The sequence below is a fragment of the Spirosoma sp. KUDC1026 genome (assembly GCF_013375035.1).
In the GTDB taxonomy this organism is placed as follows: Bacteria; Bacteroidota; Bacteroidia; order Cytophagales; family Spirosomataceae; genus Spirosoma.
This window is the reverse complement of sequence record NZ_CP056032.1, coordinates 3712672-3770342: the sequence shown is the minus strand read 5'-3', so window position 1 is coordinate 3770342 and position 57671 is coordinate 3712672. Positions and strand designations below refer to the sequence as shown.

Annotated in this window: 54 protein-coding genes, 1 other RNA gene and 1 pseudogene (1 of these 56 running past the window's edge); 42 read left to right on the top strand and 14 right to left on the bottom strand. The window is 53.4% G+C overall.

Going from position 1 to position 57671, the window contains the following annotated elements; genetic code table 11:
- Window positions 1–50 precede the first annotated feature (50 nt).
- The 6 genes from HU175_RS15805 to HU175_RS15780 all read left to right on the top strand — a co-directional run bounded on the left by HU175_RS15805 (window position 51) and on the right by HU175_RS15780 (window position 6807).
- Entirely contained in the window at window positions 51–1193 is a 1143-nt protein-coding gene (locus tag HU175_RS15805) for a methionine aminotransferase (RefSeq protein ID WP_317167748.1), read from the top strand.
- 53 nt (window positions 1194–1246) lie between these two features.
- A complete protein-coding gene (locus HU175_RS15800) occupies window positions 1247–2929 on the top strand; it encodes a M28 family metallopeptidase (protein WP_176567510.1) in 1683 nt (560 codons plus the stop codon).
- Window positions 2930–3044: 115 nt separating this feature from the next.
- Window positions 3045–3347: a hypothetical protein gene (locus HU175_RS15795; RefSeq protein WP_176567509.1), complete on the top strand. Its 303-nt coding sequence runs from the start codon at window positions 3045–3047 to the stop codon at window positions 3345–3347.
- A gap of 199 nt (window positions 3348–3546) precedes the next feature.
- The gene (locus HU175_RS15790) at window positions 3547–5787 is read left to right on the top strand and encodes an ATP-binding protein (protein ID WP_176567508.1); all 2241 of its coding nucleotides are present in this window, start codon (window positions 3547–3549) and stop codon (window positions 5785–5787) included.
- Window positions 5788–5794: 7 nt separating this feature from the next.
- Entirely contained in the window at window positions 5795–6226 is a 432-nt protein-coding gene (locus HU175_RS15785; protein ID WP_176567507.1) for a response regulator, read from the top strand.
- Entirely contained in the window at window positions 6223–6807 is a 585-nt protein-coding gene (locus HU175_RS15780) for a biliverdin-producing heme oxygenase (RefSeq protein ID WP_176567506.1), read from the top strand. The genes HU175_RS15785 and HU175_RS15780 overlap by 4 nt, the downstream gene beginning before the upstream one ends.
- A 2-nt stretch (window positions 6808–6809) precedes the next feature.
- On the opposite strand, the gene HU175_RS15775 is transcribed toward HU175_RS15780, so the two are convergent.
- Window positions 6810–8477, bottom strand: coding sequence for a sensor histidine kinase (locus HU175_RS15775; protein ID WP_176567505.1), 1668 nt, complete (start codon window positions 8475–8477; stop codon window positions 6810–6812).
- Between the two features lie 200 nt (window positions 8478–8677).
- On the opposite strand from HU175_RS15775, the gene HU175_RS15770 reads away from it, so the two are divergent.
- The 6 genes from HU175_RS15770 to HU175_RS15745 all read left to right on the top strand — a co-directional run bounded on the left by HU175_RS15770 (window position 8678) and on the right by HU175_RS15745 (window position 15528).
- A complete protein-coding gene (locus tag HU175_RS15770; protein WP_176567504.1) occupies window positions 8678–8917 on the top strand; it encodes a 4a-hydroxytetrahydrobiopterin dehydratase in 240 nt (79 codons plus the stop codon).
- 55 nt (window positions 8918–8972) lie between these two features.
- Window positions 8973–9692 (top strand): 16S rRNA (cytidine(1402)-2'-O)-methyltransferase, encoded by a 720-nt coding sequence (rsmI, locus tag HU175_RS15765; RefSeq protein WP_176567503.1) that lies wholly within the window; start codon window positions 8973–8975, stop codon window positions 9690–9692.
- On the top strand, window positions 9673–10887 hold the full coding sequence (locus HU175_RS15760) for a DUF4105 domain-containing protein (protein WP_176567502.1): 1215 nt from the start codon (window positions 9673–9675) through the stop codon (window positions 10885–10887). The genes rsmI and HU175_RS15760 overlap by 20 nt, the downstream gene beginning before the upstream one ends.
- Window positions 10888–10935: 48 nt before the next feature.
- On the top strand, window positions 10936–11868 hold the full coding sequence (locus HU175_RS15755; RefSeq protein WP_176567501.1) for a D-2-hydroxyacid dehydrogenase: 933 nt from the start codon (window positions 10936–10938) through the stop codon (window positions 11866–11868).
- 154 nt (window positions 11869–12022) lie between these two features.
- Window positions 12023–14737 (top strand): DNA gyrase/topoisomerase IV subunit A, encoded by a 2715-nt coding sequence (locus HU175_RS15750; protein ID WP_176567500.1) that lies wholly within the window; start codon window positions 12023–12025, stop codon window positions 14735–14737.
- Between the two features lie 35 nt (window positions 14738–14772).
- Entirely contained in the window at window positions 14773–15528 is a 756-nt protein-coding gene (locus tag HU175_RS15745; protein WP_176567499.1) for a vancomycin high temperature exclusion protein, read from the top strand.
- Here the strand turns inward: HU175_RS15745 and HU175_RS15740 are convergent.
- Window positions 15525–16079 carry an RNA polymerase sigma factor gene (locus tag HU175_RS15740; protein WP_176567498.1) on the bottom strand — a complete coding sequence of 185 codons (555 nt, stop codon included), beginning with the start codon at window positions 16077–16079 and terminating at the stop codon, window positions 15525–15527. The two genes, HU175_RS15745 and HU175_RS15740, sit on opposite strands and share 4 nt — an antisense overlap.
- A 711-nt stretch (window positions 16080–16790) precedes the next feature.
- On the opposite strand from HU175_RS15740, the gene HU175_RS15735 reads away from it, so the two are divergent.
- The 10 genes and pseudogenes from HU175_RS15735 to HU175_RS15690 all read left to right on the top strand — a co-directional run bounded on the left by HU175_RS15735 (window position 16791) and on the right by HU175_RS15690 (window position 26424).
- Window positions 16791–17363, top strand: a complete 573-nt coding sequence (locus HU175_RS15735; RefSeq protein ID WP_176567497.1) for a DinB family protein — start codon at window positions 16791–16793, stop codon at window positions 17361–17363.
- Between the two features lie 102 nt (window positions 17364–17465).
- Complete coding sequence (locus HU175_RS15730) at window positions 17466–17888, top strand: EVE domain-containing protein (protein ID WP_176567496.1); 423 nt, start codon at window positions 17466–17468, stop codon at window positions 17886–17888.
- Window positions 17889–17950: 62 nt separating this feature from the next.
- Window positions 17951–18865 carry a class I SAM-dependent methyltransferase gene (locus HU175_RS15725; protein ID WP_176567495.1) on the top strand — a complete coding sequence of 305 codons (915 nt, stop codon included), beginning with the start codon at window positions 17951–17953 and terminating at the stop codon, window positions 18863–18865.
- A 143-nt stretch (window positions 18866–19008) separates the two neighbouring features.
- Entirely contained in the window at window positions 19009–20298 is a 1290-nt protein-coding gene (locus HU175_RS15720; RefSeq protein WP_317167746.1) for a tetratricopeptide repeat protein, read from the top strand.
- 121 nt (window positions 20299–20419) lie between these two features.
- Window positions 20420–22363: a threonine--tRNA ligase gene (gene thrS / locus HU175_RS15715; protein ID WP_176567493.1), complete on the top strand. Its 1944-nt coding sequence runs from the start codon at window positions 20420–20422 to the stop codon at window positions 22361–22363.
- A 191-nt stretch (window positions 22364–22554) separates the two neighbouring features.
- Complete coding sequence (gene infC, locus HU175_RS15710) at window positions 22555–23112, top strand: translation initiation factor IF-3 (RefSeq protein ID WP_176567492.1); 558 nt, start codon at window positions 22555–22557, stop codon at window positions 23110–23112.
- A 171-nt stretch (window positions 23113–23283) separates the two neighbouring features.
- Window positions 23284–23478, top strand: coding sequence for a 50S ribosomal protein L35 (gene rpmI / locus HU175_RS15705; protein WP_176567491.1), 195 nt, complete (start codon window positions 23284–23286; stop codon window positions 23476–23478).
- Window positions 23479–23581: 103 nt separating this feature from the next.
- Entirely contained in the window at window positions 23582–23926 is a 345-nt protein-coding gene (gene rplT, locus HU175_RS15700) for a 50S ribosomal protein L20 (RefSeq protein WP_176567490.1), read from the top strand.
- Between the two features lie 240 nt (window positions 23927–24166).
- Window positions 24167–25164, top strand: a pseudogene (gene mgrA / locus HU175_RS15695) (L-glyceraldehyde 3-phosphate reductase).
- Between the two features lie 66 nt (window positions 25165–25230).
- Complete coding sequence (locus HU175_RS15690; RefSeq protein ID WP_176567489.1) at window positions 25231–26424, top strand: PQQ-dependent sugar dehydrogenase; 1194 nt, start codon at window positions 25231–25233, stop codon at window positions 26422–26424.
- A 67-nt stretch (window positions 26425–26491) separates the two neighbouring features.
- On the opposite strand, the gene HU175_RS15685 is transcribed toward HU175_RS15690, so the two are convergent.
- The 3 genes from HU175_RS15685 to HU175_RS15675 form a co-directional block, all read right to left on the bottom strand.
- On the bottom strand, window positions 26492–27118 hold the full coding sequence (locus tag HU175_RS15685; protein ID WP_218036996.1) for a DUF4833 domain-containing protein: 627 nt from the start codon (window positions 27116–27118) through the stop codon (window positions 26492–26494).
- A 512-nt stretch (window positions 27119–27630) separates the two neighbouring features.
- Window positions 27631–28725, bottom strand: a complete 1095-nt coding sequence (locus HU175_RS15680; RefSeq protein ID WP_176567488.1) for a catalase family protein — start codon at window positions 28723–28725, stop codon at window positions 27631–27633.
- Between the two features lie 196 nt (window positions 28726–28921).
- Complete coding sequence (locus HU175_RS15675; protein ID WP_176567487.1) at window positions 28922–30799, bottom strand: vWA domain-containing protein; 1878 nt, start codon at window positions 30797–30799, stop codon at window positions 28922–28924.
- A gap of 213 nt (window positions 30800–31012) precedes the next feature.
- On the opposite strand from HU175_RS15675, the gene HU175_RS15670 reads away from it, so the two are divergent.
- From HU175_RS15670 to HU175_RS15645, 6 genes are all read left to right on the top strand, one after another.
- Window positions 31013–31276 (top strand): barstar family protein, encoded by a 264-nt coding sequence (locus tag HU175_RS15670; protein WP_176567486.1) that lies wholly within the window; start codon window positions 31013–31015, stop codon window positions 31274–31276.
- Window positions 31269–31811, top strand: a complete 543-nt coding sequence (locus HU175_RS15665; protein ID WP_176567485.1) for a hypothetical protein — start codon at window positions 31269–31271, stop codon at window positions 31809–31811. Before HU175_RS15670 ends, HU175_RS15665 begins: the two co-directional genes overlap by 8 nt.
- A 228-nt stretch (window positions 31812–32039) precedes the next feature.
- Window positions 32040–32174, top strand: a complete 135-nt coding sequence (locus HU175_RS24965) for a hypothetical protein (RefSeq protein WP_255433006.1) — start codon at window positions 32040–32042, stop codon at window positions 32172–32174.
- A gap of 279 nt (window positions 32175–32453) precedes the next feature.
- On the top strand, window positions 32454–32801 hold the full coding sequence (locus HU175_RS15655; RefSeq protein WP_176567484.1) for a hypothetical protein: 348 nt from the start codon (window positions 32454–32456) through the stop codon (window positions 32799–32801).
- Window positions 32802–32809: 8 nt separating this feature from the next.
- Window positions 32810–33334, top strand: coding sequence for a hypothetical protein (locus HU175_RS15650; RefSeq protein WP_176567483.1), 525 nt, complete (start codon window positions 32810–32812; stop codon window positions 33332–33334).
- 6 nt (window positions 33335–33340) lie between these two features.
- Entirely contained in the window at window positions 33341–33859 is a 519-nt protein-coding gene (locus HU175_RS15645; protein ID WP_176567482.1) for a hypothetical protein, read from the top strand.
- A gap of 533 nt (window positions 33860–34392) precedes the next feature.
- Here HU175_RS15645 and HU175_RS15640 read toward each other — a convergent pair.
- Together HU175_RS15640 and ssrA are read right to left on the bottom strand one after the other, a co-directional pair.
- Window positions 34393–34902: a hypothetical protein gene (locus HU175_RS15640; RefSeq protein ID WP_176567481.1), complete on the bottom strand. Its 510-nt coding sequence runs from the start codon at window positions 34900–34902 to the stop codon at window positions 34393–34395.
- Window positions 34903–35108: 206 nt separating this feature from the next.
- Window positions 35109–35482: a transfer-messenger RNA gene (gene ssrA / locus HU175_RS15635) on the bottom strand.
- A 274-nt stretch (window positions 35483–35756) separates the two neighbouring features.
- Here ssrA and HU175_RS15630 point away from each other — a divergent pair.
- Together HU175_RS15630 and HU175_RS15625 are read left to right on the top strand one after the other, a co-directional pair.
- The gene (locus tag HU175_RS15630) at window positions 35757–36398 is read left to right on the top strand and encodes a hypothetical protein (protein ID WP_176567480.1); all 642 of its coding nucleotides are present in this window, start codon (window positions 35757–35759) and stop codon (window positions 36396–36398) included.
- A gap of 397 nt (window positions 36399–36795) precedes the next feature.
- Window positions 36796–37821 (top strand): sugar phosphate isomerase/epimerase family protein, encoded by a 1026-nt coding sequence (locus HU175_RS15625; RefSeq protein WP_176567479.1) that lies wholly within the window; start codon window positions 36796–36798, stop codon window positions 37819–37821.
- A 125-nt stretch (window positions 37822–37946) separates the two neighbouring features.
- Here the strand turns inward: HU175_RS15625 and HU175_RS15620 are convergent, their stop codons facing one another.
- The 3 genes from HU175_RS15620 to HU175_RS15610 all read right to left on the bottom strand — a co-directional run bounded on the left by HU175_RS15620 (window position 37947) and on the right by HU175_RS15610 (window position 39992).
- Window positions 37947–38939 (bottom strand): alpha/beta hydrolase family protein, encoded by a 993-nt coding sequence (locus HU175_RS15620; protein ID WP_176567478.1) that lies wholly within the window; start codon window positions 38937–38939, stop codon window positions 37947–37949.
- Between the two features lie 68 nt (window positions 38940–39007).
- A complete protein-coding gene (locus HU175_RS15615; RefSeq protein WP_176567477.1) occupies window positions 39008–39658 on the bottom strand; it encodes an SdpI family protein in 651 nt (216 codons plus the stop codon).
- A gap of 37 nt (window positions 39659–39695) precedes the next feature.
- A complete protein-coding gene (locus HU175_RS15610; RefSeq protein WP_176567476.1) occupies window positions 39696–39992 on the bottom strand; it encodes an autorepressor SdpR family transcription factor in 297 nt (98 codons plus the stop codon).
- 188 nt (window positions 39993–40180) lie between these two features.
- Here HU175_RS15610 and cobT point away from each other — a divergent pair, with 188 nt between their 5' ends.
- From cobT to HU175_RS15580, 6 genes are all read left to right on the top strand, one after another.
- Window positions 40181–41191, top strand: a complete 1011-nt coding sequence (cobT, locus tag HU175_RS15605) for a nicotinate-nucleotide--dimethylbenzimidazole phosphoribosyltransferase (RefSeq protein WP_176567475.1) — start codon at window positions 40181–40183, stop codon at window positions 41189–41191.
- A gap of 29 nt (window positions 41192–41220) precedes the next feature.
- Complete coding sequence (locus tag HU175_RS15600; RefSeq protein WP_176567474.1) at window positions 41221–42006, top strand: adenosylcobinamide-GDP ribazoletransferase; 786 nt, start codon at window positions 41221–41223, stop codon at window positions 42004–42006.
- A 166-nt stretch (window positions 42007–42172) separates the two neighbouring features.
- A complete protein-coding gene (cobC, locus tag HU175_RS15595; RefSeq protein WP_176567473.1) occupies window positions 42173–42853 on the top strand; it encodes an alpha-ribazole phosphatase family protein in 681 nt (226 codons plus the stop codon).
- A 63-nt stretch (window positions 42854–42916) separates the two neighbouring features.
- The gene (locus tag HU175_RS15590) at window positions 42917–44107 is read left to right on the top strand and encodes an acyl-CoA dehydrogenase family protein (RefSeq protein ID WP_176567472.1); all 1191 of its coding nucleotides are present in this window, start codon (window positions 42917–42919) and stop codon (window positions 44105–44107) included.
- Window positions 44091–44843, top strand: coding sequence for a PIG-L deacetylase family protein (locus HU175_RS15585; RefSeq protein WP_176567471.1), 753 nt, complete (start codon window positions 44091–44093; stop codon window positions 44841–44843). Before HU175_RS15590 ends, HU175_RS15585 begins: the two co-directional genes overlap by 17 nt.
- 15 nt (window positions 44844–44858) lie before the next feature.
- Window positions 44859–45449, top strand: coding sequence for an SAM-dependent methyltransferase (locus tag HU175_RS15580; protein ID WP_176567470.1), 591 nt, complete (start codon window positions 44859–44861; stop codon window positions 45447–45449).
- On the opposite strand, the gene HU175_RS15575 is transcribed toward HU175_RS15580, so the two are convergent.
- A complete protein-coding gene (locus HU175_RS15575; protein WP_176567469.1) occupies window positions 45437–46660 on the bottom strand; it encodes a glycosyltransferase in 1224 nt (407 codons plus the stop codon). The two genes, HU175_RS15580 and HU175_RS15575, sit on opposite strands and share 13 nt — an antisense overlap.
- Before the next feature lie 195 nt (window positions 46661–46855).
- On the opposite strand from HU175_RS15575, the gene HU175_RS15570 reads away from it, so the two are divergent.
- The 5 genes from HU175_RS15570 (at window position 46856) to HU175_RS15550 (ending at window position 53197) form a co-directional block, all read left to right on the top strand.
- Window positions 46856–47239, top strand: a complete 384-nt coding sequence (locus HU175_RS15570; protein ID WP_176567468.1) for an antitoxin Xre/MbcA/ParS toxin-binding domain-containing protein — start codon at window positions 46856–46858, stop codon at window positions 47237–47239.
- Window positions 47240–47242: 3 nt separating this feature from the next.
- A complete protein-coding gene (locus HU175_RS15565; protein ID WP_176567467.1) occupies window positions 47243–47692 on the top strand; it encodes an RES family NAD+ phosphorylase in 450 nt (149 codons plus the stop codon).
- 315 nt (window positions 47693–48007) lie between these two features.
- Window positions 48008–50536, top strand: coding sequence for a DNA gyrase subunit A (gene gyrA, locus HU175_RS15560; RefSeq protein ID WP_176567466.1), 2529 nt, complete (start codon window positions 48008–48010; stop codon window positions 50534–50536).
- A gap of 182 nt (window positions 50537–50718) precedes the next feature.
- Window positions 50719–52134 carry a tetratricopeptide repeat protein gene (locus HU175_RS15555; RefSeq protein ID WP_228724178.1) on the top strand — a complete coding sequence of 472 codons (1416 nt, stop codon included), beginning with the start codon at window positions 50719–50721 and terminating at the stop codon, window positions 52132–52134.
- Window positions 52135–52309: 175 nt separating this feature from the next.
- Window positions 52310–53197, top strand: a complete 888-nt coding sequence (locus HU175_RS15550; protein ID WP_228724177.1) for a hypothetical protein — start codon at window positions 52310–52312, stop codon at window positions 53195–53197.
- A gap of 294 nt (window positions 53198–53491) precedes the next feature.
- On the opposite strand, the gene HU175_RS15545 is transcribed toward HU175_RS15550, so the two are convergent.
- Window positions 53492–53968 carry a helix-turn-helix transcriptional regulator gene (locus HU175_RS15545; protein WP_176567464.1) on the bottom strand — a complete coding sequence of 159 codons (477 nt, stop codon included), beginning with the start codon at window positions 53966–53968 and terminating at the stop codon, window positions 53492–53494.
- A 153-nt stretch (window positions 53969–54121) separates the two neighbouring features.
- On the bottom strand, window positions 54122–54937 hold the full coding sequence (locus HU175_RS15540) for a 2,3,4,5-tetrahydropyridine-2,6-dicarboxylate N-succinyltransferase (protein ID WP_176567463.1): 816 nt from the start codon (window positions 54935–54937) through the stop codon (window positions 54122–54124).
- Between the two features lie 1162 nt (window positions 54938–56099).
- Between HU175_RS15540 and gap the strand changes: the two genes are divergently transcribed.
- Window positions 56100–57095: a type I glyceraldehyde-3-phosphate dehydrogenase gene (gene gap / locus HU175_RS15535; protein WP_176567462.1), complete on the top strand. Its 996-nt coding sequence runs from the start codon at window positions 56100–56102 to the stop codon at window positions 57093–57095.
- Window positions 57096–57163: 68 nt separating this feature from the next.
- Here gap and trmB read toward each other — a convergent pair whose 3' ends face one another.
- Window positions 57164–57671, bottom strand: partial view of a tRNA (guanosine(46)-N7)-methyltransferase TrmB gene (gene trmB / locus HU175_RS15530; RefSeq protein WP_176567461.1) — the 3' portion only. It continues 155 nt past the right edge of the window; 508 of the gene's 663 nt are visible here — the last part of the coding sequence; its start codon lies beyond the right edge, outside the window — the gene reads right to left on this strand; its stop codon occupies window positions 57164–57166.

Sequence of the window (57671 nt, the reverse complement as noted above, 5' to 3'; positions counted from 1 at the left end):
GCCGGGGAATATATTTGCAGCCCGTACTGATTTTATCCGACCCGTTGCTCATGTTCCTGCCGTCCAAACTCCCGAACGTTGGTACTACCATTTTTACCGTCATGTCGGCGCTGGCGGCCGAAACGGGGGCGATTAATCTCTCGCAGGGCTTTCCCGGTTTCGACTGCTCGCCCGAACTGGTGGCGCTGGTGGACCAGTATATGCGCCAGGGATTCAATCAGTACGCACCCATGACCGGCGTACCAGCCCTGCGGGAAGCCCTGGCCCGAAAAACGGAAGCTCTGTATAACGTTCGTTTTGATCCGAATACGGAGATAACCGTTACGTCCGGCGCCACCGAAGCGATCTTCGCGGCCATTACGGCAGTGGTGCGGCCCGGCGACGAAGTAATTGTGTTTGAACCGGCGTACGACAGCTATGTACCCGCCATCGAACTGAACGGTGGGATTCCCGTGTACGTCACGCTGACCCCGCCCGATTACGCGGTCGACTGGGCGCAGGTGCGCCAACGGATTACCGATCGCACCCGGCTGATTCTGGTTAATACCCCCCATAACCCTACGGGCCGCGTCTGGACGGCTGATGATCTGACGCAACTGGCCGAACTGGTACGCGACAAGGCTATCTGGATCGTCAGCGACGAGGTGTACGAGCATATCTATTTCGATGAGCACATGCACCGCTCCCTGATGATGCATCCGGTTCTGCGCGAGCGCACGTTCGTGATCGGTTCGTTTGGGAAAACGTATCACATTACGGGCTGGAAAATTGGCTACTGCCTGGCTCCAGCCGCCCTGACATCCGAGTTTCGGAAAATACACCAGTACCTGACGTTCAGTACCGTAACACCCATGCAGTACGCGCTGGCCGATTACCTGAGCGAGCCCGAGCACTACCAGCAACTGGCGGGTTTTTACCAGCGCAAGCGGAATCTGTTTCTGGCCGGGTTGCAGGGGACACGGTTTGAGTTTCTGCCGTCGGAGGGGAGTTTCTTTCAGAACCTGTCGTATGCCGCCATCACCGACGAGCCGGACCAGGTACTGGCCGTTCGCCTGACCCGCGAAATTGGTGTAGCGTCCATTCCGGTTTCGGTATTTTATCACCAGAAAAACGACTTTAAAATTTTGCGTTTTTGTTTCGCTAAAAACGACGATCTCCTGCAGGAAGCCGCCCACCGGCTCAGTACGTTATAAAACTGAGAATTTTGGACAGGATTACAGCCGAGCAAACGCGTAACTTTACCAGTATGGCTATTCATCAGCAACGTTTGATAACTTACTTCTTTTCGCTGGCTCTGCTTGCTTTGGGAAAGACTGCTGTCCTCGGGCAGACCGCCACTATCCCCGCCGAAGCGCAGCAGGCAACCAGTACGGTACGTCCGAAGGCCATCGAAGCACACATGCGTTATCTGTCCGATGACAAGTTAGAAGGCCGGAAACCCGGTACGCACGGTTACGAACTGGCGGCTCAGTACGTTGAGGGTGAGCTGAAAAAGATGGGCTACAAACCGGCGGGGGAGAGGGGAACCTACCGGCAGAGCGTACCACTCCGCAGCGGGCAGGTCGATGCAAGGGCCAGTTCGGTGGTGCTCATTCGGGATGGGAAGGAACTGCATTTAAACTACGGCAAAAATTACATTCTTAACCCCAATTTCGACCAGCCCCGAAGTGAGGTATCAGCCCCTATTGTCTTTGTTGGCTACGGTATTTCAGCGCCGGAACTGGGGTACGATGATTACGCCCAGATCGACGTCAACGGCAAGATTGTCGCGTATTTCAACGGCGCCCCCACCGTATTCCCGTCGAACCAACGGGCGTACTACGGCTCGGCTAAAGCCGAAATTGCGGCTGCTCACGGGGCGGTCGGTGTTATCTCGTTCAGTCTGCCGACCGACGTTCGCGCCCGGGTTGAGGCCGCGGCCCCCCGCGCCCGGCAGGCTACGTACCGCTGGGTCGACCGCCTGGGAAAGGCGCAGCGTACGTTTCCGCAGATTCAGGCCACGGTGCTGCTGAGTGATTCAACCGCCCGGTCGCTGTTTGCGGGAACGGCCAAATCGTTCGACGAAGCCGTGGCTGTTGCGCACCGCAGTTACCCCCAGGCGTTTCCGCTGAACGCATCCATCCGGGTAAAGACGCAGACGAGCCTGAACGACGACTTGGTGGGGCAGAACGTGATCGGGCTGCTGCCCGGCAGCGATCCGGTATTGAAAAATGAATACGTCGTGTACGTATCGCACCTGGATCACCTGGGCATCGGTCCACCCGTAAAAGGTGATTCGATCTACAATGGTGCGCACGACAACGCGTCGGGTGTAGCCATCAATCTGGAAACGGCCCGGCTGTTTGCCTCGCTGCCCAAAGCCCCCCGGCGATCGATTCTCTTCGTAGGCGTAACGGGGGAGGAAATGGGGCTGCTCGGGTCTGATTACTTTGCCAGCAATCCTACCGTTCCCGCCGAGAAGCTTGTGGCCAACCTCTGTCTGGATATGCCATTTTTTTTCCACCCGCTGCTCGACATTGTGCCTTATGGGGTAGAGCATTCGAGCATGGCGCAGGCGGTTCGGTCGGCGGCCGGTTTTCTGGGTGTAAACGTCGCACCCGATCCGATGCCTGCCCAGGCCGTTTTCATGCGGAGTGATCACTTCAGCTTTGTGCGGCAGGGGATTCCAGCTATCTACATCAAAAGCGGGTCCGAAACCGGCGACCCGAAGATCGACGGCCTAAAAGAAAACCTGGACTGGCGCGCCAATATCTACCATTCTCCGCAGGACGACATGAACCAGCCGTTCGACTGGAACGCGGCTGCCAAACACGTACAGCTACAGTTTCTGATCGGCTACCTGACGGCGCAGGCCGACGAACGACCCATCTGGAACGAGGGTGATTTCTTCGGCAACCGGTTCGGTCGCCCGGCAACGCCCAAGCCCTGATTGACGGCGGGGAGGACAGAATCGTGCTTTCGGCGAAATGGGTTAAACCGTTCCGTTGATACGCTGGTTTAGGTAAATAGCTCACAAACCCGTGGGCTGTTTTGACTCAACGATTATGCGCTCGCTATTCTTTTCCCTTGTCCTGCTGTCGGCAACGGCTACCTGTTACGGTCAGATGGATTCCGTAACCCGCGTCAAAGGCGAATCGCCCCGTACGGCCCAGCAGCCGGTTATGATTCCCGGTATCGACTCGCCAACGTCGGCCCCCGGTACGCTCATGCAGTCGCCCCCAAATCCGAATGCGGCCGCGCCGGTAAAGGACGACAAAAAACGTCGGCGGACGAATCCGCCATCAAACCCACGTGCGTTTGGGGTAGCGGTGCCGTTGGGTAAACCCAAGCGGGATACGCTACGGTAAGAAAATACCCATCGGTTCGGCCAGCGCCTGACAGGATGTTAGCGTTCTGTCAGGCACGGAAGCAGGGCTCGTACCCGTTATAAATACGTATATTGCCAGACGGTATAATTTTCATTTTTTAATCTCCTCGGTGCCTATACCCGGGCTCACGACCAACTGTCTTAGTCTGGCCTTGTAACTGGCTGTTAATGACCAATTAATGAACACTCGTCAAGTCGATTTGATTTCCTGCGAACGGGAACCCATTCATATTCTAGGACACGTTCAGTCGCACGGATACCTGATAGCGATACAGCCGGGCAGCTACACAATTGTCCACGCCAGCGAAAATATCGCCGATCTGACCGGGGTCGAAGCCAGTCAATTGCTGGGGAAGCCCATTCAAATAGTACTGGAACAGACGAATGCGGGAACTGATTCGCTGGTTGAACTCCTGAACGTAGGCAGTCGGCATAATACCTGGGATACGATGAATCCGTATCGGCAGATTATCGGCAACCGAACCTGGAACCTGATCATTCACCAGCACAACGGCCTGATTCTGCTCGAATGGGAACCCAGTGGTGATCAAACCGACGAACTGACCAATCAGCAACTGGTGGCGCAGGCGCTGACGGAAGTACAGTCGAGCCGAACCCTGACCGATCTGCTGCAGAACACCGCTCAGCGGGTTAAAACCATTATTGGATTCGACCGCGTGATGGTGTACCGGTTCGGTGCCGACTGGCACGGTAAGGTTATCGCCGAAGCGCTTGAACCGCACCTAGAGCCATTTCTGGGCCTTCATTACCCGGCCTCGGATATTCCGAAGCAGGCGCGGGAGTTGTATAAAGTGAACCTGGTTCGGCTGATTGCCGACGCCGAAAGTCAGCCGTCACCGATTGTATCGCTGCCGGACTGGCCTGCCGATAAGCCGCTGGATTTAACCCACTCGGTACTGCGGGCGGTATCGCCGGTCCACATCGAATACCTCCACAACATGGGGGTTCAGGCGTCTATGAGTATCTCGCTTCTGTACCGGGGTGAACTCTGGGGGCTGATCTCGTGCCATCACTATAGCCCCCGTTTCGTAAGTTTTCCCGCCCGGCAGACGGCCAAGTTTGTCAGTCAGCTGCTGTCGGCAGCCTTGGAATTCAGAAAGGACGAAGAAGACCAGACCTTTCGCCTGCAGAGCCTGCAGAACGGGCAGGCCCTGCATGAGCAGCTGCTGGAAGACGGCGACGTAGTACGCGCCCTGCTGAAACACCCGACCACGGCTCTGGACGTAACAAAGGCGGGTGGCGTAGCGGTGCTGTTCAATGGACAGTTTCATCAACTGGGCCAGACGCCCGATGAATCTGCTACGCGGGCGCTGACCGAGTGGCTGCGTTCTACGAATGCTGAAACGTTTTTTCAGACGGACCGGCTCCCCTCGCTTTATTCGGCCGCTACATCCTTCCGGGACGTGGGCGCGGGCCTGCTGGCTATTGCTCTCTCGCCGGACCTGGACGAGTACGTACTCTGGTTCAAGCCCGAGCAGGTGCAGGAAGTGACCTGGGCAGGGAATCCGGAAAAAGCTGTTACGGTAACCGACGACGGACAACACCGGCTGAGTCCCCGCAAAAGCTTTGCTGCTTGGACGGAGACCGTACGTAATACGTCGACCCCCTGGAGCGAGGCCGAAGTATCAACCGTTGTCAAACTGCGCGAAGACATCCTGCAGGTAGTTACGCGGCAGGCCAACGAAATACGCCTGCTGAACCAGCGCCTGCAGGCTGCGTATGAAGAACTGGATGCGTTCAGTTATACTGTCTCGCACGATCTGCGAACCCCCCTGTCGTCGATCCGGTGTTATTCCGAGATTCTGGTTGAGGAATACGGCGCTGACTTCAACGAAGATGCGCAGTTGCTGTTCAAGAAAATCATCGACTCGACCGATCGGATGCGTTCGCTGATCCGGCATATTCTGTATTACTCACGCATGGGCCGCACGGAACTGAATCAGCAGGCCGTTGATATACAGACGATGCTGGAAGGCATACGGGAAGAGTTTCTGGTAGCCGAGAAAGGCCGGCAACTGACGATCGACATCAAAGATACGCCCGCTCTGAGTGGTGACCCCGTTATGATCGGTCAGCTGTTTACCAATCTGATTGGCAATGCCGTTAAATACACCCGATTAAACCCTACCGCTCATATTGAGGTTAAAGGATACCAGGCTAACGGCGAAATCGTTTATTCCATCGTTGATAATGGCATTGGCTTTGATATGAAGCATTCCGGTAAGATATTCGATCTGTTCAAACGGCTGGAAAACGCCCGGCAATTTGAAGGATCTGGTGTTGGGATGGCCATCGTAAAACGAATTGTGAACCGACACGAAGGGAAAATCTGGTTCCACAGTGAGCCGGGGCGGGGTACCTCCTTTTTTGTTGCTTTTGCGGACCCAACCGCGCAGTAAGTCCCTTATGACAGACGTTCTATATGTAGAAGATGATCCGAACGACGCCGATATTTTCAGTCGGCTCATGCGGAAACTGGACCGGTCGATTTCGTTCACCATTATTGATAATGGGTTTGAGGCCCTCGATTACCTGACGAGTCAGGGCAAATACCTGGATCAGACCAGACCTATGCCGAAGCTGGTGCTGATGGATCTGAATATGGAAGGCATCAGTGGCTTCGAGGTAATCCAGCAGGCCCGCCAGACCGAGTCGGCCCGGTTCCTGCCTATCGTGGCCTTCAGCACGTCAGATAGTCCAACCGATGTTCGGGCGGCCTACGAAGCTGGCATCAATGCGTACATCGTAAAACCTGGCGGCTATCAGGCAACGGCGTCCCTGCTGAGCCGGCTGTATGATTTCTGGCTGGATAACAACCTGTGCCTGGATTCCCGATGAGTACCTTACCCGAACGCCTAAAAGAGCAAACCCGGCCGCTGCACGAAGCCACCGAGCAACTACTGTACATCAACGAACTACGCAACGGTACGCTGTCGCCCGACGCGTATGTGCATCTGCTTCGTACGCACCTGGCCTTCCATCAGGCGCTGGAAGACGCCATGGCCCGGTTTCCTGACTTCGGTACCGAGTATAATCTGGAGGCCCGTCGAAAAGCGGACTGGCTCGTGGCCGATCTAACACGGTTGGAGCAGACAGTACCAACACCCATGCCGGAATTATTTGCCAATTGGTCGCCAGTGGAGCTGCTGGGGGCGGCTTACGTCAGCGAAGGGTCGATGCTGGGCGGGAAGTTCGTCTGGCAGATGCTGCAGCAGAATCCCGCCATTCTGTCTCTGCTGACCGATGCCCGTTTTTACCAGGGATACGGTAAAGATACCGGCCGGTTGTGGAAAGAGTTTCTGGTTTTTCTGCAGATGCGGGGTGAAAACCAGGCGGATACCGTCGTTGAGGCCGCCGAACGAGCCTTCCGGGCGTATCAAACCTGCTTTCAACGGACCATGCCCGTTTATACAACATAAGCTTACATCGGCAGAAATACTTTGAATGTAGCCCCTTCGCCCGGCTGACTGCTGACATCAATGGCTCCGCCGTGGCTTTCGGTTACCCGGTAACAGATGGCCAGTCCAATGCCCGTACCACCGTAGGCACTCCCGTCGTGCAGGCGCTGAAAGGGTGTGAAAATACGGTCTTTGTATTTTTCGTCGAAACCAAGCCCATTATCCGTAACCGTTATCAGCCAGAACCGACGATCTTCCTGTTCCGCCAGGCGCTCGGGCAGGTCCTGGGGGCGGGCCGGTCGGGCCTGAATGCCGATGACGGGCTGCTGTCCCGGTTTCTGGAACTTCAGCGCGTTAGCAACCAGGTTCTGAAAGAGTTGCCGCAGCCGAGAGTCATTACCCATAACCGTCGGTAAGGGCTCTACGTGGATACGAGCCTGCTTTTCGGCAATAACTATTTCCAGATCGCTTCGGACATCCGTCAGTACGTCGTTGAGCGATACCAGTTCAAACGGATCGCGATGGGTTGCCAGCCGGGAATAGACCAGCAGGTCTTTGATAAGCAGTTGCATACGCCCCGCCGACTTCTGAATTCGCCGGATCATGTCCCGTTCGCCGTCCGACAGGTTGTCTTCAAATTGATTCTGGAGAATATCGCTGAATGCCTGAATCCGGCGTAGCGGCTCCTGGAGGTCATGCGAAGCTACCTGCGCAAACTGCTGGAGGTTTTCGTTGCTTTGCCGCAGTTCAAAGTTATTGCGTTGAAGCTCTTCAGTCTGCTGCTGGATATAGTGTTCGGACTGCTTCCGGTCGGTGATGTTGAGGTACATGACCAGCAGACCATCGTCCTGCTTGACGGAGGAAACATCGTACCAGCGTATGGTATCGTCGGTACCGGTCTGAATTTCACTCCGGTGCAGTTCACCGCTCTCGACCGTATCGACATACTGCCTGAACAATAGAGTTTCCCGATATCCCGGCGATACCTCACTCAATAATCGTCCGATGAGCTGTTCTCTGGAAAACCCAAGATTGATGGCGCTTAAGTTGTTGACGAACTGAACATGAAAATCGATGATACGTCCCGATTCATCCCGAACCGATGTCAATCCTAAGGTGTTGATCGGCATTCCTTCCAGCACCTGGTTGAGCGCTTTGTTACTCTGGCGCGCCAGTGCTTCCTGCTCTTCCTTAGCGCGTAAGGCTTCCTGCAAAGCCAGCGTTCGCTCGTGAACACGCCGTTCCAGTTCTTCGCTGTGACGGTAGTTTTGGGTGATATCGATGACCGTTCCGATAAACTGATCTACCTGACCCGCATCGTTGAGAAACGCTCGACCGTTCGATCGGATCCAACGGACCTGGCCGTCGTCAAGACCGATCGTACGATACTCTACCTGAAATGGTTCGTGAATATTCTCCGGTTGCAGGGCGTTTTCAACCACCCGGTTAGTTTGGCTGCGGTCGTCGGGATGCAGCCCTTGCAAAAAGAGATCATACGTAATCGGTACAGGGGAATCAGGCCGCAGGCCGAACAGTTCTTTGCAACGGTCTGACCAGCTTAGCTCGTCCGTCAGGGGGTTGTAATCCCACGTGCCGATGCGAGCGGCCATGATGACCAGTTGAAGACGCTCGTCGGTATCCGTGCGGTAGTTGACGGCGGGAGCCTGGTATGCATTTAAAGGATCAGCCATGCAGGAAAACCGTTAAAAAATTACCGGGAAGCTATGCTCCGGGCAAACAACGGCAAGCTAATGTAACAGTTTCGTCCGCCAAATGGTCATTTTAGGGCCTTATCTTATCGACTGACCCGCCTGCTGGCACGGCCCGCCTAATCCGCCCGTTCGTATAAACACTTAGCGAGAGTCAGGGTTAATCACAGAAAAGCTCCGCTATGTGGCAGGAACAGGATAATCAGCTCACGCGCTCGTTCACGTTTTTAAACTTCAGTGAGGCATTCGCCTTTATGACGCGGGTAGCGCTGCTGGCCGAACAGCAGAATCATCATCCGTGGTGGTCGAACGTGTATAATCAGGTTACCATCCGGCTGTCGACCCACGACGCGGTTGGTGTGATTACCGATAAAGACTGGACGCTGGCGCGGGCCATTGATGCGCTTCTGCAAGCTGAGTAATACGGATTTGCGGGAAAAGGGTGGGGGAACCACGCGCTGACCGTTAACTTGCAGCATGAAATTGTTTCTCGTACCGACGCCCATCGGCAATCTCGACGACATCACCCTGCGCGCGATCAAGGTGCTGCAGCAGGCCGACGCCATCCTGGCTGAGGACACCCGCACGTCGGGCGTGCTGCTGCGTCACCTCACTATCAGCAAGCCGCTCCATAGTTACCATATTTTCAACGAGCACCAGACCGTACAGCGGCTGATCGATCAGCTCAAAAGCGGTAAAACGCTGGCGCTGGTCTCCGATGCGGGCACGCCCGGCATTTCGGATCCGGGTTTCCTGCTGGTGCGGGAGTGTATCAAACACGACATTCCGGTGGAGTGCCTGCCGGGTCCCACGGCTTTCGTGCCGGCGCTGGTCAACTCGGGACTGCCTAATGACCGCTTTACGTTCGAGGGATTCCTGCCCCACAAGAAAGGCCGTCAGACGCGTTTGGCTGAACTCGCCGGCGAAGAACGGACGATGGTCTTTTACGAATCGCCCCACCGTCTGCTAAAAACCCTGCAGCAATTTGCCGACCTTTTCGGTCCGGACCGGCCGGCCAGCGTGTCGCGCGAACTGACCAAAATGTTCGAAGAAACCCGGCGCGGCCCGTTGTCCGAACTAATTACGTACTTTGGCGAAAAAACAGTAAAGGGTGAAATCGTTGTCTGCGTTCAGGGAAAAGAAGTCAGTAAAGGAAAAAACAAACGGGCCTACGCCGATGAGGACGACGAGGAATAAACTAAAGATAGTCGGCTGGCTGCTGGCTATTCTGCTGCCTGTCGTGCCGGTATCGGCCCAGCGATTGTCGCCCTCAGCGCAGATGAGCCTCCTGACCGCGGGGCCGGGCGAGGATCTGTACTCGGTTTTCGGGCATACCGCCATCCGGGTCTATGATCCGGCGCAGAATATCGACCGTACCTACGGCTGGGGTGGCTTCCGCTTTTCCGAAAATAACTTCTACGTCAAGTTTCTGCGCGGCACCCTGCCCTATTACATCGATGCGTACGACATGTACCTGTTTGTGTACGCCTACCAGCAGGAAAACCGGACGTTGCGGGAGCAGGTGCTGAACCTGACACCCGCGCAGAAGGAGCGGCTGATGGCCGTACTGGAAACGAATATGCAGCCCGAAAACCGGACGTATCAGTACAAGTTCTTTTACGACAACTGCGCCACCCGGCCCCGCGACAAGATAGCAGAAGCCTGTGGCGACAGCCTGACGATACCGTCCCGGTCGGTGATGACCGGTAAATCATACCGCGACTGGATGAACCAGTACCTGGGTGAGAAAGCGTGGGCGCGGCTGGGCATGAACCTGGCCATCGGCCAACCCGCCGACGAGCAGACCGATGGCTGGCACGCCATGTACCTGCCCGATCAGGTACATGATCAACTGGCCAGCGCCAAACTCCGGCAGGCCAACGGCAGCATTGTTCCCCTGATGAGCAGTGACCGTACGCTGTTTGCCGGACAGCGTACGTTTCCGCAGGAACTGCCGGTTATTTTTGATCCCGAAGTTGTCTTTGCCCTGTTCGGCATAGCGGTGGCTTTCTTTACCATTCGTCGGTACCAGCGTGGTATCGTGGACCGGTGGCTCGACCGGCTGTTGTTCTGCTTTTCGGGCGTCTGCGGCTGGTTTTTGTTCCTGCTCTGGGTGGCTACCGATCACGGCGTAACGGCCTGGAACCCGACGCTGCTTTACCTGATGCCGCTGCATCTGCCGCTGGTCTACTGGGTAACGGGGAAAAGCACGACAGCCCGACGCCGGACGCTGTACTTTGGTGGAACGGCCGTGCTGATCATCCTGGGCATATTGTTATCCCACGTGCCGGGTGGTGTTGACGTCGTCTTTCCAATGACCCTGCTGGTACGTTGCATCGTTAATCTGCAACCGCTCCGAGCCGGCAGGCAATTTCCTGTACGGACCGCGTAATCGCCGGAGAGCCGCAACCAAATTGGTCGTTTTTGCGTAACTAGCGGTATGATCGTTTTTGTAAACACCAAGCTGGATGCTACGCTCAAAGCCCGGATTCAGCAGGCGATACCGCCCGATGCAACCCTACTGGTTAAACAGGATTTGCCGAACGACGAGCAGTTGGCGGCCTTTCGTACGGCGAACGTGCTGATGGGGAACCCCGACCCGGACTGGTTTCGTGAACCACTGCCCGAGCTCAACTTCTGGCAGCTGGACTCGGCGGGATTCGATAAGTACGCCCAGGTTCAGGTGGCGGCTGCCGTAGCCAACATGGGCGATTATTTTGCCTGGCCCTGCGCCGAAACAATGGTCGCCGGGGTTATGGCACTCTACCGCCGGATTCCCGAACTGGCCGTTGAACAGGATCGCAAGGTATGGGTAGGAGTGCCCGTCCGCAACCGGATGGGGCTGCTGCTGAAAAAGCGGGTGGTCATTCTCGGGACCGGGACCATTGGGCAGGCGGTGAAGCAGATGCTGACGGGGTTTTCCTGCGACACGAAAATGCTGGCCCGTACTGATCCGCGGGCTGACCTGCATTCCGTCGACGAACTAAAAGCAGTCCTGCCGGATACGGATATTGTCATTAACTGCCTGCCCGGCTCGGCCCGCGGGTTTTTCTCCGCCGAGCTGATCGCAGCCATGACACCGACGAGTATCTACGCCAACGTTGGCCGGGGAACCACCACCGACGAGCCGGCTCTGATTGCCGCTCTGCAGACGAAAAAACTGGGTGGGGCGGTGCTGGACGTAACGGCTGAAGAGCCCCTCCCGGCCGATAGCCCCCTCTGGTCGCTGCCAACCGTCCTGCTGACCCAGCACACGGGGGGCGGTCAACCCGACGAGGATGGCGGTAAAGTCGATCTGTTTCTTCGCAATCTCCAGCATTTCCAGGCGGGCGAACCGCTGGAGAACAGGGTGGATCTCACCAAAGGGTACTAGCCCGACCGGCTTTCACTAAACAAAACGGAATAGGCCTTTTTACGGTCAATAGGCCGGTTTTTAAACTTTTTTTTGTATATTTAAGGAGCCGATTGCCATCGGAATGGGTAAATAATCCCGCCAATTTTTAGTTGAAAAAGGTTAGTAGTCATTCATGATGAACGAAGAAAATCTGGACCCGACAGACGACGAACGGCAAGCCGGCGCTGACCAGCCTGCGCCGGAGGACGCAGCCGTTGAGTCGACCGGGGCCGATGAACAAATGGCTGATGCGGGAGCCGCGAGTCTGCACGACCAAACGGTCGTGTCGGGCCTGTATCAGAATTATTTTCTGGATTATGCGTCGTATGTTATCCTTGAACGGGCTGTGCCCGCCGTTGAGGATGGCCTCAAACCCGTGCAGCGCCGGATTCTCCACGCCCTGCACGAGATGGACGACGGCCGCTTCAATAAAGTAGCCAATGTGATCGGGCAGACGATGCAGTTCCACCCCCACGGGGATGCCTCCATTGGCGAAGCGCTTGTGAACATCGGTCAGAAAGAATTACTGTTCGATACGCAGGGGAGCTGGGGCGATGTCCGGACGGGCGATGGCGCGGCTGCCCCCCGTTATATTGAAGTTCGCCTGTCGAAGTTTGCGCTGGATACGGTCTACAATGATAAGACGACCGAATGGCAGCTCTCGTACGATGGTCGTAAAAAGGAGCCCGTAACTCTGCCGGTAAAATTTCCGTTGCTGCTGGCCCAGGGCGTCGAAGGGATTGCGGTCGGGCTATCGACCAAGATTCTGCCGCACAACTTCAACGAGTTGATCGAGGCTTCGATCCAGATTCTGAAAGATAAACCCGTGGTGCTGTACCCGGATTTTCAGACCGGCGGTCTCATCGACGTGAGCAACTACAACGACGGCCACCGGGGCGGTAAGGTCCGCGTTCGGGCCCGGATTGAAGAGGTTGACAAAAAGACGCTGGCCATTCGCGACGTTCCCTTTGGCGTAACAACCTCGCAGCTGATCGATTCGATCGTTAAAGCCGCCGAACTGGGTAAAATCCGGATCAAGGCGCCAAGCCGGAACGTTGCGGCCGTGGTCGACAACACAGCCAAAGATGTGGAGATCCTGGTGCATCTGCAGCCGGGCGTATCGCCGGACGTAACGATTGATGCGCTCTACGCCTTCACCGACTGCGAGGTGTCTATCTCGCCCAACGCCTGCGTGATCATCGGCGACAAGCCGCATTTCGTGAGTGTACTCGATATTCTGCGGGTAAATACCCACCAGACGGTGCACCTGCTGCAGCGCGAGCTGGAGATTCGCCGGGGTGAGTTAATGGAGCGGCTGCTGTACAGCTCGCTTGAAAAAATCTTTATTGAGAACCGGATCTACCGGAAAATCGAAGAGTGCGAAACCTTCGACGCTGTTCTGGCCACGATCGACAAAGCGCTCAAACCGTTCAAGAAGCAGTTCTACCGCGATATCGTGGAGGACGATCTGATTCGCCTGACGGAGATCAAGATCAAGCGAATTTCTAAATTTGATGGGTTCAAGGCGGATGAACTGATGCGTCGGCTGGAGCAGGAACTGGCCGAAACCGAGGACAACCTGGCGAACATCACCCGCTTTGCCATCAACTACTACAAAGACCTGCAGAAGAAATACGGCAAAGGCCGTGAGCGCAAGACCGAAATCCGGGCGTTCAATACCATTGCTGCCAACGTAGTGGCTGCTGCCAACCAGAAACTTTATGTTGACCGGGAAGGCGGGTTCATCGGCTACGGTCTTAAAAAAGACGAATACGTCAGCGATTGTTCGGACATTGATGACATCATCGTGTTCCGGCGGGACGGTAAGTGCCTGGTGACAAAAGTTCAGGAAAAGGTATTCGTGGGTAAGGATATTCTCTACGTGTCGGTCTTTAAGAAAAACGACGAACGGAAAATCTACAACCTGGTCTACCTGGATGCCAAATCGGGCATTTCGATGGTTAAACGTTTCCCCGTGACGGGCGTAACGCGTGATCGGGAGTATGACCTGACGATGGGAAATCCTAAATCGAAGATCACGTATTTCAGCGCCAACGACAACGGGGAGGCCGAAGTGATTACGGTAAACCTAACCGCGCAGAGTTCGGCCAAACTAAAGCAGTTCGACTATGATTTTGCTTCGGTTGGGATCAAAAACCGCTCGGCGCAGGGCAACATCCTGACGAAATACCCGGTCCGGAAGCTGACGCTGAAAACGGGCGGGGTGTCTACGCTGGGTGGAGTCGACATCTGGTACGATGAGCACCTGGGGCGGCTCAATCGCGACGAGCGGGGTCGGTTGCTGGGTAATTTCGACGCGAAAGACAGTATTCTGGTCGTTTATAAAGACGGGCAGTATGAGCTGACCAGCTTCGATCTGACAAATCGCTACGAACACGGTGACATTACGGTACTGGAGAAGTTTGATCCGGACTGCGTTCTGTCGGCGGTGTATTACGAAGCTAATCAGAAGGCGTGGTATGTGAAGCGGTTCAAAATCGAAACGACGTCGCTTGACAAGAAATTCAGTATTATTGGCGACGCGAAAGGCTCTAAGCTGCTGGCCGTTACGCTGGATCAGTACCCACGTATTGAACTGGTACACCAGGTAAAAGACCGGGGACCGGTTGAAACGATGATGCTGGAGCCCGAAGGTTTTATTGAGATACGGGGCTGGAAGGCGCTGGGTAATAAACTGCCGTTTGCCCGCGTGAAGGACGTCCGGCTGGCCGAACCCAAAGTAGTAGTACCATCCGCTGCCAGGGCAGCAACCCCGGCGGCCGTACCCCTCGATGAGGACACGGCTTCCGACGAGAAAGAATCCGTACAGCTAGGCCTGTTTTCGTAGCGAGTACGCGGTTAACGCGTGTGTAAATCTGTGAAATGAATACCACTTTGTCCACAGCTGATTACAACGACGGAGCGCCCCGCGAAGCGCCGGGTGTGCGTGTGGTCAAATGGACCATAAAGACGGCAATTGCCCTGGCGTTTGTTGGGGCAATTGCCGTGTTGGCGGCCAACTGGTGGGTGGTGCACAGCACACGGGAGCAGGTTTACTTTGATATCGACGAGCTACCAGCCAATGACGTAGGACTGGTACTGGGAACGAGCAAGTTTGTACGCTCGGGGAAAGAGAATCTATTCTTTCGTTACCGTATGGAAGCGTCGGCCCGGCTCTGGAAAGAGGGGAAAATAAAGTACCTCATTCTGAGCGGAAATAACGATTCTGAATACTACAACGAACCCGCCGACATGCAGCGGGCCCTTGTGAAGCTGGGGGTGCCGGAATCGGTGATGACCCTCGACTACGCGGGCTACCGGACGTTTGATTCGGTAGTACGCTGCAAAGAAGTCTTTAATCAGGAAAAGATTACGATTATCTCCCAGAATTTTCACAACGCCCGTGCGCTGTTCATCAGCAACCACGAGGGAATCGAAGCAATTGCTTTTGCCGCGCAGGATGTTCCGGACGGCTATTCGCTCCGGACCCTGCTGCGCGAGTACCTGGCGCGGCCAAATACCCTGCTGGACGTCTATATCCAGCGGCCTGCGTTCGAAAAAGGAAACTGGGAGCGTAGCCGCCGGCCGGCGGCTGTTTCGCCCGTTCCTCAGGAAGATTCCGTGATGGTGGCCGACTAGTACTCCTGCTCCGTAAAAAGTTTTCTGATTTTGTCGCGGGTGCGTTTCAGGCGCATTTTCACCGCGCTGTCTCTCAGATCCAGCTGCTGGGCAATCTCCTTGATGTCCATGCCCTCTTCGTATTTCATCCGCAGCATCTGCAGCTCATCGGGCGAGATGGTCCGCATCACCTGCGTCAGGTGCTGAAGCTGCATTTCGAGCAGTTCACTTTCGGCGTTATCAATCCAGTGGTTGTCGGATTCCTGCGCCAGCTCAACGGTAGGAAGCCGGTTGGCGTACCGCAGCTGATCCATGCAGTAGTTGTAGGAAATCGAATAAAGCCAGGTGGAAAAAGCAGAATGCTCTTTAAAATTAATGAGGTTACCGTAGACCCGGATAAAGATATCATGGGTAAAATCCTCGGCCTTGGCAGAGTCCTTGGTTAGTGACAGACAGCGTCGATAAACTTTACTAACGTAGCGATTATAAAGCGTTTCAAAATAGCCATTTTGCTGTGTTCGCAAATACATACGAATCAGTTCCTCGTCTTTAAGTTTGTGATGCGTAACCATTTTGACGTGTTAGTTTAGGGGAAGTTAGGTTAAGTAAATTGTAATCGACACGGTCAATTAAATCACTCGGCTGTGTTTGTTAGGACAAGCTGATACTCTGTTTTTTCAAATCGTTGTGATAATTGCTTTCTGTTCTAAATTGTAAATTTTCAATAGGCAAATCCAGAGTCAGGCTGGCGTCTGCCGATCGTCTTCAGAGAAAATTAAGGGTTTTTACTCATGCTATTACTCTATTTGTCTATGTTTCTTATTATTAATTTAGTGGTATATTTTGTTGATTTATAGGCATTTTAGTCTATACAAGTTTATTTATTTAAAAATGTGAGTACATATAATTTTTTGTAATGCTCATTTGGTTATACTGCTTTCTACTTATCAGGCGTCTGTTGGTACCAGTTAGGACAAAAATAAGATAAGTAGTTGCATCGTCATCATAAATCAATTGAAAAACTTATTAAATTATTTTTCATCAAATCTATCTTTGTGTATATACCGGTTACATAGTTTCTGGGCTCAATCCGCCAGCACAATGGCGGCTCTGTCTTTATTTCTTTCGTAGCTTGTTGTTTTTTCCTTGCCTGCAATTATTCCCGTAACTTTGTTGCCCATTTGTGTATTATATCAGTTGCCGGCAGCGTCGTCGTTGCGAACGGCAATGATCAGCGGATACGGCTGTAGGAGACAATACACAACGCGCCAACTTATTACACTATGATTGCCAACGACGAACTGATTCGTATAATAGACCTGCTGAACACAACGTACGAGAGCGAAGAAGCCTGGCACGGCCCCTCGGTCGTTGAAGCCCTGCGGGGTGTTACGCCAGCCATGGCGGGTCGACGGATTACCCCAAATACACATACCATTGCCGAACTGGTTTTTCACATGACCAGCTGGCGCATCTTCTGCGTGAAAAAAATGCAGGGCGATGCCGATTTTGACATTACAACACCCGCTAAAGATTTCGGTGCCCTGCCCGACAAGATTGATGATTTCGAGTGGGAAGCCCTGGAAATGGAGCTGAGTCTGAGTCAGGAAGAACTGATCAATGAACTTGACAAGCGCGATGATGATGAGTTCCTGGAAGACATTGTACCCGGTCGACAGTACACGTACTACGACATGTTGCACGGCATCATCAACCACGACCTGTACCATACCGGGCAGATCGTGATCCTGAAAAAAGCATTTACCTTTCAGGGCGCAGGCTCTCGCTACGAGAATGACGTTGACGAATACGGCTCCCCATTCGGCAGCAGCAGCGAACACGATGACTACTATTGATTAAAGAGTGAATGAGTGAAAGAGCGATCTATGCGTCAGCCATTTTTCGCTCTTTCGCTCATTTACTCTTTCACTCATTCGCTCTTTCGCACTTTCACTCTTTTGAACTTCTGGTTAGTTAAGTCCGAGCCCGATACGTACGGGTGGCACCATTTTATCGCTCAGGGACGCGCCATCTGGGACGGTGTTCGTAATTATCAGGCGCGTAATAACCTGCGGGCCATGCAAGCGGGCGACCAGGTACTCTATTACCATAGCGTAACGAACCCCTGCGTAGTTGGTCTGGCTACGGTTGTGAAGGAAGCCTACCCTGATCCGACTGTGCCGACCGAACCGGGGGGCGCTCCAACGCCCTGGGTCGTTGTTGAACTGGAACCAGTGATGGCTCTCGCCAATCCGGTGTCGCTGGCCCGGATCAAAGCCGAGCCGATGCTGGCTGCAATCGGCCTCATCAAACAGTCTCGTTTATCGGTCATGCCCATTCGTCCGGATGAGTTTGAACTGATTCTGAAAATGGGGCAGTAGATGCTGCCTTCATATTGTCTGGTTTTGGTCTGTAATCGCCGAAATCTTTTCTGAATGAATTCATGCAATTAATTACCCCCGTTGCCTGGCCGGAATACGAACTGATCGACTCGGGCCAATTCCAGAAACTCGAACGATTCGGCGAGTACGTACTGTCCCGCCCCGAACCCCAGGCCATCTGGGATAAATCGCTGTCGGATAGGGAATGGGAGCAAACCGCCCACGCTACGTTCCGGCGCGATCGGCAGTCGCCCGAGCGGGGTGACTGGCAGGTGGCACCCGGCATGCGCGATCCCTGGTTTGTTACGTTCCGGCAGGGTGGCCTGAATCTGAAGTTCAAGCTGGCCCTGACAACGTTCAAACACGTGGGCCTTTTCCCGGAGCAGGCCGACAACTGGGCGTTCATACACGACAAAATCAATGCCCTGAACGCAACGGGACCGTCCAGACCCAAAGTGCTGAACCTGTTTGCCTATACGGGCGGGGCCTCGCTGGCAGCCCGGCAGGCGGGCGCCGACGTAACGCACGTTGACGCCGTGAAACCGGTTATCAGCTGGGCCCGTGAGAATATGGACTACAGCGGCCTGGACAACATTCGCTGGGTGGTAGAAGATGCGGTTAAATTCGTTCGGCGGGAAGTCCGCCGGGGGAACCAGTACCAGGGAATTATACTGGATCCACCTGCCTACGGTCGCGGTCCCGATGGGGAAAAATGGGTGCTGGAAGAACATCTGACCGATCTGCTGAAATCCTGCGCCGATCTGCTGGACCGACGCGATTTTTTCTTCATCATCAATCTATATTCACTCGGGTTTTCGTCGCTGCTGCTCGATAACCTGATGAACCAGATTTTCGGCAGCGTACCGAACGCCGAATGGGGCGAACTATTCATGGCCGACCAGGCCCGGAAGCGGCTGCCGCTGGGCGTCTTTTATCGGTTTGCGTCAGTACCTTTGGAGCAAAGAGCGAACGTGTGAAAGAGCGAAAGAGCGACATAAGGGCTGTTGGAAGAGTGACGCGACCTATAGTAACCGAGAAAAACCAACAACCAATTCGTGAAGGAGTGAGAAAACGAAGCTGCCTGGAATGGCTTACTTGTTTTTTCAGCCAATACATTCTCGTGCGTTCCAAAAAGCAGGAACGTCAGATTCGCTCGGTTGTACCAGTCTCTGTTTCTACGTCATCGCTCTTTCGACATCCGTCGCGGCACTCTTTCACTCTTTCGCTCTTTGTCTTTCTTTCACTCTTTTCCTGCAGCGATGATGCCCGGCAGTCGACCCGGATTCATGAAGTGCCGCAGGTGGGGGACAGCAGCCGGGTTGAAGGGGCTCTTCGCGCCCTGACGAATGCCATTAATCAGTCGGCGCCCGCATCAGCCTACGCCAAACGGGCGGTGATCCTGCTGGATATGGGGCGCGTGAACGATGCGCTGGAGGATATCGATGAAGCCATCAGCCGGGAGCCTAACATTGGTACGTACTACCTGACCCGTGCCCGGGTGTTACGGGCCCTGCAGCAATCGGCCAAGGCGCTGGAAAACGCGCAGCGCGCCGAAATTCTGGGGGTCGATACGCCTGAACTCTATACCCTACAGGGAGATCTGTTGCAGCAACAGCGGCAGTTTGACCGGGCGCAGTTATACGTAGCGCGCGCGTTGCAGATGGCTCCTTACGACGGTGAGGCATACTTCTTCAAAGGCCTGATGGCCGCTAAACTGGGCGATACGACCCAGGCACTTGCCCTGTATAAGCATTCGCTCCAGCTAAAACCCCGTTATCTGGATACGTACAGCCAGCTCGCGTCGGTCTACCGGGCGCTGAAAGACCCATACTCATCCCTGGTTTATAACGAACAGGCCATCCGGTATTTTCCTAACAATGCCCGTTTGCACTATAGTCGGGGTGTAACCTACCACGTAGCTGGCAGGCTGGATAGTGCCGTGGCGTGTTATCAGCAGGCGGTAAAGCTGCAACCCAATTATTACCAAGCGTTTTTTCAGATTGGGCTGATCAACCAGGCGTACCGGAATTATCCCAATGCGCTGGCGAATTATCAGCGGGTGCAGCAACTCCGGCCCCAGTTTCCGCGTATTGATACGTACCTTGGGTACTGTTACGAGCAGACCGGGCAGTATGATCTGGCCATAGCGGCCTATGACAAAGCCCTCAAACTGGACGCGAACGACAAATTAGCTTACCAGGGATCGTGGCGGGCGCAGCGTCGGCAGTACACGCGAAATTCATATAACCCATTACTTTTGCCGGATGCGTCGACGGAGGCTGCGGCTGCTGGCCGGGGGCGGCAGGTGCTCGATACAACCCGCGTCCGGATTTCGACTCTCCAGCCTAAGACCACTAATTCGTCGGGAGGGAGCGACTCGCTGCGCCGAACCATAAAACCAATTAACTAGAAACCGCCAGTCTGTTATTTTTGGCGAGAAAATTGAACGGAGTACACCTGTAAACGTTTACTAAATAAGTGGTCTGCAGTTGTAGGCAGGCCGCGGTTGCCCACAAATAAACCATAGACGCATGATTGCGCAGGACGAACAAATCCGCGTGACGCTGCCCGACGGGAGCGTTCGAGAATACCCCAAAGGAAGTACTGGCCTGGATATCGCTTCTCGTATTAGCGAAGGCCTGGCCCGTAACGTACTGGCCGCCAAGGTTAACGGCGTGGTGCAGGACGCCACCCGGCCCATTGACGCCGACGCCAATGTACAACTGCTGACCTGGAACGACACCGAAGGAAAAGCAACCTTCTGGCACTCCTCGGCTCACCTGCTGGCTGAAGCCCTGGAAGCCTTGTATCCAGGCGTAAAATTTGGCATTGGCCCGGCCATCGAAACGGGTTTCTACTACGATGTGGACCTGAACGGACAAGCGTTCTCGCAGGAAGATTTCAAAAAGGTAGAAGACAAAATGCTGGAGCTGGCCCGCCAGAAACAGCAGTACGTCCGCAAACCCGTCCGCAAAGCCGATGCGATTGCTTATTTCGAAGAGAAAGGCGATCCGTACAAACTGGACTTGATCGACGGGCTGGAAGACGGCTCAATTACGTTTTATACCCAGGGGGACTTTACCGACCTGTGCCGGGGACCACACATTCCGAATACGGGTTTTATCAAAGCCGCCAAGATCATGAACGTGGCGGGTGCGTACTGGCGCGGCAACGAGAAGAATAAACAGCTGACTCGTATTTACGCCGTCACCTACCCAAAGCAGAAAGAACTGGACGATTACCTGTTCCTGCTGGAAGAAGCCAAAAAGCGCGACCACCGCAAGCTGGGTAAAGAATTGGATCTGTTTGCGTTCTCGGAAAAAGTAGGGCAGGGGCTTCCACTCTGGCTGCCGAAAGGAACCATGCTGCGCGAGCGGCTGGAAAACTTCCTGCGCCGGGCGCAGATCCGGGCGGGGTATTCGCCGGTAGTAACGCCCCACATTGGCAGCAAGCAACTCTACGTAACGTCGGGCCACTGGGAAAAGTACGGTGAGGATTCGTTCCAGCCGATCCGGACCCCGGACCCGAACGAGGAGTTTCTGCTGAAACCGATGAACTGCCCGCACCACTGCGAAATCTACAAAACCCGCCCCCGTTCGTACCGCGACCTGCCGCTGCGGCTGGCCGAGTTTGGTACGGTGTATCGCTACGAGCAGTCGGGCGAGTTACACGGCCTGACCCGCGTGCGGGGCTTTACGCAGGATGACGCCCATATCTTCTGCCGCCCCGATCAGGTGAAAGAAGAGTTCATGAAAGTGATCGACCTGGTGCTCTACGTGTTCAAATCGTTAGGATTTGACGATTACAGCGCGCAGGTTTCGCTCCGTGATCCTGAGAACAAAGAAAAATACATCGGTTCTGATGATCTGTGGGAGAAAGCCGAAGCGGCCATCATTGAATCGGCCGCTGAGAAAGGGCTGCCGACCGTGGTTGAACTGGGCGAAGCGGCTTTTTACGGACCTAAGCTCGATTTCATGGTGCGCGATGCGCTCGGACGCCGGTGGCAGCTGGGTACCATTCAGGTGGATTACAACCTGCCGAACCGGTTTGAGCTGGAGTACATCGGCGCCGACAACCAGAAGCACCGGCCGGTAATGATCCACCGGGCACCGTTTGGGTCGCTGGAGCGGTTCATCGCGATCCTGATTGAAAACACGGCCGGTAACTTCCCGCTGTGGCTGTCGCCGGATCAGATCGCGATCCTGCCGATCTCGGAGAAATACGAAGACTACGCCAACGATCTGTTCCTGACGCTGCAGGAGCGCGACATTCGCGGCTTCGTGGATTTACGGGACGAGAAAATCGGCCGAAAAATTCGGGATGCAGAAGTTAACAAAGTGCCTTACATGCTCGTTGTGGGTGAGAAAGAAGCGGCAGAAGGAAAAGTATCGGTTCGGCGAAAAGGGCAGGGTGACCTGGGCAGCATGACCATCGACGAATTCGTGCAGACTTTCCAGGCGGAAGTGAAACTGTAAGCAGCACCATGTTGTACAGGCCGGTGCCGAGTCCGCCTTGAGTGACAGGACGTAGCGCCGGTTTCTTGCAACGATACGTTTGCTAACCAAACTTGTCTGGAATCTGTATTTTAGCTAGTTTTTGCGAACTTTTTACAAATCAATACGTTATCCAAGCGACTTAATCAAGTCAGTTACCTTAAACACAATATATGGCATTACCCCAGCGCAGACCACCCCGTCGCGTGGTTGAAGAACCCTACAAAGTCAATGAGCGCATCCTAGCCCGCGAAGTTCGGGTGGTCGGTGAAAATGTAGAGCAGGGAATCTACGATATAAATAAGGCACAGGCGATGGCCCGCGCCCAGAATCTTGATCTGGTTGAAGTCTCGCCCAATGCTGTTCCACCTGTGTGTCGTATTGTCGACTATTCAAAGTTCAAATACGAGCAGAAGAAAAAGCAGAAGGAGATCAAAGCAAACGCCACGAAAGTGGTTATCAAGGAAATCCGGTTCGGTCCGAACACGGACGATCACGACTTCGAATTCAAACTGAAACACGCTATCAACTTCCTCAAAGAAGGGGCCAAGGTGAAGGCGTACGTACAGTTTGTTGGTCGCGCCATCGTGTTTAAGGATCGCGGTTTCCAGTTGCTGGAGCGCTTCTCAAAAGGACTGGAAGAATACGGTAAAATCGAGGCTGAGCCAAAACTGGAAGGCAAGCGGATGACCATGTTCCTGGCCCCAAAGGTCGTTACGGTTAAGAAATAACTGGTCAATAAAGCAGGCGTCAGCACCGGTTCCCACCAAGGAATCGGTGCTGACGCCTGACTTTTGTAGGGTAAGCCGGAAAAGAGCCGGGATAACGGTAGCGTTTTGATGGAAAAAAGCGTATCTTTGCGGCCTGTTTACTCATTTTTCACCAGTAGCGTTTCCAAGACAATGCCAAAAGTTAAAACAAACTCAGGTGCCAAGAAGCGGTTCAAGCTGACCGGTACCGGGAAAATCAAGCGGAAGCACGCCTTCCACAGTCATATCCTGACGAAAAAAACGACGAAACAGAAGCGTAACCTGGTTCACGCTACGGTCGTTGTCAGCGCTGACGAAGCACGTATCAAAGCGTTGCTGAACGCCTAAACCGGCAAAAAAGACGCAGGTGCGTCTGGTTTCACGTTTCACCCGATTGCTGGCCTAAAGTACCCGTACAGCGGTCGCCAGTTGTCAAAAAACACAACTTATTATGCCACGTTCCGTCAATCACGTTGCCTCACGGGCGCGTCGGAAAAAAGTAATGAAGCTGGCCAAAGGTTATTTTGGTCGGCGTAAGAATGTCTGGACGGTTGCTAAGAACGCCGTTGAGAAAGGGTTGGGTTATGCCTACCGCGACCGTCGCGCCAAGAAACGGGATTTCCGTGGTCTCTGGATTCAGCGGATCAACGCGGGTGCGCGCATCAACGGCATGTCGTACTCGGCCCTGATGGGTGCCCTCAACAAATCGGGCATCGAACTAAACCGTAAAGTACTGGCCGATCTGGCCATGAATCACCCGGAAGCATTTGCTGCCGTTGTGGAACAAGTGAAGTAAACAGACCAGCTATATAGCTATAAAAAATCCCGGCTCATGAGCCGGGATTTTTGTTTTCTAACGGGCCCGGGTCTGTAACCTGGTTATTAGGCTGCTGAGTGCGCGGGTGGTTGTCCTGACAACTATTACCGGGCATATTTCTTATTCAAAAGTCCTGTTTTCTGGAAAGAACACCGGACTTTTGCTGGCCGGAAACGACCCAACTCTTCACACAGGTAATTTAACGCGTACAATCAGACGATGACGTATTCACCCTCTGCGCAGCGCTACTATACCATGCTGTATCGACGCTGCGGCAACAGTGGCCTGTTGCTGCCCGCCATTTCACTGGGACTGTGGCATAACTTCGGTAAAATTGACAGTCTGGAAAATGCCCGCACCATGTTACGGACGGCGTTCGACCACGGTATTACCCACTTCGACCTGGCCAATAACTACGGCCCTCCGCCGGGCTCGGCCGAGGAAACCTTTGGGCAGCTGATTAACGAAGATTTTGCTCCCTACCGAGACGAGCTGATCATTTCAACCAAAGCCGGGTGGCCCATGTGGGACGGCCCGTACGGTAACTGGGGCTCGAAAAAGTACCTGGTCGCCAGTCTGGACCAGAGTCTGAAACGGATGGGCCTAGATTACGTCGATATTTACTACCACCATCGCCCCGACCCGCACACCCCACTGGAAGAAACCATGTCGGCGTTGGACCTGATCGTTCGGCAGGGGAAAGCCCTCTACGTGGGTATCTCCAGCTACAGCGCTGCCGAAACGGAAAAAGCGGTTGATCTGCTGAAGCAGCTCGGCACGCCCTGCCTGATTCACCAGCCCCGCTATTCGCTGTTCGACCGGTGGGTAGAAGGTGGGCTACTGGACGTGCTCGGTCAGCAGGGCGTGGGCTGTATCCGTTCTCACCACTGGAGCAGGGGTTGCTGACCAACAAGTACCTGAAAGGAATTCCAGCCGATTCCCGGGCGGCCAGTCACCGGGGAAATGGGGCGCTGGAAGGCGATCAGATTACCGACGAAAAGATTGCGAAAGCGATCAAGCTCAATGACGTAGCGCAGTCGCGCGGGCAGGACCTGGCGCAGATGGCTTTGTCCTGGATTCTGAAAGACGACCGCATTACGTCTGTCCTGCTGGGGGCCAGTAAGCCCCAGCAGATCACCGATTCGCTCCGTTGCCTCGACAATCTGACGTTCTCGGCCGACGAGATCACGACGATTGACGCCATTTTACGCGGATGACAGCGAGACAGAACCGCCTGCTAATCGAAACCGTGCTACATTTATAACTCAAATCGTTTGCTAACCATGACTAATCGACTTATTGTACTGGCGGCTATCTCGACGCTGGCACTAACGGCTCAGACCGGTGCCCTTGCGCAGGTGGAAACCAAAGAACCCAACTCCGCCTATAAACCGGCCTTCGCGGGACAGACGCGGGTCGCCAGCGTTAAAACCAAGGCGGGATACGAAGGCAAAGTGCTGACCGAAGCGCTCAAATTTCCCTGGGGGATTACCAGCCTGCCCGACGGCCGTTTTCTCATCACTGAACGCGAAGGAGCGATGCGGATCGCTACGACGGATGGTAAGGTAAGCGAACCCATCACCGGCATCCCGGCCGTGAATTCGTCGGGGCAGGGGGGATTGCTGGGAATCCGGACCGCCCCTGATTTCGAGAAAAGCAGAATGGTGTACTGGGTCTTCTCGGAAGCCACCTCAGGCGGTAATCTGACGGCAGTAGCCAAAGGGAAACTGTCGGCCGATGAAAAGAAGATCGAAGGCGCTACCGTTATTTACCGGGCCACCCCGGGCTACAAAGGGAACCTGCACTATGGCGGCCGTATTCTGTTCGATAAGCAGGGGAATCTGTTCATCAGCACCGGTGAGCGCTCGGATAAAGTGACCCGGCCGCAGGCGCAGTCGATCAACTCGGGCCTGGGCAAGGTAATCCGGATCACGACCGACGGCAAACCTGTAACGGGCAACCCATTTATCGGTAAAGCTGACGCCCGCCCGGAGCTGTACTCCTACGGTCACCGTAACGTACAGAGCCTGGCCATCAACCCCGTCACGGGCGATCTGTGGGAAGGTGAATTTGGTCCCCGCGGAGGTGACGAGATCAACCGGATCGAGGCCGGCAAAAACTATGGCTGGCCCACCATTACGTATGGCATCGAATACAGCGGGGAGAAAGTAGGCGAAGGCATTCAGCAGAAGGACGGACTCGAACAGCCGATTTACTACTGGGACCCGTCGGTATCACCCAGCGGGATGACGTTCTACACCGGTGACCTCATGCCCGAGTGGAAAAACAACCTCTTCGTCGGTACGCTCAGCGGGCTGCACATTGCCCGGCTGGTAATCGAAAACAACAAGGTCGTGGGTGAAGAACGACTGCTGGCCGATGAAACGCAGCGTTTCCGGGACATTACCCAGGGCAAAGACGGCGCGCTGTACGCCATCACTGATCAGGGACGGTTGTACCGCATCGCCGGGAAATAGAACGTTGATAAAACAGCAAAGCCGTCCGGTATGACTCCGGACGGCTTTGCTGTTTTTGCCAGGTGCCTTAAGCCGACGTATCGGCCTTCGGCACCGAAATCGGGATACGCTCAATGACGTTTTCGCCCGTGGCCGTATTAATCCCCTCCAACTGAAGGTATTTCACATTAGGAATCCACATGGTGCCGCCTTCAATCCGAAGATAGAGCCGTCTGATCTGTATCTTCTTCTGGTTTACGTTAGCGAACACGTAATAGGCATTGTCGCGCTCGGAGCGGGCCAGACGTAGCGGCAGCTTCTTGTAGGAGACAAAGTTCAGCTCGTACTGGCCGTTACCCAGCGGCCGGGATTTGATGCCGTAGGCAAAGGTTTTCTGAATGTAGTTCAGCTCTTCGGGCTGTCTGTCTTCGGCGTACCGGATCCAGTATACGTGCACCGGATCGCTCGTGACCAGTTTCCCGTCTTTCACGTTCAAGGCGCAGATAATGGTGTTTGTATTCGGATCGCGCTGCAGGTAAAATAGCTGGTTCGGAATGTTTTGCGGCACCGGAAAAGGACCGGGCGCCGACTGTGCCTGGGCGAACGGGGCCGTCCGCGACAGTACCAACAGGAATGTTACCAGCAGGGTGGTTTCTGAGCGAAGCCGCGTTATGCCTGCGGTCATCAGCTGCCAGAAAGCCAGTACGTGTGTCATGATAGAATTGTCAGAGGAAATTGTGAAAATGAAACAGGTTAATCCGTAGTGGGTAAACGTCCGGACAGCGAATTACTGAAAACAGGGCCCTCACACAAAGGTGTCTATTGGCCAGTCAGTATGTGTCGATTTCATGGAACAGTAAACGATTTGCCGGTCGGGTGGAAGGCGGCTGTGTGAATGGAAGAACACCGGATGGGCCTGGGATAGTTCAGGATGAAACGTTTATCCGGAAAGCCGCTACCCGGGTAACCTGCTGCGCGGGGCGGTAAATTTTGGATAGTCAGGGCAATGAGCGCTGGCAATCCGCAGCTGTTTCCGCATGAAAATCGCCGAGCGGACAACCAGACCAGCAAGTTGGACCTGAAACCGCAGTTGGGACATCCGTCCGAAGGACGGTGTTGGTCGTGGTTACGGGCCCAGCTCTCGTCTGCCCGGCCTGAAATGCCAGACCGCTGCCCGGCAGGATCGGCGGGCAGCGGTCTGGTGCTCATTTCGGTATTAGGAACCTGTTATTTCACGTCATCCGGGTTCGACGTTTTCCCGTACAGGCCCCGGCGGAAATCAGCCGATGCCTGGTAAGAGGCCCGGCGCGCCCGCTGAATGACCCCTAACGGACGATGGGCCGCCAGCCCGTGCCAGGGGCTGAAAGACATTTTATCATCCACTACGGCAACCCGTTCGTCGGTCCAGGAGTCCTGGGGAGCAATCGTCAGCTTCCCGACGATGATATACGGGCTCTCGTCCTCCGACCATTCGACCGACGCATCCTCTATGGGCATCTTCTCAATATCGGTCGAGAGCTGTACGCCGAACTCCCATTCCCCGCCGTTGGTGGCAAAAAAATCCTGCAGCAGATGACGCAGGGCGTTATCGTCGCTGTCAATATCGATGGACTGGTCTTTCAGAGCGGTCAGGTTGGGGGATACCGGCGTCAGCGAGAACTTCGCCATGTAATCGCCGTACAGATAAGCCACCTGCGAATAGTATCTGTCGCCCATGGGATGCGTAGCCAACTGCCCGCCCATACCGGGCATGATGCCAGCATCGGAGCCACCCAGATTTTCGACCACTTCACCAGCGGTACGCAGTACCTTGGAGAGCCCTTCCTTGAAGCCCTCCGCCTTATTGGTCAGCGCGTCAAACCGTTTCAGGCCGCTCAGGAAATCCTTTAGCTTCTGGGGAAACACGGGGCTGTTTACCACGATGAAATCCTGCGTGTCCAGTTCATCGGCGCCGGGCAGGTGCTCGCCTGCCACCCCCGACACCTTGATGGAAATGCCACGGGGCGTTGAAACGCTGTCGGGCAGTACGTCGCCCGGCTGCGTGGAGATACGGGCGACGATGGGGTAGGTGCCGGGTTTGGCAAACAGTCCCTGCGCCAGGTAGGCGGGCAGGTTATCAAACACCTGAAACTCTCCCTTCAGGAGCGCGTGGCCTTTGGCGTGCACACTCCGGATGGCGTGTCCCTGCGATTGGTAGGTTTTCTGCTGGATCTCCGCCATGGTGTCGATGATCTCCCGGATGGTCTGGGCTTCGTCCGGTTCCGGCTGCTCATAGGAGGGATTATAGGGTAAGGGCAAAAAGTCGGCGGCAACGTATGTCATTCCGTATCGATATTTAGTCGGGTGTCGAACCCGGTACAATTTTTCCAAACCAGCCCTACCGGCTTTTGTTCAGGCATTATCAGCTAGCCATCTTACCCGGCTCAATACGTATCATTGACTTGTGCTATCTGTTGGTTAGAGTTGCCTTTCCGTGTTTGGGTGGGTTGCACAAATGTCAGAATGACAACCCAACTCATCAGTTGCCTTCTTCGTCAACCACCTCGCCTGACGATACCAGCCCGGATGCTGTTTTGACCAGGCGCACAAACTCGCTGCGATACCCTTCCGAATCGTTCGTGAGCGCCCCTTTTGCCAGTTTAACGACCTGCCCATACCGGGCCGATCCTTTATAGGCGGACTCGCCGAGCAGCAGGCCAAATTCAGCGACGGCAGCCGCAAACCGGAAATCAGGCGTTGCTTCACTGAACGGGATTGCCTGGGTTTTAACCACGTGCTGAAGCTCCTGACTAACCGAATCGGCGGGCTGCTTATAACGGACCTTCAGCGTTACCAGTTCGCCCGATCGAACAGCGGCCGTAGTCGCAACGGGCTGCTGGTATTTTAACGAGTCGGGTCGGGCGAGATACGGGCTTTTCGCGCTGGTCGGAATCAGCTCGTAAAGGGCCGTTACGCTGTGACCTGCCCCCAGATCGCCCGCGTCTTTCTGATCGTTTTTGAAATCTTCGTTAGCTAACCGGCGATTTTCGTACCCCAGCAGCCGATAAGCCTGTACGTGAGCGGGGTTAAACTCCAGTTGTAATTTAACGTCTTTGGCCACCGTAAACAGCGTACCGCCAAATTCATTGATGAACACCTTGCGGGCTTCCGGCAGATTATCGATGTAGGCATAGTTGCCATTGCCTTTGTCGGCCAGCGTTTCCAGCCTCGCATCTTTCAGATTACCCATGCCAAAGCCCAATACACTCAGGAAAATACCTGTTTTACGTTCGTCCTCGATCAACCGTTGCAGCTCGCCGGTATCCGCAACGCCGACGTTGAAATCACCGTCGGTTGCCAGAATAACCCGGTTGTTTCCGTTGCTTATGAAGTTATCCCTGGCGACCTGATAGGCCAGGGTGATACCCGCTCCGCCGGCCGTGGAGCCGCCCGCCCGGAGCTGGTTGATGGCATCTTTGATCCGTTGCGGTTGATCGCCCGGCGTGGGCGGCAGCACCAGCCCGGCCGCTCCCGCGTAAACGACAAGGGCCACCCGGTCGGTGGGACGGAGCTGATCGACCAGTAGATTCAGGGAGGCCTGTACGAGAGGGAGTTTATTGGCGTCGTTCATCGATCCCGATACGTCCAGCAGGAAAACCAGATTCGACGGAGGGAGCCTGTCGTTGTTGATGCGACGGGCCTGCAGCCCGACCCGCAGCAGTTGCAGGCCCGTATTCCAGGGAGATTCGGTCAGCTCGGTGGTGATGGACATGGGCGCTTCGCCGGTTGGCTGTGGGTATTGGTAGTTGAAATAATTAATCATCTCTTCCAGCCGGACGGCATCTTTGGGCGGGCGCTGTCCGGTGTTGAGCAGCCGACGGATGTTGCTGTAGGAAGCCCGGTCTACGTCGGCGGAGAAGGTTGTGAGGGGCTGGTGGTGAACATCCTGAAAACCGGTTTCCTTCGTTGCCTCATAGCTTTCGGTGGCGGGGTTCGTCTGGGGCCGGTAATAGCGGGGTTGAGGGCCAAATGTCGCTACGCTGCCCACAACACTTCGTTTGGACTGGGTCGAATAACCCGTTACAACGACTTCGCTCAGGGTATGGGTATCGGGAATCAGTGTTACGTCGATCGTTTGCCGTTTGCCCAGGGTGATTTCCTGCCGTTGGTAACCGATCAGGTTGAAGATCAGTCGGGTAGTACCGACGGGGACATCCAGCGTATAAAATCCTTTTTGGTCCGTAGTGGTGCCGTTGGTCGTGCCTTTGATGACCACGACGACACCCGGCAGCGGGGTCTGGGTGGTCTCTTCGGTGACCGTTCCCGAAATGGTACGTACCTGACTGGGTTGGGCGTTAGCGCGGGCGACCAACCCGAGTAGCGTCAGGAATACCCAGCCTGCAACGACGTTTTTCATAATCATAAGGTTTAGGATCGTGTTTTGTCCGGTGTCTGTTCAACCGGGTACAGCCTGCCCGCCGGATTTGATACCCAACAGCGGTTAGGTAGTGATACGGACCCGATTTAACCCCTGTTGGTTTAAACCGGCAGTTGCTTTCAGCTGATTTCTCTGACCAATTCGGTCTGGATAAGGTTATAGCCTGACCAGACAGTTTCATACAAAGACACCATGACCATCGATTTAACCGGAATAACCACCAAAGCAGATCTGCATCAGCTGTTCAAAACCGAACTCCAGTTTCCCGACTGGTACGGTGTCAGCTGGGATGCGTTCTGGGACTGTATCGTTGCGGTGGTCGAGATGCCGGAGCAACTGACGCTGACCCACTGGGACGAATTTGCCCGGCAGTGTCCCCGGGATATGGAGATTCTGCGCCTGATCGTTCAGGACTACAACCAGACAAAGGCTCCTAAATCCATGCGGCTTGGGTAGCTTTTCCGGACGGGTTCCTGGTGTTTTCCTGATTGGTACGTATCATTACCTGACCAGTATCGGTCAGACCACACTCAACCGAATACGTATGCGTACTCTCGTTCCCTGTCTTTTTCTGGCGCTGCTGGCTGGAGGCCGTCCTGAGCACAAGCACGTCTATACGCTGTACGGGCCGGAGCCCGACAGACCCCTGGAAGGTATCTACCAGGTCGACTACAAGATGGTAAATGGCGATACGCTTTGGTCGAAGACGGGTATCAACAAGGCGGGGTATGCTACTAATACGGTACGCGTTATGTATCTGAATAGCCACGAGATTTTGCTATCGGAACAAGTGACGTTTCTGCCAGCAGGAAAGCACGTAGCAGGTAACAGTTATGGCGTAAGAACCAGGTTGACACCTGACCCAAACGCTGCCAGCTACTCCTTTAGCCCACCAACTACGGCGGGTGCATCCGGTAAAATTTCCGCAAAACGATTGTCACTCCGGCTTAAAAGAAATGGCTATGACTTACGCGTGTACGCCAGAAAGTAAGCACTGTTCTTCTGGGACTGATATTCTGCCTGCTCCGATGGAAGGCGGTTAGTATTCCGAATCGGAGGAAGTTTGTCTGTTAAAGGACTAAACATAGTTTTGAACTGATTATCCGAAAATTTTGAAACGTTCCAGAACTATAGTAATGAAAAATCCAGAAACGACTGACCACTTTACCAGGTGGGCGGTCTTTTTTTGATCAAATTAACCATTCACTAAAAACAGCTAATGGGAATATCGATACCCGATACGTTTACGGACTTTCGTGCTCATCTTCACACCGCGCAGATCGACGCGGCTTACCTGGCTTTGGTTCTGGAGCAGTACCTGAGCCTGCCCGACAACCTACCGCGATCTGACTGACAGACAGATCCGCTAGCCGAGCACCAAGCATGGGCCTTTCGGGAAGCCATCGATACGTTCCGGCAGATGATTCTGGATAAGCCGGAGCAGGGGAATAGGGAGGAGTAAGAAGTGAGTATAAATAGCCTCAATGGGTTCTTATAGACCTATGAAAGCGCATGATCTTTCTTTTTTGACCAGAAAAAAGTAATTTTGCGCGCCCTTTCGGGAAAGACTTAGTAAGTTTTGCAAACTTTTATCAAGTGATACTTGTACTAAAGCTCAGTATTCAGCTGTACTATGATGCCACAAGAGCCAAACAAGGTTGACATACACTTTATTAAAAGTGGTGATTTTCGAACTGCTTACATAAATGGTGTTTTTGGTGGTTTCACTCCACGAGGGCAGTTGAACATTGACTTTTTCAGTGAGCGTATTCCCATCCCTACTAAAATATCCTACGTTGCGAACCAACAGGATCAGGATAAAGTGGAAATGAAGGAAGTAGATAGGGAGGGAAAAAACGGTGCAGTAAGAGAGTTCCATTTCGGAGTGATAATGGATATGGATACTGCAAGAGAAATGCGTGCTTGGCTCGACGATAAACTAAGGCAGTACGACGAAGCTGTTGAAGCCACTCTTAAATAATGTTAATTATGGAAACGCTTGAAATAAAACCTGCTCTGGCTGCTGTAAAGCGCCAGCAAAATAAAAACGAAGCTGTAAAAGTAGCTTTGTTGATTGTGGGATTTTCATCCGCAACCATAGGTACACCGAGTGTACAAGCAAGTAGAATCCGTAACGATTTGTCTCAAATCACTAACGGTACTTATGAAAACTTTGATCATGCTGCTCTTAGAATAGAAGCAATGGAAAGACAATTGAGAGATCAAAATAGACGACTCTCAAACGTTATCAAACAAGATTTACCTGACGAAATTTCTTTATTGCCTTGGGAAACAATTCGGCTCTTAAGTGATCGAGGTATTGTTGCTGATTTTATAAATAGATCAGATGAGGGCGATTTAATGATAGAGTTTACCAAAAACTCAATCGAATATTCGATTGAGTTTTTGGTAAATGGCGAAATTGTGCTTTTGATAAAAAACGGCAGAAAAATTTCAGCTTGGGACCTAGACCATAATACTTTTTATAATAAAATAGTTGAAAAGTTAGCTTAAAACTGCATGTCGGTTAACGAAGATAGATGTACGGCACTTGGTATACCTACGCATCTACACACTGGCGGTAGAGAGGTAACAGAAGTTAAAAACGAAGAAGATTTATATCGGCGTTTCCGAATTGAAGGTAACAAGGAAGAATGGTTAAAAGATGATTCGAAAGCATCTTCTTCACTATTCAAGCTGGAAAATGACTCGTATAATAGATCATCTCTTTGCGAAAGTCCAGAAGATGTATTGTATGACGATGAAGGTAATCACTTTCCAGATAATGGTATCCTTTCATTAAGTGTTGAAGACCTTCGTCACGAAGACAGTAAATTCACAATAGAGGTAAATGATTCAGGAGAAAGAGTTTTTACTTTTGTTGTGGAACATGACCCCAAAGAATGTAATTACGCTCATGCTGAAGTAATTGTCTACGAGAATGGAGCGCCAGCTCCTAAAAATCCAACTTCTTTAAAAAAGGCTTTCAGGAAAATACTAACTACGCATCTTACAGTTATTAAGAATTTCAAGGCATAGTTTTCTGATGTCCTTCCAAAACCGGCCCCGCGCCGGTTTTTTTGTGTCTATGGATATGCAGCACTGATACGCCAGCAGCAGTCGACGGTGAAGATGCTGGAGAAGCTGGTAGGGGCTAAACGGGCATCGGCCGAAGAATCGGCGAAGGCCAAGATGTCGATTGGCGTATTTGGAAGTGCCAATTACGTGTAAAAATCTGCAATGAATCTTGATTATAACTCCAAAATGCCCGCTCAAACTAGCGAATATAAGACTGATCAAAACTAAGTAAGTTGCAGAATCGTCACCCGTACCGCTTTACGTTTAGAGAAGGTGCAAATATACACTCGAGTGTTTCGTCAGCTTATTACTTCTACAGAGGTACCACGTCAGAGGCATAAAAAGCTCCGAAAACAAACTGTTTTTGGGATTCTTATGGAGACAGAGAGCTCTACCTTTTTATTTAAATACTTGGTTATTAGTTATTTAGTTGCTTGTGTATATGCCGTGTACCTCAAGTTGTGGACTACTTGCCGTTCATAAAAACAAGCAAGCTAATCGTAAATCAGAGGGACAATCGGTAGTTCTAATCGGGCTAGGCTCCAGTTTAATCCAGTTAGTATCGCTTTCTGTGAGATTTTCCATTCATAATTATCGCTTGTCTTCCAATTAACAGCAGACTGGTTAGCCAAAAAATAGGCTTCTGGCGTTCCATCGACAATGTCTTCGGTGTATACTTCCCTAACCTGATAAAGCTTTTTGGCTTTTGTAATTTGGAGTGCTGAGCTGCTTTGGTCTCCTAAGTCAACCGGTAAGTAACAGGTGGCCTGTTCGGAAGTTAAGAGACTGATCCACAGATTGATTAACCGGGAAATGTCTTTCCTTTCCTCTATCAAGCGTTGCTCCTCATCTAGCAACAATGTACTTTCATCTTCATCAAGAGGATAAAAAAAGCTACCTAGCCAAGTGGAATCAGCTATCAGTACGCGTGAGGGGCGTTCTTCAATCTTGACGAACAAATCTTGGTGATAACCTCCGTGTTCGTCATATAAAATTCGTATCATTCAGCTTTTATTTAGTGATTTTGTGACGATCTAAAGATGTACCCCCTAGTATTTCATATGAGTGTTAAATTAAAGCTTATTCGATAAATGAGTAATGTAAAATGAGTTTATAGTATGCTACCGATAAACTATTCATTCAAGAATGTTGCAAGGACAGGTACTCTACGAACATAAAAAACCCCGAAATCCAAGAAATTTCGGGGTTTTTGTGGAGACGGAGAGATTCGAACTCTCGTCCAGTCAAGGAACTCGTCGTGCCTTCTACATGCTTAGCCGCGATTGGAATTGTCGGGAATCAGGCAGGTTCGCGTCAGACCGACCCTCATCCGTAGGTGCTTGTGTCTTACTCAGCCGTTAACACCATAAACCGAGCCAGCGCTGCGTGTCGACGCCCCCTGATCCAGCCAGCAGCACGTAGGCCGGGGGGACGATGGCTAGTGCTTAATCCTCCGGATTAGGCAGCCATGGCGTAGTTATATTCGCCAGTTATTGTTTTGATGATTTGTTTGGACGGGAAATACCATCAACTCCCGGCATGCTTACCCGCGACCTCTGCAAGCTGTCAATTCCGGTCGTCCCCAGATTGACACTCCCATTCGGGCGTGTTCAATATAACTTCATCAGATGGCATTTAGTTCATCAGTAGAAAGTAATAATCTGGTACTTTTTGGTTAAATAGTATAAACTTATTAGTGAACACGTGGTTACGTAACCAGATACCAGACCAAACGAACCGCGGGGGCCAATGAGTGAAGTGGCCTGCCCGGCGCAGTCAACCGGTCCGTGGTGGTTCAGGTGATCCCGCTGATCACAGAATAACTAGTCATCAACGTTCCTCTTTTCTCCCTATACGTATGGCAACCCTTTCGTTTGAAACCGAGCTGTACCGACAACTGATGCCGTTCTTTGGTCAGCACCAGTTCGTCCTGCTGCCCCAGCGGAAACAGTTCCGCCGTCAGGTCGACACGGGCTTTCAGAACATCATTCTCTCGCCCACGTTCTACGGCCCCGAAACTATTCTGGACGTGAACTTCGGCTGCCGGAACGAGCAGGTTGAGCAGATCGCCCAGCAGTTTCTGCATAATCCGCTCGATTACCAGGCCGAAGCCAATACCTTGCTGCTGTCGATCGGTAAGTTCACCGGCGCTCCTTTTTTTCGGTACACCATTCACTCCGGTGAGGAACTGGTACGGGCGTGTCGGCAGATTGAACAGTTTTTTCTGACCAGCGGGTTTGATTTTCTGGCAACGACTAATACGCTGGCCGGGGTCGATTCGCTGCTCAACCGGGATATTCACCAGGCCAGTCCGTACGTGTACAATCAGACGCACCGCTGCTATAAAGGACTCATTACGGCACAACTGAACCATAATCCCCACTGGAGCGGGCTGATGGAAGGGTACCGGCATCTGTTCTGGCAGCAGACGCAGAATCCCCACGAGCAGCAGCAGTTTGAGCGGCTCATTACGTATCTGAATTACTACTCTGCCAATTAGGGGCGGGCGTGGGGTTGGGGGCGAAGGGTAGGGGCTGTACCTCATAAATAGACCTGAGAAGAAAGACGTAAGACGATAGACGTATTGGATTGGTGTGGGGCTGGGGGCGAAGGGCAGGGGCTGTACTTCACAGATAGACCTGAGAAGAAAGACGATAGACGTATTGGATTGGCAAGGGGCTGGGAGCGAAGGGCAGGGGCGAAGCCTTGCCGTTCTTTACACCCAGTCGATGAAATCGAAATGAGAACGGCGATTACATCGTCATTCTCCGCCAGTCTCCGTACCGCTGGGTTGAGAAAACTAGGCCCGAAACTGCGAAAAAGAAGGGGATGTTTGCGAGTCGGCGGGTGATTTCGTAGGTTACAGGCGCGTGCGCGCGTTTCCTTATATATAACCTATGAACCCATCCCGTCGTCAGTTTCTGAACCAGCTTGGCCTGGTCGCTGCCGGGCTTAGCCTGTCGCCCATGTTACCAACCGAAACCCTTGCCGAGCCAGCCATCAAACCGTTTACGTTTGAAATTTCGCTGGCCGAATTCTCGTTCTTTCCCGAGATCATGTCCGGGAAGATGAGCAACCTGGATTTTCCGGCCCGCGCCAAAAAAGACTTTGGCGTCAACGTACTTGAGTACGTATCCATGTTCTTCAACGACAAGCACACCGATCCGGCCTACCTGAAGGAGCTGAAACAGCGCGTCGATGATCTGGGCATGAAAAATAACCTGATCATGGTGGACGGCGCGAACCTGGCCGATCTGGATGCCGGTAAGCGCAAACAGGCGGTGGAAGCACACCGGCCCTGGCTGGACGCGGCTACCGCGCTGGGTTGCGGGGCCATCCGGGTTAATCTGGGTGATACGTCCAAAGCCATGTCGGGTACGCCCGACGACCCCGCTGAGGAGGCCGCCAAAGCCGCGGCCGATGGCTACCATAAACTACTAGAATATGCCACCAACCACAAACTGAACGTAATCGTCGAAAACCATTTCGGCAACTCCACCGACATCGACTGGCTGGTGGGCGTTCTGAAAGCGGTTAACATGCCCAATGCGGGGCTGCTGCCCGATTTCGGTAACTTCTGCCAGCAGCGCAGCAAACCCGAAACGCAGGACATCAAAGGAATCATGAGTACCCGCTGCCTGAAGGAGTACGACCGCTACGAGGGGGTGCGAAAGATGATGCCCTACGCTAAAGGCATCAGCGCCAAGACCCACAAGTTCGACGCGCAGGGCAACGAAACCGAAACGGATTTCCGGAAAATGTTCAAGATCATCAAAGACGCCGGTTTCACGGGTTATGTCGGCATCGAATACGAAGGCGGCCTGATGAACATGTACAGCCCTGAAAGCGGCTACCTCCCGGTGGCCGAGGGCATCAAGACCACCAAAACCCTGCTCGAACGGGTAAGAAAGGAGTTGGCCTAGCTAGTAGTTTTGTCATTCGGATAACCTGCAGTCCTTGTATTCTCTTTTTCCGCTGGTTACCACCCCCGACCCCCTCCTAGAAAATTAGGAGGGGGAGGTAAAAGTCACTTCTGCTTGTGTCTATCCTACTGCTTCACAAACTGCGCAATAGCCGTTGCCAGGCCGGGCGTGAGGGGCAGGGTCGGATTGTTATACGTTTTAAAGTTATCCGTCTGGCTGGTTCTGGCCACGTTTTTCAGGATATGATTCATGTCATCGAACAGGAGCAGCCGGGCAGCAGCATTGGCCGCCTTTAGCCGTTCGGCGTCGGCGACGCTTACCTGCAGATCTTTGCGTCCCTGAACGATCAGCACTGGTTTAGGGTAGGCGCTCAGTTCGGTCGCCGGGTCGTATTTCATCCATGAGATCAGACCCGGCTGCGCAGCGGGCGATAGCTGACTTTTCAGGAGTGGGTTTCTGGGATGCACCGGGTACCCCTGTTTCAGCGAATCCAGAGCCGCATCGACGTCGGCCTGAACATCGGCGGGATTCCCCAGCCGTCGGCCCTGTTCCTTCATAACATCGGCAATGTTACGGCCTGCGCCCGCCAGCGAGATAAATCCGTTGGCATTGGTCTGACGGGCAGCCAGCATGCCTACCAGCGAGCCTTCGCTGTGCCCCGCCACAAAAACGCCCGAGAATCGCTTGTCGGCCTGCAACTGCCGAATGAACCCAATGGCGTCGCTCACGTAAAAATCGAACCGGTGCTCCTGTGGCTTCAGCACGTTAGCCGCCAGGAAGAGATTTTTGCCAGAACCCCGTTTGTCGTAGCGGGCCACGGCAACGCCCTGCTGTGCCAGACTATCCGCCAGCATTTTGAACGCGTCCGATTTGAGTCCAGTGGCGCTGTTACAGTCGCGATCGGTGGGGCCGGAGCCCGCAATCAGCAGCACGACCGGTACCGGTTTAGTTGCCCCGTCGGGCAGGGTCAGCGTGCCTTCCAGCGTCAGGCTGGCGTTGGCGGGTTGCGTAATGGCGTAGCGGATGGACTCTTCGGTCTGTCCCAGCGCCGACAGGCAGGAGAGAAGAAGGAGGAGGATAGGGGCGCTCCGCCGTAGCGGGAAGGAGGAAAGGAACATGAGCCGGGAGAGTTTGAGAAATATGGGACAACGTTAGTAGGGGGAACCCTGTCGAAGAAAAATCTGTATTACCGGGTTTTTTCCTGCCGGAAATAGACGTAGGAATACACCACCGGAACCAGCGACGTCAGCAGCACAACGGCTATAAACGCCCACAGGCGCGATTCGGCGGGGAGCAGCAGGGCGAGGGCACCCGCCAGTAATCCACCGGCTACCATCAGGCGGCCGCCGAGCTGGTGAGTCCGGCGCCAGACCGTATCACTGCTCAGCGTCCAGGGTGTCCGGATGCCGACAAACCAGTTGGGTTTGACCGTCGTGAGGTAATTGCCGATCCCGGCGATCATCACGCCAACCAGCGCCAGCAGTACACCCGCCAGCGACTCGCTCTGAGCGGGCCGGGCCGCTACGTACCAGAGCCAGCCCGTAATGCCGGAAAAACAGCCGGTGACTACCAGACGTAGCTTCTGGTAGTTGCTGGTCTGCACCTGATTGCGCGGGTCGATATGGGGCAGAAACCGTAGGAGCAGGTAGAGAAACAGCGACAGGCCACCCATCAGCAACGCGGCACTGCCCTTGCCCATCCAGTCGTTGGGACGGCCGTGCAGGTCGAAATGGGTCGCGATGGTATCAGGAAGCTGGGTCCAGATCAGGGCCAGATACGCGTAGGGGGCCAGCAGCAAACCAGCCATAAGCCATTCACGGGCGGAGGAGGTTTTCATAGCAGAAAAAGGGAGAAGAAATGAACGACGTAACGACTTAGGAATGCGAGGATGGAGTATCGACGGGCGCGGGCGTATCAGGCTGCCGGATGCTCATCAGCCAGGCCAGGAGCTCGTCCAGTACGGTCGTGTTCAGGGAGTACGTAATGAACTGCCCCTGCTTAACGGATTCAACCAGGCCCGCCTGCCGGAGCAGATCGAGGTGGTGCGAAATGCTGGGCTTGCTCATATCGAACTGCTCCGCGATTTCTCCGGCGTTAAGATCGCGCTCGCGCAGCAGGTCCAGAATCTGCCGTCGGGTGGGATCGTTGAGCGCTTTGAACAGCGTATTCATTAGCTGATAGTTGAATAGTTAGTCAAATGTCTAACTAAATAATTAGTCACTTGTCTAAATATATTGAGTGGTCTCTGTAATTGATGAATGGTTGCGGGTAATGATAAGCGGACAGGCAGGAATAAGTTTTCGCAAAAGGCTGTAGATACAGGTAATATTGTCGATTTTTGCTGCCTAGTTTTTTTACGATGAGTAGTACTGATACCACCCTGGAGCAGCGTGTCCGCCAACGTATCGACGGAAAGACTAAACCACTGGGCGCACTGGGCCAACTGGAAGAACTGGCCGTTCAGGTTGCCCTGATCCAGCAAACTGAAACGCCCGTTTTAGATAATCCCCACCTGCTGGTTTTCGCCGGTGATCACGGCCTGACCACCGAGGGAATCAGTGCCTATCCGGCTGCCGTCACCTACGGCATGGTCCAGAATTTTATCGCGGGGGGAGCCGCCATCAACGTGTTCTGCCGCCAGAATGGTCTGAACCTGCTGGTGTGCGATGTGGGCGTCGACGGTACGTTTGCCGAGAATACGCCCGAGTTTGTGAAGTTTAAAGTCAGCCCCGGTACCCGGAACATGCGCTACGAACCCGCCATGACGGCCGACGAGTGCGCTGCGGCCGTGGATGCCGGTAAAACGCTGGTTAATGGGGTGGCGTACCGCGGTTGTACCGTCGTTGGCTTCGGCGAAATGGGTATTGGCAATACCTCATCGGCCGCCCTGTTGATGCACCGGTTCATGAATCGGCCCCTCCAGGAATGCATTGGTCGGGGCACTGGGCTGGACGAAGCGGGCCTGCGGCAGAAGCGCACCATCCTACAGGCTGTCGCCGACCGCTACGTTCACCTGACCGATCCGATGGCCATTCTGGCGGCTTTGGGTGGGCTGGAAATTGCGGCCATAGCGGGGGGCATGATTCAGGCGGCTGAGAACGGCATGGTTATTCTGGTGGATGGCTTTATTGCCACATCGGCGCTGCTGGTAGCGCAGGCGTTGGTACCGTCCGTTCGGGCGAACTGTATCTTCTGCCACCAGTCGGACGAGGCTGGTCACCGGCTTATGCTCGACTACCTGAACGCCAAACCCCTGCTTCATCTTGATCTGCGGCTGGGCGAAGGCACCGGCTGCGCACTGGCCTATCCGCTGGTGCAGGCCGCCGTGAACATGCTCAACGAGATGGCCACGATGGACGTTCTTTACTAAGTGAATTGCGAATGAGTGAATAACTGCCTATGCGTTTGTTTTTTACGGCTTTGCTATTTTATACGCGGCTGCCGGTTCCGAAAGGAATTGACCACGCGCCCGATGCGCTGAACCGCGCTACGTTGTTTCTGCCGGTCATTGGCTGGCTGGTGGGCGCGGTGGGAATTGGTACGTACTGGCTGGGTACGGTGTTGTTTCCGCCCCAGTTTTTGCCCATACTGTTCAGCATGATCGCGACGATCTGGATCACGGGGGCATTTCATGAGGACGGCTTTGCGGACGTCTGCGACGGCTTCGGGGGGGGCTGGACCAAACAGAAGATCCTGACTATTATGAAAGATAGTCGGCTGGGGACGTATGGCCTGGTCGGGCTGGGGTTGCTGCTGGCGGTCAAGTTTTTTGCCCTGCAGGCGCTGCTGTCGGTAGAAGCGTTCGGCTGGGGCGTTGCCCTGAAATACGTATCGGCGCATAGTGTCAGTCGGCTCATGGCCGTAACGGTGATCCGGGCGCTGCCCTACGCCCGCGAAGACGCCGAAGATAGCAAGGCGAAACCCGTTGCCCAGGGACTCACCACTGGCCAGTTACTGGCAGCTACCATCCTGGGGCTGGCTCCTCTGGTAGCCCTGGTTATTTACACCGAACTCTGGATTTACCTGACTTTTCTGATTCCTCTGTGGCTGGTTCGCTGGCGCCTGATCTGGTTTTTCAATAAATGGATCGGTGGTTACACCGGCGACTGCCTGGGCGCCACCCAGCAACTCACCGAAGTCATTCTGTATTTATCATTTGTATCGTTGTTGTGGGTGTCGGTTTAAGGAGGAAGGGGAGGAAAGGGACGAGGGAGAGAAAAGGAAGGTGTGTATGTGGACTTATATATTCATAAGGACGTAGTATGCTTTCCTGTTCCTTTTTCCTTTCCTCCGTCCAGCTCTCCTTCCCTTTCGTCCCCTTCCTCCCCCTCGTCCCTTTCCTCCCTTTTTTATGACCATCTACCTAATCCGCCATACGGAAGTTGCTGTTGAACGGGGTGTTGCCTACGGGCAGACAGATGTGCCCCTCGCTGATACGTACGACGAGCAGCGGGATCACCTGCTGCGGCATTTGCCGGAAAATCCGGCGGTCGTATTTTCGTCTCCGTTAAGCCGGTGCCGGCAACTGGCAGAGGACCTGGCAAAGACGCTGATGGGTAGTCAGATCGAGGTAGCTCCGGGGCAGACTCGACTAGTAGATAAGCCCGGCATGGAATCGACGGGCGAATCCACGCCGGGCGTCGATTCGCCATCGGTGGTTCGTTATGATGACCGGCTCAAGGAGTATTTCTTCGGCGATTGGGAGATGAAGCCGTGGGACGCTATGGATCGTGCGCAACTCGACAGCTGGATGGCGGATTTCGTGTCGGTAGCCGCGCCCAACGGCGAGAATTTTACGGATCTGGCCGGGCGGGTGCGGGCGTTCTGGGAGGAGCAGGTGCTGCCGCTGGAAAAAACGCATACGGGACAGTCGGTGCTGGTTGTGGCGCACGGAGGTGTTATCCGGGCGTTGCTGGCTATCCTGCTGGAACTGCCCCTGGCCAATGCCTATCGATTGAATCTCGATTATGGTGCTGTTACCAAACTGACGCTTGCAGACGGCAACTGCACAGTGCAGTATATCAACCGCTGAACCGGAAGCTAACCGGACGAATCGGTTCGCAAACAATCGACAGGGTTCCCGGCTTGTATCGATATGGACCCGTATTTTACCCCACCTTCCCCGATTCTCCCGTCTGATCCCACTTTCTCGTCGGCAAGTATTTCCCTGCAGGGACCAGCCTTCGATACGCTCCTGCGCCGGATTGCCGAACTGGCTCCCGAAACGGACGTAGAAGGCGATTTTCCGGTCAATGCGTTTGCCGAACTGGCTGGCGCTGGCCTGCTGGCCGTTACGTTACCCGGCGGACCGCTGGACTTTGCAAGGCCAACGACGCCCCAGCTGCTGAAATTGCTGAAGCGGATCGGCGGGGCAAACCTGGCGGTTGGCCGCGTGTACGAAGGGCACATCAACGCCTTATACCTGATTCATCTGTATGCCAGTCCCGACCAGCGGGCGCGTTGGTACACGGAGGTACGGGCGCATCACCACCTGTTCAGCGTGTGGAATACCCAGGCGGGGGACGGTATCGGAATTGATCGGACGGACGCGGGCCACTACCGGCTTCGTGGCTCGAAAACGTTCTGTTCGGGGGCGGGCTGGATTGAACGCCCACTCATTACGGGCGAGATTCAGACCGAAAACCGGCGGGGCTGGCAAATGGCCATCGTGCCCACCGAACGGGTACTTCCCATCAGGCAGGACGATCAGTTCTGGAAACCGCTGGGGATGCGGGCATCGGCCAGTTTCAAAATGGACTTTACGGACGTCGAACTCTCGGAGACTGATTTACTGGGGCATCCGGGCGAGTACCTGCGGCAGCCTTATTTCAGCGGGGGCGCCATCCGGTTTGCGGCCGTGCAGTTAGGGGGTGCCGAAGCGATCTACGAAGCCACCCGCCAGTTTCTAATGAGTATGGGGCGCACCGACGACGTGCTGCAGCGAACCCGCCTGGCCGAAATGGCGTATCTGATCGAATCCGGTAACCAGTGGCTTCGCTCGGCGGGGGAGAAAACGGATGCCTGGCTGGCCGAAGGGGCGGACTGGACAACCGTTGTGGCCTACGCCAACATGACCCGAACCGCCATCGAAGAAATCTGCCTGCGGGTGATGCCCCTCGCTGAACGCTGCGTGGGTGCTCGCGGGCTGCTGCGTCCCCAGGCGTTCGAGCGTATCCACCGGGATCTGACCATGTACCTGCGGCAGCCCGCCCCCGACGCTACGCTGGTTGACATTGGCCAGTATGTATTAACCAATTCCCTGCCTGCCCATGACCTCTGGCGTTGAGAAAGCCCAGGCTATTGAAGACCTGGCCCAGCCGCTGACAAATCTGCGCAGCCTGGGCACGACCCTGGTGGTAGCTCCGCACCCCGACGATGAATCGCTGGGGTGCGGGGGCACGATTGCCCGGCTGCGGCAACTGGATCTGCCGGTGTACGTCCTGTTCGTGAGCGATGGGACGTTGTCGCACCCCAACTCACCGAGTTACCCCGCCGACCGCCTGCGCGACCTGCGCGAGACCGAGGCCCTGGCGGCTCTGCACATCCTGGGGGTACCGGAAGCGAACGCGACGTTCATGCGCCAGAAAGATCGGCAGGTGCTGACACCCGACCAGCCCGGTTTCGAGGATACGGTGCAGTACGTAACCCGGCTGCTGGCCCACCAGAAACCCGATACCATCCTGGTTCCCTGGCGACGTGACCCCCATCCCGACCACCGGGCGTCCTGGCAACTCGTGCATGAAGCCGTTACGCGGGTATCAAATCCACCCCGCGTGCTGGAATACCTGATCTGGCTCTGGGAACTGGGTGATGGTGCCGATATGCCGCGGGAGGATGAGGTGACTGGCTGGCGGGTAGCCATTGATACGGTCATGGCCCAGCGCGACCAGGCTATCGCGGCTCACCGATCGCAGGTGACGCGGCTGATTGACGATGATCCTGCCGCCTTCTATTTATCCCCCGAGCTGCTGACGCATTTTGCCCGGCCGCGGGAATTATTTCTGGAACAGAAACTCACGTAAACAGACATTCGCCCTATGGAAACAAGCAAACCTTCCTTAACCCAGACGTACTTCGACGATGTGTACCGGGCCAATGACGACCCCTGGCAATTCGCGACCAGCCCTTACGAACAGGCCAAATACGAGGCTACGATGGCGGCCCTGCCCAATGCGCAGTATCACAATGCCTTCGAGATAGGCTGTTCCATCGGGGTGCTGAGTGCCATGCTGGCCGGGCGTTGCGACAAACTCCTGGCGGTTGACGCCAGCGAACTGCCGCTGAAGGCCGCCCGTGAGCGTTTAGCCAGCTACCCGAACGTAACGGTGGAGCAATTGAGCGTGCCCAATCAGTTTCCGACTGACCAGTTCGATCTGATTCTTTTATCGGAAGTAGGGTACTACCTGTCCCGGCCCGACCTGATGCGGCTGCGGCAGCAGCTCATCGACAATCTGGTTCCCCAGGGTCACCTGCTGCTGGTGCACTGGACGCCCTTCGTTCCTGATTATCCCTTGACGGGTGATGAAGTCCACGAGCAGTTCATGGAATCGGTTACCAGTGGGCAGCTAGCGCATCTGTTGAATCAGCGAACGGATAAATACCGGCTCGACCTGTTTCAAAAGCCCTGAGACTGGTTGGACGGATACGTTTCGGCGGACATAGACTGGTGGGACGCGTATTGATCGTTTAAAAAAGCGCGGAGGTCCTGGATGGTAGCCGTGATGGGGGTAAAGGGCCAGGTAGCTGCCCAGCGTCCGTTGGCTAGCCGGGCTTCGACCTGCTCCCAGAGTTGTCCAAAATAGACGCTCTGGCGCATGGTGCTCCAAAGCCATTCCAGCGGAAGCGTCAGTTCGGTAGCAACAGTACGTAATAGTATTGTTGGATCAATGGCGGGATCGGCCTGCCAGCAGCGTCGCAGCCGGTGTCGATTCCGGAGCCGGATCAGAACGGCTTCCGCCGGTTCGGCGAGCTGGCAGTTGCCTTCACGGTTGAGCGTGTCCCAGTAACGCAGCTGCTCCGAGAAACCGACCGTAGCGCGGCCCTGCATCCGCATTGATGTAACGACCCGGACCAGGGGGCTTTTACGAATCTTGGCGTCGAGCCGCAGGAGCGCCCGGTAGAAAGCTTCATCTTCCAGGTGGGGCACCAGCGGGAGCCGTCCCGCTTTTTCGTACATCGTGCAGGTAACCGCCAGATTAGCGCCGAAGTGCTGAAAATGCCGGGGCCAGGGATCGTGCGCCAGCGGGTCGAGAATGGCTTCAACCTGTGCCACCAGCGTCCGGTACGTAACATCCCGCAGGTAATTTAACCGTACGGGGCTGTCGTTGGTCTGGGTTAGAATACGGCCGCCAACGGCATCGTTTCCCCGATCAATCTCCCGGATTATCTGATTGATCCACTGCCGGTCCACCAGCGTATCGCCGTCCGTAGAGGCAATAATTCCATCCGTATGTCCCGTACTCATTAGCCGTCGGTAGGCTTCGTTCATGAGAAGTCGCCGGACGGTGCCAATGTTGGCGTGGGGCGCGGGTAAGCAGATATCGGCCAGCAGCAACCGAAAACTGGGAAATTGTTGCTGGTAGTACCGGGCTAGTTCACGGGAGTTATCGGTGCAGTTATTCGTTAGCAGTAAGACCTCGTAACGGGTGGGCGATAGGGGAGATCCTTGTTCATTCTGTTGTTGACGGAGCGCATCCAGCACCTGAACCAGATGGGTTGCTTCGTTTCGTACAGGAACAACGACCGAAATACGTAAATCCGGAGCTGGAGAAAATTCGTCAAAGACAAGTGAGGGAATCGGCGGGATGGGGATAAGTAGGTCAGGATTTTGGGGTAGCATAACGTCAAAAGCCGGCGTCCAGTGATGGTAAGCAAATAACCCTCGGTTTGCCTAATTGTTGAGGAAAGTAAGAAAAGGGCCCCGCCTGTCAGCAGAGCTGATCATCTGAGGGAATCCAGGAAACGATCAGACAATTTTCTTGGTTTGATAGACAAATGTCTTTTATTTTATTGCTCAATCGATTCGCTACTTGGTATGACTATGCTTGACCGAACGGCACTGGTTTTTTCGGCGCTGAATGGGGTGCCCGCTACGCGCTTCTTTGAAACGGCAGATCTGACGGGGTATAAGCGGGAACAACTCGCGGAGGTATTTGACACGTCGCTGAAGACGTTTCAACGGTACGAGCGGGATCGTAAAAAACTGAACCCGCAGGATAGTGAGAAAGTCCTGAAGATTATTCATCTGTTCCAGGCAGGGGAGTCGGTTTTTGGCTCCAGCGATTCCTTTCGGCGGTGGATGGATAAACCGGCCTACGGCTTGGGCAATCAGATTCCGTTCACCCTGCTGCATACGTCGGGGGGGATCGATCTCGTACTCGACGAGGTGGCGCGGATTGAATACGGGGACCTGGCGTAGCCTATGCAGGTGTATCGAATTACCAAAGCCCAGTACGCCGATCGGCTCGTGGCATCGGGCGGGGCAGCCCGCTGGAACGGCCGGGGTCAATTTGTTATTTATACGGCGGCTACGCGCGCCCTGGCCTGTCTGGAGAATGTCGTTCACCGCAGTGGGGAAGGATTAGCTGATGATTTTCGGGTGATGGTTATCGATATACCCGATGCCTTACCGGTTACTTCCCTTGTTTTATCGGATCTGCCCGCCGACTGGGTTGATTTTCAGCAGTACGGTTCCTGTCAGAAGCTGGGCAATACCTGGCTACAGCGGGGTGAATCGGCCGTACTGCGGGTGCCATCAGCCATTATTGCCGACGAGTGGAACTACCTGCTGAATCCGGCCCATTCCGACTTTCAGCGAATCCAACTGTTACGAACGGATCTGTTCGTCTTTGATCCACGGATTAAGTCCTGATTAGATCCTATAGTAGCTTGTTGTAGGGTTACCTATATGCCTAGCGTTCATCCATTCTCGCGTGGAAACGTACCGCAAAAAGAGGGGACGTCAGGGATGAGTTTTAGATGAAATAGAATTGTATTCCATATAGATTATAGCGTAACTCGGCAACGGCTACCGAAACAGGCCTAAAAATTAGCTCATAGCGTCGATAACCGGTATTGTGGCCGATTTCTTCCATTTTTCCGGAAAAATTTGTATATTTGTCTATATAGCGGTTCGCACAGACTGTGTGGGCCGGAATAGTAATTTTCTGCGAAACTCCTATTGCACATGGCGGAAGAAAATCCCGACCTCGAATCGCCCAGTAACATTATTCCCATCAACATTGAGGACGAAATGCGTGGTGCCTACATTGATTATTCAATGTCGGTTATCATTTCCCGCGCATTGCCCGACGTCCGTGACGGGCTGAAGCCTGTTCACCGGCGGGTGTTGTTCGGAATGGCCGAACTGGGGGTGAACTACAACAAACCTCATAAGAAATCAGCGCGTATCGTTGGGGAAGTACTGGGTAAGTACCACCCGCACGGCGATTCGTCGGTGTATGATACCATGGTTCGGATGGCGCAGGACTGGTCGCTGCGGTACCCACTCGTGGATGGACAGGGTAACTTCGGTTCGATCGATGGCGACTCACCGGCGGCTATGCGGTATACTGAGGCCCGGCTGCGCCGGATTGCCGAAGAGATGCTGATGGACATCTACAAAGAAACGGTTGATTTTCAGCCCAACTTTGATGACTCCCTCGAAGAGCCGAGTGTGATGCCCGCCAAACTGCCGAACCTGCTCCTGAATGGCTCGTCGGGTATTGCCGTTGGGATGGCCACGAACATGGCTCCCCATAACCTGACCGAAGTGGTCGATGGGATCCTGGCTTACCTGGATAACGCCGACATTACGATCGAGGAGCTGATGCAGTACGTGAAGGCGCCCGATTTCCCAACCGGGGCTACGATCTACGGGATGGAAGGCGTAAAGTCCGCGTTCAAGACCGGCCGCGGCCGGGTGGTGATGCGGGCCCATGCCACCATCGAAGAGAACAAAGGCAAAACCCAGATCATCGTCACGGACGTACCGTACATGGTCAATAAAGCGGTGATGCTGGAGAAAACGGCCGAGCTCATCAACGAGAAGAAAATTGAAGGCATTACGGCCTTCCGGGACGAGTCGGACCGGGACGGTCTGCGGGTGGTCTACGATCTGCGTAAGGATGCCATTCCCAACGTGGTTCTCAATAACCTGTACAAGCACACGGCTCTGCAGTCGTCGTTCAGCATCAACAACGTCGCGCTCGTCAAAGGACGCCCGGCGCTGCTGAACCTGAAAGACATGATGCGGTATTACGTCGAGCATCGCTTTGAAGTAATTACCCGTCGGACGCAGTACGAACTGCGCGAAGCCGAAAAACGGGCGCATATCCTGGAAGGACTCCTGATCGCACTCGATAATATCGATGCGGTTATTGAATTGATCCGCTCATCGCGTGATCCGGAAGTGGCCCGTCTCGGTTTGATCGAGCGGTTTAGTCTGAGTGATGTTCAGGCGAAAGCGATTCTGGAGATGCGGTTGCAGCGGCTCACCGGTCTGGAGCGGGATAAACTGCAGGCGGAGTTCGACGAGCTGATGCGTGAAATTGCCGATTACAAAGAGATCCTGGCCAGCGAAGAGCGGAAACGGCAGGTGATCCGGGATGAGCTGACGGACGTGCGCGCCCGCTACGGCGATCCCCGCCGGACGGAGATCAACCCGCTGGGCGATGGCAACATCAGTGACCTGTCGCTGATTGCCGACGAGGATATGGTGATTACCATCTCACACGCCGGCTATATAAAACGGACACCAACCACCGAGTATCGGGCGCAAAGCCGGGGTGGAGTAGGGGCCAAGGCGGCTGCCACGAAAGAGGAGGACTTTACGGAACACCTGTTCACGGCGACCATGCACAACACCCTGCTGGCTTTCACCCAGAAGGGACGCCTGTACTGGCTGCCCGTCTACGAATTACCCGAAGGATCGCGTACGTCGAAGGGACGCCCATTGGCCAACTTCATCAACATCGAATCGGATGACAAAGTCCGGGCGGTGATCAACGTCTCGGATCTGAAGAATGAAGACTACATCAACAATAACTACATTGTGATGTGTACCCGGCAGGGGACGATCAAGAAAACCATGCTGGAAGCCTACTCGCGGCCCCGGCAGAACGGGATCATTGCCATTACCATCGATGAGGATGATCAGTTGATCGGTGTCTGCATGACCAATGGCGATAACGACATTGTGATTGCGTCGAGTGCCGGTAAAGCAGTTCGTTTTCACGAAAGCCGGGTGCGGCCGATGGGTCGGACGGCGGCCGGGGTACGGGGGATCTCGCTCGATGAGGAAGAAGCCGATGACCACGTTATTGGTATGGTGTGTATCGCTTCGTCGGAAGCTCAACTGTTGGTTGTCTCGGAAAAAGGCTACGGGAAACGGTCGGAGATCGATGAGTACCGGATTACGAACCGGGGGGCCAAAGGCGTGGGTACCCTGAAGGTGACCGAGAAAGTGGGAACGCTGGTGGCCATTCTGGACGTAACGGATACCGACGATCTGATGATTATCAACAAATCGGGTATTGCCATCCGGACCCCGGTGAAAGACGTAAGTGTGATCGGTCGGAATACCCAGGGCGTGCGGCTGATCAGCCTGCGCGACGGGGATTCGATTTCGTCGGTAACCAAGATTAAAGCCGAAGACGTTGAGGAAACTGAGCAGGAGGGAGCAGACCCCGTTGAGAATGAAACCGCACTTGAGTAGGTAGTTGCCTGACAGTTATAAGGTTGAGCCGGTTATGTTGGATAAATTCCAGGGTGACCGGCTCAAACATTTCTTATAGCGTCATGCTTATATAGATTGATTCCGTACTTTCGTTCTTAAATTAAACACCCAACACAAACGTTAACATGAGATCTGTTGCCTTAGTAATGCTTGGATGTGCCTTGACCACTGGGATAGCGTACAGCCAGGATCAACCAGCCGCGGGCGGTGCCATGGATGCGGCTCTGGCTGAGTCGATGAAGAAAGATAAAGAGAAAAGCGACAAGGATATCGCTGACGAAAAAGCAGCCAGCAAAGCTGCTACCTGGATGAACCGGGCAAAAACGTATCAGAATATTGCTTTGCAGAGTATCAAACTGGACTCGAACGCGGCAATGGTTTCTTATGATGCGTACAAAAAAGTAATCGAACTGGACAAAGATAAAAAAGGTGGTCCTGGTCGTCAGGCGAAAGAAGCGGAAGAAGCGCTGAAAAGCCGCGACTTCTACAATGCGCTGATGCAGCAGGGGGTAGCCCGGTTCCAGTCGAAGAACTACAAAGAAGCCGTGAAAACGATGTCGATGGCGAGCACTGTACTGCCAAGCGATACGTTGGCTCCGCTGTACACGGCTATCGGTGCCCAGCAGATCCAGGATAATAAAACAGCCGAGGAGCAACTGGAAAAATACATTGCGAATGGTGGTAAGGATGCCTCGATCTATGGATCGCTGGCGATGCTCTACCGGAACGACAAAGAAGTGGACAAAGCCCTGGCGGCTCTGGACAAAGGACTGGCCCTGGATCCATCCAACAAAGATTTGTCAAACGAACGGATCAACCTGATGCTGTCATCGAACCGGATGGATGATGCCATTGCGGGCATGAAGAAGATGGTCGAGAAAGATCCGAACAACGTGCAGAACCTGGTGAACCTGTCGATTGTGTACAATAACAGCGCGGGTAAACTGAGCGACGAAATCCGGACGCTGAGCGAGCAAACCAAAAAGTCGGGCGGTAGCGGCAAAGCACTGGCCGATGCAAAAGGTCTGCTGGAAACCTACAATGGTGAGGTAAAACGGCTAACGGCGAAAAAACCAAAAACGCCCGACGTTACTCGTCAGCTCGCTGATGTGAAAAAGAAGGCAACCGAGCAGGCAGCCACGGTAGCTAAACTGGAAGCGGATGCGAAAGAAGCGGCCGCCAATACGTCAGCTAATGCCGGTGCCGAAAGCAAACTGGCTGATCTGAAAAAACAGTACGATGAGCAGAAAGGTATGGAGAAAGATTATCTCCAGAAGGCAATTGCTGTCGATGGCAATAACTACGACGCGAACTACAACATGGGCGTGTTTTATTTCAACGATGCTGTAGAAATGAAACGCTCGGTGGACAATATGGATATGGCTGAGTACAACAAGCGTGGCAAAGAAATCGATGGTCAGGTTTGCGGTAAATTCAAACAGGCACTGCCATATTTCACGAAAGCAAAATCGATTAAAGCGGATGAGGCTGAACTGAATAACAACCTGGAAAATCTCCAGAATATTCTGAAGCAGTACGAAGAGCGGAAAGTCGTTTGTGTAGAACCAGCGAAATAAGCCAATAGGGAAGGCCAGCTAGCTTAGCTGGCCTTTTCATTACTGGTTTTACTTAACATAATATAAATTATACAACAAGTGGTAGACTAAAGAATATTACCGTTTACATGACTATTCGTATAACAAATAGTGAATTATAAATACCTTAGTCGTCTCACCAAACATACCTACTCTTATGACCACCAGACGTTTACTTACGGGAATTATTGGTCTGTTTATCGCCACTGAGTTTTTTGGATGTGCCGATCACCAGGGACAAACGATTATACCCGGTATCAACCGCCTGCGGGTTAAATCAATAACCCAGATAACCGGTACACCAAGCGTGAGTACAGTGAGTGCTTTTTCGTACGACGAACAGGGACGGCTGAGTTCGATTAGTGCGTATCGATCGCCGGATAGTGCAGCCGCAGCGGTAGAGAATACGGTCTATCAATACGATTCACAGAGTAGACTGACCCAGGTTCGACATGCCGTAGTTCGGCGTGGCTCAAATGCCGAAACGTATACACTCGTCTATAACAGCGCTAATCAACTGGTGCAGCTAACCAACTCGGTATCGACCTTTAGCGTAACGCCCCAGTACAATTCGGTAAACCAGGTAACGGGTTACGGAAAAAGCATTAGTGTGAGTGGCCTGTCGTCAGGCGGGAATGGTACGTTCACCTATACGGGAAATAACGTGACGACGACCTCGGAAACCTTTTCCGTTTTCCGGACGGGTGGTTCGCCAACGGCGCCCCCCGTGTATACTCAACCGATAACAACGACGTATACATACGAAGATAAGGTAAACCCCTTTTATGGCGTATTCATCATTCCCGCGCCTGGGGTATTTCATGCCTACGCTGGCTTCGGAATTTTTGGTCCTTACTATACGCTGTACGGAGGCATTGACAATCCGAATAACCTAAGCAAAAATAACGTTCTGTCGGCTGTAATGGCCAGTGGCACGACTACCTACGGATATACGTATAACTCGGCCAATTTGCCAACTAGCCGGATAACCAGTACGGCTACCGGTGTGAGTGAAATCTTACGGTACGAGTATGAATTGTATTGAACGTGTTGCTGAGAAGTCCTTACTGCCTACTGCCCTACTTTCGTTGTGTTCCGTCGTCAGAATAATTTACAGCTAGAGAGGTAAAAAAAAACTGGCTGTAGATTGAGGATCCGGATTCGGTCCAGAAAAGAGTAAAACAAAGGAGCAAAAAACGCCCTCAGTGAGATTAGTAACTGAGGGCGTTTTTTATAAGCTGAAAAAATGTTCCATGCGAATCCACGTGGAACAGTAAATGTCTGATAATCAATTGTTGTTAACATATGTTAATGTGATAACTAATATGTGTTCATCACATTAACCGGCCGGGGTGTATTCCTGGAAGGATCCATCCGTATAGAAAACCAGAATTCGTTCAATCCGACGGTCGATGCCCCCCCCCTCCTCGTCTGAGTAGGCAGGTTGTTCAGGCGGCAATTCGGTACGTTGTGGTGACCGCCCTGGAAGCTGGTTTACCGGAACCGAATTTGATACGTTAGCATAGCCATCCCGCCCGCCAGGGGCTGACTGCCGGTTTGGCATAGAGCGGGCGCCGTAGCTCGGTGCCGAGAATTGATTCGGAGCTGGAGCCTCAGCCTCATCCTCCATGATCCAGTCATACCCCAAATCGGGAAAGCGACGGATTATTTTCTGGATTATATCGAAACTAGGGCGATTTCGTCCCGATAGAATATGCGAAATACTTGACCGCTGAACCCCAATTTCGTCGGCGAAATACGAAGGCGTTAGGTTTTTGTCAATCAATATCTGTTTAATCTTGTCATTAATTGTCATACATCAATTATTTACATTTACTTAAATACAAATGTGATACGTATATGTCAATCACAAATGTATATTGATCGATGTAAATATAATAAAAAAGCCCAATCAGTAAAGATTGAGCTTTGTAATATTACAGACATAAACAGGGACAAACTCTATCTACTAGACTGTCACGTTATTTTCCCTGAGCGCGTCGTTCAGGGATGTCTTCAAATCCGTTGATTCTTTTCGCTGGCCGATGATGATTGCACAGGGTACGTGATATTCTCCTGCCGGGAATTGTTTAGCATAACTCCCTGGAATAACCACTGAGTTAGCTGGAACGTAGCCTTTGTATTCAACGGGGGCGTCGCCGGTCACGTCAATTATCTTTGACGAGCCGGTGATGGTTACTCCGGCACCTAATACGGCTCGCTTCCCAATATGGGCGCCTTCAACTACAATACAACGTGATCCGATGAAGGCCCCATCTTCTACAATAACGGGCGCGGCCTGGGGTGGCTCGAGAACCCCACCAATGCCAACCCCGCCACTGAGGTGAACGTCTTTGCCAATCTGGGCGCAGCTACCAACGGTAGCCCAGGTATCTACCATAGTCCGCTCATCGACATACGCACCAATATTTACGTAGGACGGCATCAGAATAACGCCGGGTGCCTGGTAGGATCCGTACCGGGCAACAGCTGGCGGAACCACGCGAACCTTAGCGTCGGCGAAATCTGTCTTCAGGGGAATTTTGTCGTGAAAAGAAAAAATGCCGACTTCATCGACTTTCATTTGCTGACTAACGAAGAACAGAAGGATGGCTTTTTTGACCCATTCGTTAACGGTCCAATCGCCCCCTTCGGTGGCGGGTGGCGTGGCCACCCGGAGTTCTCCCCTATCTAACTGATTAACTATATCCTTAATCAACTGGAGTGATTCGGGTTGTTTCAGCAGGTCGCGATTCGACCAGATTTGCTCAATCTGTTCAATCATTGGTAAAGTAATGGTTTTTTAAAAGTGATATAACTTACTGGTACAGATTCAGTTACGGTTATTTACAGAATTTAATTTGGTTCTATTAAGTAATCGTCTGAGTGGCAGTAAGGAAAGTTCAAAGGTATATAGAAGACGCGTATAGTTGAAATATAGACGAAAAAAAGTGTTGCTGCCGATCACCCTTTCCGATAACTGAAATTGAGAATAGACTGAAGGTATGACCAGGAATGCTTTGTATAGATTGGATAAAAAAAGAAGCAGAACTACGGCCGTACGACACGGTAGCCCTAACAGGATTGAATCACAGCGAAATGTGAATAAATAAACAAAGGAATCGGTTTGAGACCCGGGTTACTATAAGGGTAACCGATCTCGCTGTGTACCGAACCACTAAGAAAGAGCAACAAGCTCAGCGATGAATCCTGGATCGGATGGCAATCGATCAGACTGCGAGTTGTTCCATAAGATCGAAACTTACACTGCTAAGGCAGCAGGTATCAAACGAAGGCCGAACTGTATTAATGCAACGTCTGGTTTTTACAGGGGCGTTATTGAGTATAGATCGATGGCGCGCAATACAAACACGAAGCAATAGATCTTTTATCGTTTATAAACTCTGAAGAGAAAGAACGTAATCCGTTTGAATGACCGTATAAACAGACTGTGTATAATACTTCTTACTAAATGCGCAGGAACTGTGCCAGGTTTGGCTTCTAAGAACAGTATAGGGAAAATGTACGTGTTATATCAACAGAAATTAATCAGTTAAGCGGTGACTGTTGATGAAATACGCAAAAATAATTAGTACGTAAAGCTCCTCTCCTCTCTAGCTATGTACAATAAGTAGAAATTGATTCTATAAAGATGTGGAATCAATGCTACAATATTTTCCAGTTAGTATTAAAAGAGCAAAGCTTAGCATTTAGCAGAATTAAATTAGCATATAGACGGTATTTAGCTAAGAATTTAGTAGCAACATACTAATAATGCTAATAAAATTTAGCCGTAAAATGCTATTATGCTAAATAAAGTCATATAATTAGAATTGCTAATTCTCATTCTTTTTGGATTACTAAATTATTTCTCCTTATTATATCCGATTTCATTAGGCCCATTAAAGCATTATATTTGCCGCGGGAATAAACATTCATTTAAGTCCATGGAAAAAATCCGCGTTGCGATCAACGGCTTTGGCCGAATTGGCCGCCTGTCCTTTAGAAGACTGCTTGACAAAGAAAACATCGAAGTTGTTGCCATCAACGACCTCACAGATAACGCTACGCTAGCGCATTTGCTCAAATACGATTCTGTACACGGTAAATTTCCCGGTACGGTAACCTCAGACAGCGAAAGTCTGACGGTAAACGGTAAAAAAATCAATGCATACGCAGAGCGGGATCCAAAACAGCTCCCCTGGGCTAACTTAAAAGTTGACGTGGTGCTGGAATCGACCGGCCGTTTCGTTGACGAAGCCGGCGCTGGTCAACATTTGACCGCTGGTGCGAAAAAAGTTATCATCTCCGCTCCTGCTAAAGGCAACATCCCAACCGTAGTACTGGGCGTGAATGATGATACGCTGACCGGCGACGAAACGATCATTTCGAACGCTTCGTGCACAACGAACTGTCTGGCTCCAATGGCCAAGGTTCTGGACGACGTTTTCGGTATCGAAAAAGGATACATGACAACGATCCACGCCTACACCGCCGATCAGAATCTGCAGGACGCTCCGCACTCGGATCTGCGTCGTGCCCGGGCAGCCGCGCTGTCGATCGTTCCAACCTCGACGGGTGCTGCTAAAGCCGTTGGCCTGGTATTGCCCCAGCTGAAAGGTAAACTGGATGGTAACGCGATGCGCGTGCCAACGCCAGATGGCTCCCTGACCGACCTGACAGTTGTGCTGAAACGGGAAGCTACCGCCGAAGAGATCAACAACGCGATGAAAGAAGCATCGGAAGCTGGTCTGAAAGGCTACCTGGAGTACAATGTAGACGAAATCGTGTCGATCGATATCGTAGGCAATCCTCACTCCTGCATTTTCGATTCGAAACTGACGACCACGAACGGTACGCTGGCGAAAGTAGTGGGCTGGTATGACAACGAATACGGCTATTCGAGCCGGGTTGCCGACCTGATCGCGAAATTGTTCGCTTAAAAAACAAACGGGGGCTGCCGCTGGCAGCCCCCGTTCTGTTCATTGTCCCGAAACGGGCGTAGCTGGATTCAGCTGCGCCCGTTTTTGCATTGCAGGTAATTGATCGAAAATCCTTTGTCGAAAAAGATCTGCTCGTACTTCGTCTTTATGCCCAGATGAATAGCATTCAGGGGCGAATTGTAAAGGTCGTTGGTGTATTGTAAATCGGTGAACCCCGTTTCCTGCACTGTCTCCAGACTATAGGCGAACAACCCCGGGCTGTCGGTTTTTAAATGCAGTGTACCGCCGGGCACCAGCAACTCTTTATACTCATTCAAAAACCGGGGGTGCGTGAGCCGGTGCTTCTCCTGTTTGGGGCGAGGTTGGGGATCGGGGAAGGTAATCCACAGTTCATCGATCTCTCCGTTCGTAATGAATTCCCGCAGGAAGTTGATGTCCGTCCGCAGGAAGCCAACATTTTTTAAGCCCAGCGTTTCGGCCTGCTTTGCCCCACGGGCAATCCGGTCCCCTTTTATATCCACGCCCAGAAAATTCTTGTCGGGAAACGCCTGCGCCAGTCCAACGGTGTATTCACCT

What these genes read in the sequence shown, in the direction of transcription:
- HU175_RS15805 (WP_317167748.1), top strand. Translation starts at nt 51, where the DNA reads ATGTTCCTGCCGTCCAAACTCCCGAACGTTGGTACTACCATTTTTACC.
- HU175_RS15800 (WP_176567510.1), top strand. Translation starts at nt 1,247, where the DNA reads ATGGCTATTCATCAGCAACGTTTGATAACTTACTTCTTTTCGCTGGCT.
- HU175_RS15795 (WP_176567509.1), top strand. Translation starts at nt 3,045, where the DNA reads ATGCGCTCGCTATTCTTTTCCCTTGTCCTGCTGTCGGCAACGGCTACC.
- HU175_RS15790 (WP_176567508.1), top strand. Translation starts at nt 3,547, where the DNA reads ATGAACACTCGTCAAGTCGATTTGATTTCCTGCGAACGGGAACCCATT.
- HU175_RS15785 (WP_176567507.1), top strand. Translation starts at nt 5,795, where the DNA reads ATGACAGACGTTCTATATGTAGAAGATGATCCGAACGACGCCGATATT.
- HU175_RS15780 (WP_176567506.1), top strand. Translation starts at nt 6,223, where the DNA reads ATGAGTACCTTACCCGAACGCCTAAAAGAGCAAACCCGGCCGCTGCAC.
- HU175_RS15775 (WP_176567505.1), bottom strand. Translation starts at nt 8,477, where the DNA reads ATGGCTGATCCTTTAAATGCATACCAGGCTCCCGCCGTCAACTACCGC.
- HU175_RS15770 (WP_176567504.1), top strand. Translation starts at nt 8,678, where the DNA reads ATGTGGCAGGAACAGGATAATCAGCTCACGCGCTCGTTCACGTTTTTA.
- rsmI (WP_176567503.1), top strand. Translation starts at nt 8,973, where the DNA reads ATGAAATTGTTTCTCGTACCGACGCCCATCGGCAATCTCGACGACATC.
- HU175_RS15760 (WP_176567502.1), top strand. Translation starts at nt 9,673, where the DNA reads ATGAGGACGACGAGGAATAAACTAAAGATAGTCGGCTGGCTGCTGGCT.
- HU175_RS15755 (WP_176567501.1), top strand. Translation starts at nt 10,936, where the DNA reads ATGATCGTTTTTGTAAACACCAAGCTGGATGCTACGCTCAAAGCCCGG.
- HU175_RS15750 (WP_176567500.1), top strand. Translation starts at nt 12,023, where the DNA reads ATGATGAACGAAGAAAATCTGGACCCGACAGACGACGAACGGCAAGCC.
- HU175_RS15745 (WP_176567499.1), top strand. Translation starts at nt 14,773, where the DNA reads ATGAATACCACTTTGTCCACAGCTGATTACAACGACGGAGCGCCCCGC.
- HU175_RS15740 (WP_176567498.1), bottom strand. Translation starts at nt 16,079, where the DNA reads ATGGTTACGCATCACAAACTTAAAGACGAGGAACTGATTCGTATGTAT.
- HU175_RS15735 (WP_176567497.1), top strand. Translation starts at nt 16,791, where the DNA reads ATGATTGCCAACGACGAACTGATTCGTATAATAGACCTGCTGAACACA.
- HU175_RS15725 (WP_176567495.1), top strand. Translation starts at nt 17,951, where the DNA reads ATGCAATTAATTACCCCCGTTGCCTGGCCGGAATACGAACTGATCGAC.
- thrS (WP_176567493.1), top strand. Translation starts at nt 20,420, where the DNA reads ATGATTGCGCAGGACGAACAAATCCGCGTGACGCTGCCCGACGGGAGC.
- infC (WP_176567492.1), top strand. Translation starts at nt 22,555, where the DNA reads ATGGCATTACCCCAGCGCAGACCACCCCGTCGCGTGGTTGAAGAACCC.
- rpmI (WP_176567491.1), top strand. Translation starts at nt 23,284, where the DNA reads ATGCCAAAAGTTAAAACAAACTCAGGTGCCAAGAAGCGGTTCAAGCTG.
- rplT (WP_176567490.1), top strand. Translation starts at nt 23,582, where the DNA reads ATGCCACGTTCCGTCAATCACGTTGCCTCACGGGCGCGTCGGAAAAAA.
- HU175_RS15690 (WP_176567489.1), top strand. Translation starts at nt 25,231, where the DNA reads ATGACTAATCGACTTATTGTACTGGCGGCTATCTCGACGCTGGCACTA.
- HU175_RS15685 (WP_218036996.1), bottom strand. Translation starts at nt 27,118, where the DNA reads ATGACACACGTACTGGCTTTCTGGCAGCTGATGACCGCAGGCATAACG.
- HU175_RS15680 (WP_176567488.1), bottom strand. Translation starts at nt 28,725, where the DNA reads ATGACATACGTTGCCGCCGACTTTTTGCCCTTACCCTATAATCCCTCC.
- HU175_RS15675 (WP_176567487.1), bottom strand. Translation starts at nt 30,799, where the DNA reads ATGAAAAACGTCGTTGCAGGCTGGGTATTCCTGACGCTACTCGGGTTG.
- HU175_RS15670 (WP_176567486.1), top strand. Translation starts at nt 31,013, where the DNA reads ATGACCATCGATTTAACCGGAATAACCACCAAAGCAGATCTGCATCAG.
- HU175_RS24965 (WP_255433006.1), top strand. Translation starts at nt 32,040, where the DNA reads ATGGGAATATCGATACCCGATACGTTTACGGACTTTCGTGCTCATCTT.
- HU175_RS15655 (WP_176567484.1), top strand. Translation starts at nt 32,454, where the DNA reads ATGATGCCACAAGAGCCAAACAAGGTTGACATACACTTTATTAAAAGT.
- HU175_RS15650 (WP_176567483.1), top strand. Translation starts at nt 32,810, where the DNA reads ATGGAAACGCTTGAAATAAAACCTGCTCTGGCTGCTGTAAAGCGCCAG.
- HU175_RS15645 (WP_176567482.1), top strand. Translation starts at nt 33,341, where the DNA reads ATGTCGGTTAACGAAGATAGATGTACGGCACTTGGTATACCTACGCAT.
- HU175_RS15640 (WP_176567481.1), bottom strand. Translation starts at nt 34,902, where the DNA reads ATGATACGAATTTTATATGACGAACACGGAGGTTATCACCAAGATTTG.
- HU175_RS15630 (WP_176567480.1), top strand. Translation starts at nt 35,757, where the DNA reads ATGGCAACCCTTTCGTTTGAAACCGAGCTGTACCGACAACTGATGCCG.
- HU175_RS15625 (WP_176567479.1), top strand. Translation starts at nt 36,796, where the DNA reads ATGAACCCATCCCGTCGTCAGTTTCTGAACCAGCTTGGCCTGGTCGCT.
- HU175_RS15620 (WP_176567478.1), bottom strand. Translation starts at nt 38,939, where the DNA reads ATGTTCCTTTCCTCCTTCCCGCTACGGCGGAGCGCCCCTATCCTCCTC.
- HU175_RS15615 (WP_176567477.1), bottom strand. Translation starts at nt 39,658, where the DNA reads ATGAAAACCTCCTCCGCCCGTGAATGGCTTATGGCTGGTTTGCTGCTG.
- HU175_RS15610 (WP_176567476.1), bottom strand. Translation starts at nt 39,992, where the DNA reads ATGAATACGCTGTTCAAAGCGCTCAACGATCCCACCCGACGGCAGATT.
- cobT (WP_176567475.1), top strand. Translation starts at nt 40,181, where the DNA reads ATGAGTAGTACTGATACCACCCTGGAGCAGCGTGTCCGCCAACGTATC.
- HU175_RS15600 (WP_176567474.1), top strand. Translation starts at nt 41,221, where the DNA reads ATGCGTTTGTTTTTTACGGCTTTGCTATTTTATACGCGGCTGCCGGTT.
- cobC (WP_176567473.1), top strand. Translation starts at nt 42,173, where the DNA reads ATGACCATCTACCTAATCCGCCATACGGAAGTTGCTGTTGAACGGGGT.
- HU175_RS15590 (WP_176567472.1), top strand. Translation starts at nt 42,917, where the DNA reads ATGGACCCGTATTTTACCCCACCTTCCCCGATTCTCCCGTCTGATCCC.
- HU175_RS15585 (WP_176567471.1), top strand. Translation starts at nt 44,091, where the DNA reads ATGACCTCTGGCGTTGAGAAAGCCCAGGCTATTGAAGACCTGGCCCAG.
- HU175_RS15580 (WP_176567470.1), top strand. Translation starts at nt 44,859, where the DNA reads ATGGAAACAAGCAAACCTTCCTTAACCCAGACGTACTTCGACGATGTG.
- HU175_RS15575 (WP_176567469.1), bottom strand. Translation starts at nt 46,660, where the DNA reads ATGCTACCCCAAAATCCTGACCTACTTATCCCCATCCCGCCGATTCCC.
- HU175_RS15570 (WP_176567468.1), top strand. Translation starts at nt 46,856, where the DNA reads ATGACTATGCTTGACCGAACGGCACTGGTTTTTTCGGCGCTGAATGGG.
- HU175_RS15565 (WP_176567467.1), top strand. Translation starts at nt 47,243, where the DNA reads ATGCAGGTGTATCGAATTACCAAAGCCCAGTACGCCGATCGGCTCGTG.
- gyrA (WP_176567466.1), top strand. Translation starts at nt 48,008, where the DNA reads ATGGCGGAAGAAAATCCCGACCTCGAATCGCCCAGTAACATTATTCCC.
- HU175_RS15550 (WP_228724177.1), top strand. Translation starts at nt 52,310, where the DNA reads ATGACCACCAGACGTTTACTTACGGGAATTATTGGTCTGTTTATCGCC.
- HU175_RS15545 (WP_176567464.1), bottom strand. Translation starts at nt 53,968, where the DNA reads ATGACAATTAATGACAAGATTAAACAGATATTGATTGACAAAAACCTA.
- HU175_RS15540 (WP_176567463.1), bottom strand. Translation starts at nt 54,937, where the DNA reads ATGATTGAACAGATTGAGCAAATCTGGTCGAATCGCGACCTGCTGAAA.
- gap (WP_176567462.1), top strand. Translation starts at nt 56,100, where the DNA reads ATGGAAAAAATCCGCGTTGCGATCAACGGCTTTGGCCGAATTGGCCGC.